Raw genomic sequence first — 57,188 nt, 5'->3', positions numbered from 1 at the left:
AGCAACACTTTCCCTGTTTCCGGAGGCTGCGGAACATCAAAGGATCTGCGCTATCCGCGATGAGTTCGCGAGGCTCGTGGACGCAACACCGCTTTCTGAAGGACCCGATACATTCGAAGCTATCATGGAAATCGGGAGGATGGTCCAGTCGAGTGAATACGAGGAGGCTCGATCTCTGATCGAACCCATGCTCGGCGAACGTGATGTTCGAGATCCAGAAGCTGTCTCGCTGATGAGACTGCTGACGGAATGCCTGGTTGGACTTGGAGAATGGGAGTCCGCGAGAACCAAGGTCAACACGTTCGCAGAACGTGCCCGAAAGATAAAGACATATCAAGAAGAAGCTGGAATCTTTTGCAGGAATGTGGGTATAGGCTGTTTCGCTGAGGTCGTATATGGTCGAAACATTGACGCAATCAAAGTGTTCGATGCAGTTGTGGACTTCTTTGATGAGACCCTCGCGGACAGCGGAAAGATGGACCTGGTCGCTCGCTCGACCGGATCCGTATTGAGCGCGCTTCGTGCGTGTATTATTCACGATTTCCAGACGGCCGCTTTGCGTTTGGCGGACGTTCAGTTCGAGAATCTTCCAAAATTCGGTGGAACATCACTGCTTGGATTGACGTACCAGTTACTCACCAGGGTGGTAGGGGCCGTGCCTGCCAAGCTGGCCACTTATACTGAATCCGAGCCAGTTCAGAGCACTGCCAATGGCCACCAGATTTCTAATATTCCTCCCCGGATCCATCATTGGGCAGTCGCAGAGTCCCGGCCGTCGACAGCAGTGTTGACCACTCAGTGGAGGCTAGCTGGAGGTCGGCCAGCTCGGGAACCTATCGAGATTGCTACTGAGTTGATGTATGCTTTTTTGGCCTCGGGTATCAAGGCCAGCCTGGTCGAGGCAAAGCTCGATGTATTCCTCGCCAGCGGAGACTTTGGAATATCCGAAAATTCTGAGCCATACTGGAATTCAAATGCCATTGGTCGAGTACCTGTTTTTGCTTCGAAGACCTATGGGTTGCGTGTAGACTCGCCCAATATTTTTATTGATCCGACGGTTCCGGCCCTTGCCCCTCGTTATCGGAATATAACACGTCACTCGGTGGAGGAGGAGTTCCCCGTACTGTCGCCTAGCAGTCGCGATATCTTCAGTTCGCCATTTATATTGCCACGTTCACATCACATCGTTAGATATCGCAACATGGAATCGAAAGAGCTTCTCGATGCCTGGGGAGATCGATCGGAACGCGCTCACGTCGAGTGCGCTACAAATGGGCTCTTGACCGCGATGTGCAGCCTTGTCGAGCAGTTTAGCCAGCCCAAGGAGAGAGTTAGTCAGATTTCTGCTATGCACCCACAACTGCGCGAGCTTGTCGGTCTTTACCGAGGTGTCGCGAATCTTCCCACAGCCTGAGAGCCGTTGGGTCACATCGCTTCCGAGGTTGTGACCGGCTGCTCGCACCGTCACCGCACCGAGTGGCTCGAGATGAATCACCGAGTGGCTCGAGATGAATACCGCTGGGCAACAGTCGCTTTCGATAGTCCGACACGACCGCCGTTGAGGGACCTCACCCAAGCGATCGGTGCGCTGGGCTCGCGCGCACCGTCGGCACCTGTCCAGGCGACCGTGATTGTGCTACGCCGGGCAGGGAGCCGCGCCGTACAAGGAGGTGGCTGTGACAACTGCCGTCGCAGACCGCGAACGAAGCCACCCCGCAACGCGATGAGGTCCATAGCACCCATGCTGGAACACTGCGGCAGCTCCAAAAGTGTTCTGCAACAGGCACATCGATTTGCTACGGTCTCGTCGCAGATGCACTCGACCGATGGGTGCTGACGAAACGGGGACCGATGGGGAACGCGCGCCAGCTGACCGGCGAGCACAGAGAAGCATTCGCCCGGATCGTTGACGATACTCGTCAAGGATTCGCCGAGGTAATCGACCTGATCCTGATCCACAACGAACGCACGGTCTCAGGTCCTCAGCCACGGACAACGCTGAATCCGCTAATCGCTATGCTCAGCGTCGCAGCCTGGGAGCGATTCGTCGCCGATGTCGGCGCATTGGCACGATCGGCCGATCCGGCCTCGGTCCGTCCTGGTGAAGTCAAGAGCAACGGCTTCAACGTGATCAGCGACAACGAGGAGGGCGGGCACTCGAAAGCGGTCAGCACCCTCAAGGCTGCATCCGGAGGCATACTGCCCGACAGGTGGAGAATCCTCGTGACCACTGTCTCTCCGGGCGTGTTCCTGAAATTCGGTTATACGGCAGAAGGCCTCGACCCACAGATGACAGAACTGGTCGATTGGTGGATCCTGGTCCGGCACAAGGTCGCTCACCGCGCATTCCCCCAATTGCTCAAATGGACGGAGCAGTCCGACGCTGAGGACGGCAAAACCATCAACGCGACGCTCGCCCGCTCTGCCTTCACCCTGTTCCTTCAGCTTGCAGACCAATCGATTCGGGCGCTCACCGAGGCTGCTGAGTTCGAAAGCCCTGACCAGCTCTGGCTTCCCGAAGATTGGCTGACCGGTACCCTGCTGCCGCAGCGCGGTGTCGATGATCCCGCCCACCTACACCTGTGGAAGGGTCGATCGCTGGCGCGGTGAGAATCACCGGCCGGAGGCACGTCCGTCGATCGCAAGAACGTCGATAACAACAGGAACAGGCGCAATTCAGATCAAACCGTCAATAATGACCAGTGTCGGGAACCCATGTCGCACAAGCACTCGGCCATCCTGTCGCCCTGCGTGGCGGCGACGTCCGCTTTGCCGAAACCAGCCGAGTCCCCGGATCTCGGGAGATCGCCTCACGTCACCGCCTGTCCGCCGAAGCCGTAACCACCGGCATTCCAGACGATCTGCTGGAACTGAAACGGCGAAACCGGGTGCCGGGCAGCAATACCGCCTTCCTGCGAGCGCGGCCAATAGCACACCCCGCACCGATGACAGTAGAACGCCGCTTCCCACAACGCCGACGCGACGGGCAACCCCCGAGCGATACGCGCGTTGTCGCGGAATCGACGCGTCAGCACCAGGAAAGCCGCCAGCGCCGGCAACGCGAAGGGCAGCGCCATGAGGCCACCGAGCGCGAGCCACGCACCGATGGGTGACGCGGACTGTTCGGTCGGGGTGGACAAGGAGACGGCAGCTCCAGCAATCGCAAACATCACCACCGTCGCGAACAGCAGCAGTACCCCGCACGTTGCCGGACCGTTCACGGAACTGGGGGGTGGCGCGGGCCTGGTCGCCGCCGCCAGCGCGGTGGTCTGGGCACTCGTGGAACTCCCTGACCCGATGACGGGAACCACGGTGCCCGAAAAGCCGATCCCGACGCCCGCATAGGTGCTCGACCCCTGCACAGTCGACATGCCGGTCGCGGCGATCGCGGGCATGGTCTGCACCCAATCGATTTGCCCGCAATTCGGACACGAGTTGTCGTTGTTCATGTGCGTTCCCAACTATCCGGCTGTGCATTCGATTGATACCGAACCGATTTCCACTCATCGGTACCGCTGAACAGCTTGGTGAAGGTCACAGAATCTGGTCCGCCCGGAAAACACATCCGCGCCGACCGCCGTACACATCATTGACAGCCACACCGGGGTTCGGTGTCAAGATTGGTCACGTCGCCGTTTGCCGGAGGACACTGATCGTCTCGATTCCGACTAGCGGCTCCGCCGCAGACGACCGGCAGCGGCACTGCTTCCGGCACACCAGCGATGTTCCGAAGGGTGGCGAGCGGCTGGGAGTGACAAATGAAGGGCCCTCCGGTCCGAGAGGGCAGCCTTCGCGATGACGCCAGCCTCGAGCGCACTACGCGCGACAGCCGAAATTTTCGGCCCATGTGTCGTAAACCGGGGGTTGGCGTGCAGTACACGAGAGGTGCCGGGCTCCCCACGCGACGACCCCGACCATCTTCGGGCACGTCTACGCCGTGATCATCAACGTTCACCACGGCGCGGCGATGCACATGCACACTGACGCCTTATCCGCTGGTGATGCTCCCATCGGACCTGCGGTGAATACGCCGGGCTACGGCGAAATCCGCAGAAATCCGCAGCTCACCGCGGGGACGATTTGTTGTAGATGCTGTACGTGCCGCCCCGGGGGCACCTTCCGGGCCAGGTCACAGGCTTTTACGCGGTGTCACCACCAACAGCTTTGTCCCGCTTTGTCACATCTCGACCGAAACTCGCTCCAGCCGCCTTCGGTGTCTCGTCACGACTATGGGTGTAGGTCGCCCACGCGAACGCTGAGGATGCGTGTCCAAGCCACGCAGCGATGCCGGCGATCGGGACTCCCTTCATGTGCATCAGCGTCGCGCATGAGTGCCTGGCATCGTGTAGTCGAACGTCCCGTGACGATTCCAGCGACGCAGACCGACGTGTGATGACTCAGGTGAAGAACAGCCTCGGCCGAGACGGACTGCTCTCCCTGGCATATCGCATTGAGTGCCGAAATCGCCACCCGCCGGCGGTGCGGCCACGACCGGGCGGCTTGTGTTCACCGGAGAGACTGATCGGACGGTCGCCGATATCCGCAGCGACTCCGTGTGCGCCCAGTCGCGTGACAATCCAGGCGGAGGCAATACGGCTCAGCGATTCCTCCTGCGCTACATCACCGAAAGCGATTCCTCCTGCGCTACATCACCGAAAACGGTGGGCCGGAAGGCGAAGTGCTCAGTAGGGAGGTGATTGAGGCTGGTGCCCAGGAAGGATTCTCGGAACAGGAACCAGTGAACCGATGAACCCTGCCGTTCTCGCGGCCGTTGTTGCAGCGCCCGTCGCGGTTTCGACTGCCGCCGCCAAGATCGCCATCTCTCTGTACGCCATCGAGGGTGTGCCGCCTGACAACCGACCTGCCGTGATCCGCGCTCTCGCAACGCTTCTCAATCCTCGACGATAAACACGATTAACCGGTGTTGATCACGCGAGAACCCTCGGCGCGGTTGCGGTTGCCGAGGGTTTGCGCGAAGTGTGTTGCATGTGGGAGCAACGCCATCGAGTTGTCCTGAATCACTCCGCCAATCAACCACCCCCTTTCGTGACCCCGAACATCGGAGTGGTCTCAGCGTTTCCGGACAAGCCCCCGGAACGCCGCATAGGTCTGTTCAGGCGGGATCTTGAACAGCAGATGCGCGGACACGGTGACGGTCACTGCTTGGCGGACCTACAGGGGGCAACGGCTCACCCCGCGTCTGGGTGACCGACCACGGCACTGACCTCATTCAGGGATGGCCGACCAATGAACCTGGCCGGATAGAGATCCCGCACCAGCTACTCGGCTATCTCGAGCTGGGTACCTTCCTGGACGCGGACCTCCGCGACTCTGGCAGGGGTACTTTCACTCTCGTAGGCCGACCAGTCACCGATCCGGATGCGCTGGCCACCATGGCAATTCCTCCACACGAAACAGCGATCGAAGTCGAAGTTGTGAAAGCGAGCTACCCGTATGCTCTATCGGCCCAAGTTCGATGACCTGTACCGCACCTACACGCGCGCCTTTCATCTCGAGGTCCAGGACTCCTACGGCGTAGCGTCCGAGAACGAGCAGCTACAACGCTTCCTTGGGGGCGAACCGACGACCTATCCCGAGGACTGGCAGCAATGGGACGCGTTCGTGAAGGAAGTGACCGACGCGGGTGCCAGCATCCAGCGCCTTCGGGTCGTGACCGAACCGCATAGTGATTACACGCGATTCCTGCTGCACCACACCGACCGCAATGTCGCGGCCGGAGAATACGTGCGCTACCTGCCACGCCAGAACGTCAGTAGCGACGCCTACACGGTCGATGACTGGTGGCTGTTCGATGATGCCGTGCTGGCCTTCTCGATCTTCACGCCTGACGGCGAGTGGGCGGGCGGTGCGATCACAGAGGACCCGGTACTGGTGGGACGCTGCGTAGAGGTCCGAGACCAGTTGTGGCCCTTGGGTATCGAGTTCGAGACATATCTCCGTGGCCAAGGTTGATGACGCGCGCCTGGCGCTCGGAGGTCGTCTTCGCGAGCTTCGGGTGTCGGCCCGCATCACCGGTCGGGCAATGGCGAAAGAGGCAGGGTGGGAGCCATCGAAGGTCTCGAAAATCGAGCACGGCAAACAGCTGCCGTCCGAAGACGACCTCACCGTCTGGTGCCGTATCACGGACAACAACCTGGCCCTACCGGATTTGGCGGCCACCCTTCGGAACGTGAACGCCGCCTACATGGAATGGCGTCGGATCGCAGGGACCGGTCACGCGCGAAGGCAGCGGCAGAGCATTCAGACCGAGGGCGCGTCCAGTCTTGTCCGTGGGTACGACTGCCTGCTCCTGCCGGGCCTACTGCAAACCCGCGACTACGCCGAAGCGGTACTCACTCGGTGCATTCGATTCCTCGGTGGCCCAGACGACTTAAGCGAAGCCCTGGAAGCGCGCATGGAACGCCAGCGCGTACTTAGGGAAGGTTTGCATCGATTCCACTTCCTCATCGGCGAGTCCGCGCTGTACACATCAGTCGGTGACGACCAGATCAGGCGCGGGCAACTGCACCATCTCCTTGACTCGATGCGCCTCGCTCGGCTCATCGTCGGCGTCGTTCCCAACACCGCCGAGTTCTTCTATGAGACAACGAACTTCCTGTTCTACGACACGAAGCTCGTGCAGGTAGAGACGATCAGCGCCGAGCTGTCCATCCGGCAACCTCGCGAGCTGGTCTTGTACGAACGAGCATTTACGGCGCTGGCAAACCGAGCAGCCTACGGAGACCAGGCCCGCGCGCTCATTCACAAGGCACTTGCCGTATCCGGCGAGTCACACAGACAGGAATAGACCGATGGCTGATCCGCACTGGCGGCGTGCTCGCGCGTGCGGTAGTGGCAACTGTGTGGAGATCGCAGCCGCGCCGGAAGGCGTGCTTATCCGCAACTCCACCTCCCCTGACTCCGCGGTGAGTTCACCCGTGAGGAGTTCGCAGCCTGGCTCCGGGGAGCCAGGGCGGGCGACTTCGACGACCTCTCCTACGACAACAGCAGCCGACGCCGCCCGGCTCCGGCGGCCAGCGGTTCCTGATATCGGTACCGGCCTCGCCCGCTGCAGGCCCTATCCGGCGAAAGCCGAAGGGGCCCAGCGCGTTCGGTCCGGTCCACCGCTTCGTGATCGACCGGGACCAGCCGGTCACGGCTGAATGCACGACCGCGGGGAGGCTCGGCGTCACGGGGCCTGTTCGCCCGAAATCCACGGTGCTGCCGGATATGTGATTCAGGTCATGATTCACGGTTCGACCCGCCTGGGCTTGACTCGGGTGAATCAAGGTGATTCGATCTGAATCATCATGTTTCCAGTGAATCGACCCGCAGAGGGCGCGACTGATGCGGCGGAGATCGCCGCGAATTCGGTTGCGTGCCAAGGGCATCCGCGCCAGCAGTTGGCGGCGGAGCTGCGCCGGTTGCGGGACATCGCCGGAATCTCGGGGCGGGAACTGGCCAAGCGGGTCGGAATCAGTCAGTCGACGCTGTCGCGGATCGAGGCGGGGCGCGTGGTGCCGCCGCTGCCGCAGGTGCTGGATTGGGCCAAAGCCGTTGGGGTGGAGCCGGATTCATTACGGGCGCTGACCGAGGCGGCGCATTCGCCCGAGGTGCGGGACTGGGCGACCTCGCTCGCGGACCGGCCGCATCTGCAGGACGATGTGCGGGCATTCGAAGAGGATGCGCACCTGGTGCGAAACTTTCAGCCCACGCTGGTGCCCGGTCTGCTGCAGACCGCCGACTACGCCCGGCGGGTATTCGCCACCTTCGATCCGCCGTATACGCCCGACGCCCTGGCCGCCGCGCTCGCCGCGCGCCTGGATCGCCAGCGGGTGCTGTACGACCCCGCCAAACGCTTCGAATTCCTGATTACCGAAGCGGCCCTGCGCTTTCGGCCCGGACCGCATCGGATGCTGCTCGCCCAACTGGACCGGATCGTCTCGATCGAGACCCTCGATACGGTCACCATCGGGGTGATTCCGCAGGAGATCGAGGCGAGCACCACGATCCCGCACGGTTTCGTCATCTACGAGAACGAGGACCACGCGCTCGCCTCCGCGGAACCCATTCCGGGAAGTATGGTCACGCGCGGCCCCGAACTTGTCGAAGCTCATCGCCGCCGCTGGCTGGCTTTGAGTCGAATGGCCTTGTCCGACAACGATGCCCGGGTATTCATCGCCGACCTACGGGATGAAATCCACCGTATCGCAATCAATTGACCTGATTCCAGCGGCCGTCGAGGGGTCGGCCGCACGTGGGGTGGTGGTGTCGCAGCGAAATTCGCTGCGACACCACCTGCACGTCAGTCGCCGAAATCGAATTCACCGGCGCGCGCCCCCGACATGAACGCGCGCCATTCGGATTTGGTGAACCACAGTGTCGGGCTGTGCCGGTCCTTGGAGTCGCGCACGGCGATCCGTCCCTCGTGGTACGCGACCTCGACGCAATCGCCGCCGCCGTAACTGAAACTGCTCTTGGCGAACCTCGGACCGCGCTCGCCGCGAATCATATTGCGGTTCATGACATACATCCCTTCCCCCGGAGGGTCACTCCCCATGACCCTTCTCCTGCATTACTGACGACCAACACAGTGCAATCCGAACCGCCAGCCGCGCAACTGATTTCATCCGGACCCGCCCGCCGGTACATCGGAAAGCTCATGAGCTGAACATTACGGCCACCCACCGACAAATTCGGGTGCGCCGGGACCCGCCGAGGGTCTAGGTTCAGAGGGCCATTTTGCCATTGTCGACGGTGTAGACCGCGCCGTGCACGGCGGACGCTTCGGGGGAGCACAGGAAGGTGATGACGTTCGCGACCTGTACGGGATCCATCAGCCCGCGGGCGGCGGCGGTCTTCATGATGAGGGTGTAGTCGGGGGCAATCGCGCCACGGCCTGCCCCAGCCCCGATGACGCTCCCGTCACCACCGCGACCCGGCCCCCGAACCGCCCGGCATCCGCGCCTGTCATACCCGTCTCCATTCATTCACCGGACCGCACGACACCGCCGTCCGCGCACCCGATTCAACGACACCGCACCTCCGATCCGCGACCCTCGGCACCCCGGCTACCTGCGATAACACATTCGAAGCCGTCCGCGATCTCTACCATGTGGCGCGAATTCGAAGCACCTTCAGTCCGGTCCGGTCGATGGCCGGCGTCCTGTTGGCGGCCCTGGCCGTGATCGCGACGGGTTGTACGGCAACCACGTCGACCCCGGCCGCCACCAGCGCCCCGGTCCCCGTCGCCGAGCAGCGCGACGCCCCGAACGGCAGCGCCAACGGCCGCTGTTTCGACCCGAATTCCGCTCTCGCACAGGCCGCCCTCGCCAGACTCCCCGCCGCCCCCGTCGGCACCTGGTCGGTCGGGGAGACCAGCAATGATCCGATCAGCGGCGGTTGCGACGGCCTGCTCTCCTGGATGATGGCCGATACCAAGACCAATCACCCCTACACCCAGGTCCTGCTCTTCACCGGCGGCACCTACCTCGGCACCGCCACCGCCGACCCGTACATGTTCACCATGCTGACCGCCCACACCCGCACCAGCATCTCCCTCACCTACCACTGGACCGTCGGCAACGACCCGATGTGCTGTCCCCAGGGCGGCCCGAGCACCGTCACCTTCACCCTCAACGGCACCACCGTCACCGCCAAGGGCCAGTTCCCGCCGCACGCTTGAGCCGAATCCACCGGATCTCGCTTCACATTGCTCCGGTCGCGCAGGAGCCGCCGATCCAGTCATGGTCCGGCGGCCCGGATTCGATTGTGACACTGCGATTTCGGCTGCTCTGCCCGAAGCGGATGTTCCGGTGGTATTTATGCATGGTGAGTGAAGTCGGTGCCTGAGCGGCCTCTCGGCTCAAAAGGAACCTCGTGCTGTCGAAAGCCCTGGCCTACCGGGGCTTTCGACAGCGTTGCCGAATAGGGTCGGCGTGGCAATGGGCGAATGAGTGTGGGGGCCTCATTATTATCGGTGGAGTTGCTGTTTGTTTTCGTAGATCCGAGATGAGGGGTACGACTGTGAATCGCTTATTCCTTGGTGTGGCCGCTGCCGTGTTGATCGGTTCGGGTGTGGCGGTGGCCGGACCCGCGGCGGCCGATGGTGACGAGTGTCAGCTCGGCTGGTCGAATGTTGGGCCGCGGACCTGCGCCAAGACCGATTTCACTATGAGTCCGGTCTTCTCGCTGGGGAATGGGATTTGCGCGGGGATGTTGTCGGCGGGCGGGACCGCTTTCGATGGTCCGCTGTATGGGTATTCGGAGGCTCCCGGCGCGTCGCACGCGGTGGTTCTGCGTATTACGCAGGGGTTTTCGCCGGTGGGGGAGTGGGGGCCGCAATTGCTGGCCTGCGATGTGAACGCGGTCGTGGATTGGCACAATCTCGATAGCGGGCAGACCGGGAGCGTGACCCGATTCATTCCGGCCGGGCAGCGTTCGACCCCGGCGATCGTGCTCGCCGAGACCGGTTCGGGGCGGGTTCAGCTCACCGTGCGGACCGACCGGCCGAATGTCCCGGCCTCGACCGAAGTCTTTGTGCCGTAATCCCACTCACCGGAACGGTGTGCGCGGTACCGATCAGGCCGGATCACCGGCCGCCGGGGTGGCGCGGAAGCCGGGGTGCACGCCCGGGGTCAGGTCGCGGGCGTGCACCAGGCGGGCGAGCAGGTCGGCCAGCCGGGTGTATTCGTCCTCGGAAAGTGCCGCGGTTATCTCCTGTTCATGCGCCAGGGCGACCGCGGCAATGCGGGCCAGGAGTTCTCCGGCCGCGGAGGTCAGGTGTAGTTCATGGTTGCGCCGGTCGGTGGCGCTGCGCCGGCGTTCGATGAGGCCCTTGGCGTCGAGCGGATCGATCAAGGCCACCACGCGGCTGGGCACCACGCCCAATTCGGCCGCGAGGGCGCGCTGACTGCGGCCGGGCTCGGCGGCGATCATCCGCAGAATGCCGACTTCCGGTGGGGTGAGCCCGATTTCGGCAATGCGCTCGGAGAAGCGCTGGGTGGCGTGCGCGCCCAGCTGGGCGAGCTGGAAGGCCACCGCGCGCATCGGGCGGACCGGCTGCGCCGTTTTCAGATCCTCTTGCTCCGATTCGGACACGGCGTTATCGTACAGATCAGATAATCGTTCACATGAGAGAACGATTCATATCTGAGAACGGACTGCCATGGCCATTCCCGCCGCATCCCGCATCGACCGCCCCATGACCGCCGCCGAACCACCGCCCGGCATCCTCGCCGCGGCCTTCACCGGAGTATTCGTCGCCGGACTCGTGATCAGCACCATTCGCGCCGGTGGCAGCCCATTCCCCTCGCCCTTCGGCGATGCGGGCACGGCACTGGACTACTTCCGCGACCACCCGGCCGCCGTGCGCACCGGCGCGGTGCTGCAATTCGCCAGCGCCATTCCACTGACCCTCTACACGGCGGCGATCACGGCTCGGCTGCGCCGCACCGCCGAGGGATTCGCACCCAACCTCGCCGCGATCGGCGGCACCCTCGCCGCCGCCTTCCTGTTCTGCTCCGGCGCGGTCAGCTGGGTGCTCACTCTGCCCGCGGTCACCGCCGATGCCGCCCTGGTTCGCGCCGTGCACACCCTCGCCTTCCTGGTCGGCGGTCCCGCCAATGTGGTGTCGACGGGTCTGCTCATCGCGGGTATCGCGCTCGGCGCGCAGTCGCGACGACGGCTCGCGCCATGGCTTTTCACGGTGGGACTGGTGATCGCCTTGATCGCGCTGTGCAGCACCGCGGCACTCACCTTCACCGCGGCCGCGTTCCTGCTGCCCATCGCCCGCTTCACCGGGATGGCGTGGCTGATCACCGTCGGCTTTCTGCTCGCCCGTCAGTAATTCAGGAGAATGCTCATGACCGCCGAATTGACCGCCAAGCTGGTCCGATTCCAGCGACCCGAACTGTCGCTGCCCTATCTGCGAGGTCTCGAGGACGCCGCAATCGCCGCGCTATTCGGTCTGCGGGTCGACGAATACCTGTCGCTGTGCGCGGATTTCGCGATCGAGGCGCGTGCCGCCGCGGCGGATCTGCTGACCGAGCCCGAGGTCGCGAGCCAGGTCGATCGACTCCCGTTCGCGCCCGGAGCGCGGGTCCTGGCGCTCGGGGAGAGCAGTACCGCGGACCGCCTGTCCTGGTTCGAGATCCTGCGCTACCTGCTCGAATTGCGCAGGCCGGGAGACGCGATCACCCTCACCAACCTGGCCGTCTCCGGATCCACCACCACCCAGGCATTGAAAAGCATTGCCGCACTGAGCTTTCAGCGTCCCGACTGGGTGCTCTGCCAACTCGGCGCGAATGACGCCCAGCGCCTGGGCGCGGACGGTCCGCGCATCGTCAGCGCCGAGGAGACCGGCCGCAATCTGGGCCTGCTGCACGACGAGGGCGTCCGGCGCAGCGGTGCGCGCTGGATCTGGCTCACCCCGACCGATATGGACGAGGCGCTGACCGCTACCTTCGAGCCCTTTCAACGAGTCGGGATCGGCTGGCGCGCAAAGGATGCCGAGGAAACAGCACAACTCCTGCGGGATCGCTCGGAGCCGGTGATCGATACGCTCACGGTCACCCGCCCCCGCCCCGGCCATCGCCTCTTCGAATCGGATGGCGTACATCTGACCCCGGCGGGTCAAGTCGCGGTCGCCCGTTCGGTCGTATCCGCGCTGTCGACGATTTCCCGGGAGCGGCGGTGATCGGCACGCCGGAACCCATGGCGGGGCGGCCGTTCGGCACCGCGCCCATGCCGTAGCGCAGAAGGCTGGCGGCTGGTGCGTTCCCCGCCAACGCACCAGCCACCTGACATGCACCGGAGGGCAGCCGGGCGCGCAGGTTCCAGGACCCGGTCAAGCCTCTTGGCGGGCTGTGGGAAAGTCAATGCGCCCGAGTCGCACCAGGGGTGCGACACCAGGGCTTTTCCGCTGTGACTCGTATGACAAAGCAAGGTTGAGGTGCATGTCCAAAGGGCAACTGGCCGTATTCGTGCGTTCGCGTCGCGACGCACTCGGCGTGACGCAGGCGCAGTTGGCCAGCACGACCGGATGGTCGAAGTCGGCGATCGAGAAGGTCGAGGCGGGGACGCTGGTGCCGAGCCTGGAATTCACGGGTGCGCTCTTCGACGCGCTGGGGATTCCGTACCTCTATCGGGAGCGGATCATCGCCGCGCTCTTTCCGGGCGCCCTGGATCGCATTCTGGGCCGCACCGCGACCGCACCCGATGCCGACGCCCTGGCCGATCTGGAGTACCTGCCCTATCCGGCGGCGTACCTCATGCTGCCCGAGGGCGACATAGTCGGATTCAACAGCGCCTGGCTCGCGGCGTTCCCGGAATCCGCCGCCCGGCCGAATCTCTTCACGTACCTGTTCACCGAGCCGTCCGCGCGGGAAGTACTGGTGGATTGGGCCCGGCTGGCGCACGGATTCACCTACGGCCTGCGCATGATGGGCCCGATGGCTCTGTCCGACACCACGATCGAGGAGATCATCGCCCGCTGCCGCGTGCACCCGGACTTCGAACGCTTCTACCTCACCGACCCGCCGGTGCACGAGGCACTGAACCCCGTCATCCGCGTCGCGGCCCCCGGCACCGGCGAAATCCGAAGTCTCCGCATCAAAATCGACAAACCCCACCTGCCGCACAGCCCCTGGCTCACCTACCGTCTGGTCCCGGTCCGCGATGCGGAGGCCGGGGCGAACCGGTGAGCCGGCGGCGGTCCGTCGTTACCGGCTGAGCAGGCCCTTGGCGATATGGGTGACCTGGATTTCATTGCTGCCCGCGTAGATCATCAGCGACTTGGCATCGCGGGCAAGCTGTTCCACCTTGTACTCGGCCATATAGCCGTTGCCGCCGAACAATTGGACCGCCTCCATGGCGACCTCGGTGGCGGCGCGGGAGGAGTACAGCTTCATGGCCGACGCCTCGGCCAGCGATACCTTCTGCCCGGCGGCGGTGCGCTCGATGGCATTGAAAACCATGTTCTGCACATTGATTCGCGCGATCTCCATCTCGGCCAGTTTGAGCTGGATGAGCTGGAACTGCGCGATCTCCTTACCCCAAAGCTTGCGTGATTTGGCGTAATCCACACAGAGCCGGTGACATTCGTTGATGATTCCCAGCGCCAGCGAGGCGATGCCGATGCGCTCGGCGGCGAAAGACTCCTTGGCACTGTCCTTTCCATCGCCCTTGGCCGGATTCTCGGTCTCGCCGAGCAGCCGGTCGGGGGTGATGCGGACATTGTCGAAGAACAGCTCGCCGGTGGGGGAGGAGTTCATCCCCATCTTCTTGAACGCGGGGCTCTGCACGAAGCCGGGCATGCCCTTGTCCAGCACGAAGGTGAGCACCTTGCGGTCGCGGCGGTCGAGGCCGTCCTCCTCGTCCAGTTTGGCGTAGACCACGGTGACATCGGCGTACGGGCCGTTGGTGATGAAGGTCTTGCGCCCGTTCAGGATGTAGTCCGCGCCGTCGCGTCGCACATACGACTTCATCCCGCCGAAAGCGTCCGAGCCCGAATCGGGTTCGGTGATCGCCCACGCACCGACCTTCTCCATGGTGACCAGTTCGGGCAGCCAGCGCTTCTTCTGCGCGAGGGTGCCGCGGCTGCGAATGGTGCCGACGGTGAGTCCGAGGCTGACGCCCATGGAGGCCACCAGTCCCAGGCTCACCCCGGCGAGTTCGCTGTTGAGGATGACGCCCATGCTGCCGGATCCGCTGAATCCGCCGCCGGGCTTACCGGTGGTCCCGGCCTCCTCGCGCGCGAGGGCCTTGTCCAGACCCTCCTTCGCCATCTCGTCGAGCCCGAAGGTCGCGTACATCTTGCGGATGATGTCGAACGGCGGCAGCGCGCCACTCTCCAGCTGGTCGACGTGGGGCTTCAGCTCCTTCTCGATGAAGCCGCGCACGGCATCGCGGAACATCAGGTCTTCGTCGGACCACTGGTACATGTCGTGAACTCCCGAGGGATCGCCGGAACTGTCCCTCGAATATAGAACACGTTCTAATGGCGGCCCGCTGCGCCAGCGCGAAGCGCAGTGCGCCGATGGCCTCCCGGAGTACCGAGCGGCCGGTATCGCCGAAGGCGGTGCCGTAGATGATGCCGTGAATCAGATCGGATGGCGGCGCGGCGCGACCGGAACACCGGCCGCCCGTAGGCGATCGGCGTACGCCTCACCCTCGTCCCGCAGCGGATCGAAGCCCGATACCGCGATACAGCCCGGCGGCACGCCCGCGAGGTCGGCGGCCGGCAGCGGGGAGACCCGCGGGTCGGCGGCCTGGGCCGGATCCGAGAGGTAGTTGTCGCGAAACCAATCCATATGCGCCTCGGTCGGACGTAGCCGTCGGCGAACGGGCGGTAGGAGCGAGTCTTTCGGAACGGATCGGTGATCGGGCAGCGCGAGGACTCGTTGCGCTCACGCGGAGAGCTTCGCATCGGGTTTGGGCAGGATCCAGCCGGGCGTGCGCTGATAGACATCCACACTCGCCGCCTCGTCGGCGATGGCCGAAAGGGTTGCCCATCAGGGGAGTCCTTCCGATGTCGGCCGCTCGGCGGCCGAAGAGGTGGCGGCCCCGCCGATTCGGCGCGGCGGCCGGACGAGGGTTGGGGTGATCGGCACCAGCGTGCGATGCCGCAGGCAACCCGCCCAGACGCCCGCGCCGTACGCGGTGTGATCGGCGAGCTGGCCGAGGGCGAATCGAATCGGGTCCAGCCTGGGGCGGGTGGTCAGGTAGGCGGTCACCGGCGTGCCCAGCAGTAGCGAAGCGGCGGCCGCGCGCCGGAGTCGGCGCCGCGCGGGCTTGGCGTCGCGCGCGGCGAGCAGGACCGCCAGGCCCGGGCCGGTGAACTGAATCATGAAGCGCCCCAGCCCGAGCCAGGTCTGGCGCAGGCCGATCACCGCGGTGCGGGGTGCTTCCTCGGCGGGCAGATCGATGCGGCGCAGGGTTCTGCGCGTCGCCAGCACCGAGGCGCCGAAGGCCAGTCCGGTCGGCGCGACGCGCCCGGTGAGCGCGGCGAGAACGGTGGCCGCGTGCCACGGATGCACGACCAGGGGCGGCACCGCGGTCGGATGCCGTCGCGCCAGCGGGGCGGCCGCGGCGCCGTAGTGGAATCGCCTGGCCAACAGGGCGATCCAGCGCTCGGGTTCGCGGTGGTACACCCGCACGGCGGGTTCGTAGCGGATGCGCAGACCTGCCTCGTGTAGTCGCCAGATCAGGTCGGCATCCTCGCCGTAGCGCAGTCGCTCATCGAAAAGGCCGATGTCCCGCAGGGCATTTCGGCGCACGATGAGCGCGGCGCCGGGCACGTAGGAGATGCGCGTGCCCGGCGTCACCCGGCCCTGCGCCGTGCCCATGTCCAGACTTCCGGCGACCTCGCCGTAGCGTCCGGCGGCGGTGGTGGCCTCCAGGCTGACGATGCGCGGTGCGACGGCCGCCACCAGCGGATCGGCGAAATGCGGGGCGAGCGCCTCGATCCACTCCGGGGTCGGAACGCAATCGCTGTCGATGAAGGCGACCAGTTCGGTGTCGACCGCGGCCAGACCGGTGTTGCGCGCGGCGGCGGGTCCGCCGCGGGTCTGCCGCCGCACCAGCTCCGCGGAGTGGGCTTTGGCCGTGTCCAGCAGGGCTTCTGGATCCTCGGAGCCGTCGTCCACCACGACGATCGGATGGGCGTCGCCGAGCGCGGCCAGACACTGCCGCAGTTCTTCCGCACGATCCTTCACCGGGATGACCACGGTGACCGAGAGGTCGCCGGCCGGCTCGGGTGGTCGCGGATGCGCCAGGCCGCCATCGGTCAGTCGTCTGGCCAATGCCGCCCCGGCGGGGGACCGCACCGGTCCGGTGCGCAATTCCGCCAGGGCCGCGCGGCCCTTCGCCGACAACCGCAGCACCCGGGCGGGCGAACCGCCTCGCAACGTTCCGTCGTCGACCCACACGGTCTCGGGGTCGAACTCGATGCTGAATCCCTGCGGCAGTCCGATATTCACAGCGTCAGTATTCACAGCGCCGGCCCGCCGTCCACGGGAATGACCGCACCGGTGATGCCACCTGCGGCGGGGGAAGCCAGGAAGGCCGGCGCGGCGGCGATCTCGGCGGGGTCCGGTAACCGGCCGAGGGGTTGCTGTGCGGCGGAGGCATCGGGACCGGACTGGTCGTACAGGCGAGCGCTCTCGGCGAGGATCGGGGTATCGGTGGAGCCCGGGCTGATCGCATGTTCACCGACCAGGGCTTCGAAGAGACCCCGGTGGAACAGCTCGCCGCCGAGGCGGGCGTCAGCCGTCGCACCTTCTTCCGCTACTTCGACTCCGAAGCCGTCGTGCTCTGGCATCAGTCCGACAGCGAAATAGCCCGGCTGCGCAGGGAATTCGTCGAAGTACCGGACGACGTACCGCTCGTGGAGGCGGACGGCCTCTACCCCCTGGCCATCGGCCGGGCCACCCTCGCGGTCTGCCGCGCCGCCTTCGACCACCGGGTCGTCAGCGCGGACAGTGATCTCACCGTCTACCTGGATCTGGCCATTCGGGCCCTGGGCGACGGCTTGGCGACACCGCCGCCCGCCCCCGCTCGCAGCTGAGCTCCGGCCTGCCGGAGCGCTGTTCCCGCGCGGAGGCAGGGGGCATCAGTGCTCGTGATCGTCGTCGCCGTGCGGATGGCCGTGCTGCAACTCCTCCTCGGTGGCATCGCGGATGTCCACGACCTTGACCTTGAAGTGCAGGCGCTGACCCGCCAGCGGATGGTTGGCGTCGATGGTGACATCCTCGCCGTCCACCGCGCGCACGGTCACGATCTGCGAATCGCCGTCCGGCGCCTCGGCGTGGAATTCCATACCGGGCTCCAGCTCGTCCACGCCCTCGAACATATCCCGCGGCACGGTGCTGACCAGCTCGGCCAGGTATTCGCCGTAACCGTCGTTCGGTTCGACCACGACATCGAGCTCGTCGCCGGTGCCCTTACCGTCCAGGGCCTGCTCCAGACCGGGCACGATGTTCTCCGCCCCGTGCAGGTAGATCAGCGGCTCATCGCCGACGGAGGTGTCGAGCACGTCACCGTCGTCGTCGGTCAAGGTGTACTCGATGGAGACAACCTTGTCAGCGGCAATCGACATGGTGTTGACCCTTTCGCAGAGGAATACGGAACGAGCAAATGTATCCCGACTGGTACCCATTCACGGTGCCGCGCACACCGCGCTGCCGAATGGAGTAGCCCGAGAGGGTGCCGCGGGCAGAGGTGGCACTGCCGTTGCTACGGGTGCGGGCGGGGTATCCGCGCATTGGTTGCGGCCGAGAGGTTGTGACTGGGGTACCCGGAATCCCGGCGATCTCCCCGTACCGGCGCGGTCCACGGGTGAGGGTGGCCAGCACCAGCCCGGTCCATTTATCGGCGTGCCAGCCACCCCGGCCGTCGGCTGAAGCCCACGAAAGCCCCCACCTACGAAAGGTATTCGCCGATGATCTCCGATCTCATGGCTTATCGAGAGGGCCGACCCGCACGTCGACAAGCGTAAGGCCGCATGGGCTTTCGCCTCGCCCGCCGGGGTGCGCGGCACCGCAACGGGCATGATCGACGCACTGCGCGACGAACCCGCCGACGCCCTACTGCTGGCCCAACTGACCGAGGCGCGGGCCTCCCACTCGCCGAGGCCAAGGGCATCCCCGCCATCGGACTGCGGTCCAGCCCATGTGCGCCACCGCCACCCACCCGCCCGCCTCGATGGGCGTGCGCGCCTTCGGACCGCGCGGCAATCGCCTGGCCGCCCATGTCGGCGCGGAGACGGCACCGGCGAAGCCGTCACACTGATCGAAGACCATCTGGCCGCGCACTAGCCCGGGGCGTGCCCTTCGCCGCCACAATGGGAAGGATGGTTGCCCAGTCTCGCAATAGTGTTGATAAACAATCAGCCGATCAGACCTACGGGTCGTATCTGGCGCTCGACGAGGTACTCGGCGCGCAGCATCCGCGCTCGGATGAGCACGACGAGATGCTGTTCATCGTCATCCATCAGGTGTACGAGCTGTGGTTCAAGCAGTTGCTGCACGAATTCGCGCAATTGCAAAGGCAATTGGCCGCCGGGAATACCGCGCATGCCCTGCATACGTTGCGGCGGGTATTACAGATCCTCAAAGTGATTGTCGCGCAGATCGATGTGCTGGAGACCATGACTCCGCGTCAGTTCACGAGTTTCCGGGCGCGTCTGGCGGCATCGAGCGGCTTCCAGTCCGCGCAGTTCCGCGAGTTGGAGGCGGTGCTCGGTCGGCGGGACGAGGGAGCGTTCGCGCACTATCCCGACGGCAGCCCGGCTCGGGAGCGGATTCTGGCCGCGATGTCGCGACCCTCGCTGTACGACTCGTTCCTGCGCTATCTGGCCGAGCGGGGATATCCGATCCCCGCCGAACAGCTCGACCGGGACGTGCGCAGCGCCGCCGCATCGTCGCCGTCGCTGCACCGGATACTGCTGAGCGTGTACACCGATGACGGTGGCCCGGCACAGGTCGCCGAGCGATTGGTCGATCTCGATGAGGGACTGCAGGAATGGCGGTACCGGCATGTGATGATGGTGCGCCGCACCATCGGCGACAAACCGGGAACCGGCGGCTCCTCGGGCGCGGAGTACTTGCGCGGCACCCTCTTTCAACCGGTGTTCGGCGATCTGTGGGCCGTGCGGAGTCGACTGTGACCGTCGCCGACCCGGGGCCGGGGATTCAGCGATCCTGAAGTAGACCGAGGGTATTGCCGTCGGGGTCGAGGACCTCTGCGACCCGGCGGCCCTGTCCGACATCGCGCAGGGCCTGTTTCACCGTGGCGCCGGCGGCGAGCAGTTCGGCCAGTGTGGCCTCGATATCGGACACCTCCCAGTAGATGACCGGGGTGGTGATGGCCTGCGGGCCGCCGTCGGGAACCAGGCCGATGTGATGGCCGTCGAGGTCGAAACCGACGTAGTAGGTGCCGTCGATCTGCGGTGACATGCCGAGCAGGGCCGAGTACACCGCCGTCGCCTTGGCCAGATCGGAGACGGGGTGCAGCACGGTCTTGATGCCCTTGGCTGCGATGGCGGTCATGGCTGCTCCTGAGATGTGCGTTCGCGCTGGTCGATACGGGTAATACGGTATTTCCGGCGCGACGGCGCGACATCCGTGGTGACCACGGAACGCGCCACGGAGAAAAGGGCGCGACGGCGTTCGCACGCAAGCGAAATGCTCGTGCGTGAGAATGTGGGCGTGTCGAAGTCGAAGCCTGCCGCCGGGATCTCCGATCGTGAGGCGGAAGTGCTCGCCCTGGTGGGGCAATACCGCACCAATGCCGCGATCGCCGCGCAGCTGTTCATCTCGGTGCGCACGGTGGAGACCCACGTGTCCTCGCTGCTGCGCAAGGTCGGCGTGCCGGATCGGCGGGCGCTGGCCGAACGAGCCGCCGATTTCGAGCGCGTCGAGGACGGCGGCGCGGCGGCCGCGGTACTGCCCGCACCGCTGACCTCGTTCGTCGGGCGCGCCCAGGAACGCACCGCCCTGCGCGCGGCCGTACGGGCGCATCGACAGGTGACCGCGCTGGGGCCCGGCGGTGTCGGCAAGACGCGACTGGCCCTGGCCGTCGCGGCGGATCTCGCCACCGAATTCACCGGCGGCGCATGGTTTGTGGACCTGGTGCCGGTGACCGATCCGGCCATGACGGGGGCCGCGGTGGCGCGGGCGCTGCGCCTCGGTGAGCAGCAGGGGCGCAGCCTCGACGAATCGGTCTCGGCCGCGCTGGGTGAGCGCCGAGTGTTGCTGGTGCTCGACAATTGCGAGCATCTGCGCGACGGAGTGGCGCCGTTCCTCGAACACCTGCTTGCGAATTGTCCGAATACCACGGTGCTGGCCACCAGCCGCGCACGACTCATGGTGCCGTTCGAACAGGTCTTCACGGTGCCGCCGCTGCCACTCGGCGATGACGCGGACGACGCCGTGGCATTGTTCCTGGATCGGGCCGCGGCGCTGGGCTGGCCGGTGGACACCGAACAGCTGGGCCGGGTGCGGGAGATCTGCGGCCGGCTCGACGGTCTGGCGCTGGCCATCGAACTCGCGGCGGCCCGACTGCCCGCTCTCGGCCTCGACGGACTCGGTGCGAGCCTCGCGGATCCCCTGCGGCTGCTGGTCGGCGGCCGCCGGGCCGACGAACGGCACCGGTCCGTGCGCGCCATGCTGGATTGGAGCCAGGCGCTGCTGACCGATGAGGACCGCCGGGTGCTGCGGCGGATCTCGGTGTTCGTCGCGCCCTTCACCGCCGCCGACGCCACGGCGGTGGCGGGATCGGCGGAATGGGATCCCATGGCGGTCGCCGATGGACTGGCCCGGCTCACCGAACAAAGCCTGCTGACCATGGTGCCGTCCGCGCGCGGCACTCGATACCGGGCGCTGGAGACCATCCGCCAATACGAGCGGGAAGAACTCGCCGCCGCGGGCGAACTCGACGAAGTCCTTGCGCGCCATCTGAATTGGTGTGCGGCGACCGCCGGTGAGCTGCTCGCCGATTCCGCGCCGATGACCCGCGACCGGCAGTCCGCGTTCGACGCCGTCGGCGACGATATGCGCGCGGCGCTGGGGTGGGCAGCCGCGCTGCCCGAACGGCGGGCCGACGCGCACGCACTGGCGATCTCGTTGGCGCGGTTGGCATTCGCCCGAAATCTCATCGGCGAATCCCAGCTCCGCTACGAACAGGCGGCGGCGCTGACCGATGACCCGGTCGCGGCGGGCGCGAGCCTGCGGCGCGCCGCCGAGGTGGCCGGATGCCGGATGCGCGGTCAGGACATGTACCGCCTGTATCGGTCGGCGGCCGAAATCGCCCTCGGCGCCGGTGATTCCGCGTCGGCGGCACAGGATCTGGCCACCGCGGCGATTACCGCGTATCGCATGTCCGAGACCTTCGCGCAGCCGGTCGCGACGGGTGCGGCCGCGGCGTTGCTGTCGCGGGCGCGCACCCTCGCCGGTGCGGATCCGGCCGCGTCGGCCGCGGTGGCCCTCGCCGAATGCGGAGTGCTCTCCGACACCGATCCCGAGTCGAAAACCGCTGCTTCCGTAGCTATCTCGCGTGCACTGCATGCGGTGGAGCTGGCCGATCGCACCGGTGATCCGCTCGCGCGCAGCGCGGCCCTGGACGCCCTCGCCGCCGCGCAAACCTGGGCCGGGGATATCTTCGCCACCGCCGAGACCACCCTGCGGCGAGTCGCCCTGCTGGCCGCCATGCCGCACACACCCGCCAGCGCGCTCGAACACCTCAACGCCCTGTCCGAGGCGGCCGAGATCGGTATCGGGGTAGGCGATCTCCGGGGTGCCCGGCGCTGGGCCGAACAATTGCGCGACCTGCCGCTGCTGGCCGAGCGCGGCGATGTCGCCACCTCCGCGCTCCTGATCGCGGATGCCCTGGCGGGCAACCTCGATGACGTGCTCATCGGCAGTGGACGATTCCTCGATGCCTGGGAAGTCTCCGGCCGTCCGCACGCCCCCGGTCTCGTACCGGCCGCCCTCGCCGTCGCGCTGGCCCACGGTCTGCGCGGTGATGACGCCGTGCGGGCTGAATGGCTGGCCATCGCCGAAGCACTCGGTGGCGCGGCCGATCAGCACGCCGCGTACCGCGCCGTGTGCGCCGCCCTGGTGCTGCTGGACCGCGGGCACACCGATGAGGCGCTGGCCGAATTGGCCGCCGAACCGGATGCGCTGGACGATCGCGATATCTGGATCTGGCGGCACTGGTATGTCGCGCTGCGCGCCGAAGCCGCCGTCCTGGCGGGTCATCCCGATGCCCGCGGCTTCGTCACCTCGGCGCGAACAGCGGTGTCCCGCAACCCCATAGCCGCTCCGATCGTCGAGCGGGCCGCCGCCCTCCTGGACCACGACCCCGGCCGCCTACCCGCCCTCGCCGCCGAATTCGACCGCGCCCGGTGCCACTATCAGCGCATCCGAACGCTGACCCTCGCCGCCGACGGCAGCGCCTGATCCGGACCGGGCTGTACATAGGACAGTGCGGGCGCACCCTTTCGGATGCGCCCGCACTGTCATACGGGTATTACCGGAAACTCAATCCTTGACCAATTGTGGTGTGGCGTCTTCGAGTTCGTCCATCGAGACCGCGTGCTCCATGGCCGGGGCGCGATTGGGCAGCAGCACCGCCATCACGATGACCAGGAGGGACAGGGCCGCGGAGACCGCGAAGGCCAGGCGCATACCGCCCAGGTGGGCGTCCAGCGCCGGGGTGCCCGAGTCCAGCAGGGAGGTGGCGCGCGAGGACATGACCGTCACGACCAGGGCGGTGCCGAAGGCCGCGGCCACCTGCTGCAGGGTGCCGAGCATCGAGCTGCCATGCGAGTAGAGGTGCATGGGGAGCGCGCCCAGGCCGAGGGTGAAGACCGGGGTGAACGCCGCGGCCAGCGAGGCCATCAGCAGGATGTGCAGACCCAGCAGCTGCCAGTACGGCATGGTCAGCGAGATCTGGGTGAAACCGGCCAGGGCCGCGGTGATTCCGACCGAGGCCGGAATGACCAGCACGCGTCCGCCGAAGCGGTCGAAGATCTTGCCGACGGTGGGGCCGAGCAGTCCCATGGCCAGGCCGCCGGGCATGACCAGCAGACCGGTCTGCAGCGGGCTCAGCCCGCGCAGGTTCTGCAGGTACAGCGGCAGCAGGATCATCGAGCCCATCATGGCCAGGAAGGCGACCGCCATGAGAACCAGCGACTTGGAGTAGGTCGGGGCCAGCAGGATGCGCAGATCCAGCAGCGGGGTTCCGGTGCGCTGCAGGCGAATCTGCCGCCAGGCGAAGATCGCGATCAGCGCCACACCGGCGGCGATGATCAGCGCCGGGGCCGCCACATTGCCATTGCCGAATTTGCTCAAGCCGTACACCAGACTGCCGAAGCCGAGCGCGGCGAAGGCCATACTGGACACGTCGATGGCGCCGGCCTGCGGTTCACCGATGTTCTCCAGTCGGCGCAGACCCAGCCAGGTGACCACACCCGCGATCGGCAGCACCAGCAGGAACAGCCAGCGCCAGGACGCGATCTGCAGCACCAGACCGGAGATGACCGGACCCATGGCGGGCGCGACCGAGATCGCCAGCGTCACATTGCCCATCACGCGACCGCGATCCTGCTCCGGCACCACCGTCATGAGGGTGGTCATCAGCAGCGGCATCATGATCGCGGTGCCGCCGGCCTGAATGACCCGGCCCACCAGCAGAACCGCGAAGGTCGGCGCGACCGACGACAGCGCTGTGCCGAAGAGGAAGACGCCCATCGCGATGGCGTAGGCGCGGCGGGTGGTGACCCGCTGCAGGAACCAGCCGGTGGCCGGAATGACCGCGGCCATGGTGAGCATGAAAGCGGTGGAGACCCACTGTGCCGAGCGCTCACCGACCTTCAGGTCCGTCATCAGGCGCGGAATGGCGTTGATCATGATGGTTTCGTTCAGAATCACCACGAAGGTCGCGAGCACCAGCAGCCGGATGACCGTCGGTGTCCGCCCTCCCGTGGAAGCCTGCGCTCCCGCGGGTGCGGATATATCGGCGTGCATCGGGTACCTCCGGGGATGTGAGCGTGAACGATGGGTGGCCCGACGCTGAGTCTTCGACTCCCGCTTCCCGGCGCCACACGAGAACAGACGGGAACGAGACGCTCAACTCATCGGTCGGGCGTCAGTATTCCGGTCGGCACCGACACAAATCCTCTGGTTTTCGGCCGCCGGTTCGGTTATGCGTGCGCTGATTCACAGGCTCACCAGCGGCTTTCCAGACGCTGAGATTTCACGGTGACCCTGGTCACGCGCACACTCACCCAGGCTGGGTGGGTGCGCGCCGGTGTGCGGCGGCCCGGAGTGCCGCACAATCGAATCGGCCGGTGATTCAGTGCGGGTCCACTTGGCGCGCACTTAAGGGGTATCGCGCTTGTGGCGGTGCCAGCCTTTGGTCACCGTGAATCCCGGTCTGCCACGCTTTCGCCCATGACGGCGGGCGCATCCGGCACACAGCGGGACTGTGCGGCGTTGTGTATCGCCGTCGAGCGGCGCATGGCGATCCGGCTTACAGTGGGACCCGTTGCGGGAGAACTCTTTCGGGTGATCGACCTGCTCGGCGGGCTGCTGCGGCACAGTCGCACCGTGAGCGGCGTCTGGGAGATGGACCCGACCCTGGCCGATGAGTTGCCGGGCACCGAGCGCATGCGCGAGATAGAGGACTTCCTGGCGCTGGCCCGGCGGATCGTGCGCGAATCCGATCAGATCTGCCCGGCCGAGCCGACCGCGCCCGAACGGCGGCGGCGGGTCTGGGGCGATCTCACCGATCTGCTCATTCGCGCCGAGACGCTGGCCGAGCGCATCGTGCGAGTCGTTCCGCGCCGGCACAATACCGTCGAAGGCTCCCGCGAGATCTCCCGGCTGCGCCTGGCCACCCATGCCGACACCCTGGTCGAGGCCGCCCTGCTCATCCGCTCGGCGGTCCGCGAAGCGCTGCGGGTACCCACCCCCGACGTCGATGCCCTGCGCCTGGCGGCCACCGCCGACCTGGTCATGCAATTGGCCGCCGACCTCGACGCCGACGCGTGTATCAGTGCGCGCCAGAGCATTTGAACGAACTTGGATCGAAGAGCAGGGAGCACCATGCGCGCCGTTCCGGCCGAGAACCACGGCAGCGAACACAAGATGCTGGGCAGCTATATGCAGCGCCAGCGGCTCGAACTCGGACTGACGCAGGCGCAGGTCGCGGCACTGCTGTTCATGTCCAGTTCGGGTTTCGAGAAGTATGAGAACGGGCAGCGGGTGCCCACCGTCGCGGCCATCCGATCCTGGTGTACCGCACTGGAATTGCCGCGCTACAAGCGGCGCAAGGTGTGGTCCATGGTGATGGGGGAGGACCTCACCGTCGCGGCCGGACAGCTGGAGACGGTGACCGCCGCCGAACTCAATCTGATGAATCACCTGCCGGGACCGGCGTTCCTGCACCGGGTTCCGGAGTATTACGTGCTCGGGGCGAATCATCGTGCGGTGGAGATGTTTCCATGGCTCGATCCGGCATTGGCCACCCCCGACCGGCCGCTCAATGTGATCGTGCAGATGATGACCGACCCGCGGGCGCGTGAGGTGCTGGTCAACTGGGAGTCCATCGTGCACCGGCTGATCTACATTCTGAAGGAGAACTCGCTGGGGATCGTCCCCGAAGCCGAGATCGCCGCGATTCGCCAAGCCTGCCAAGCCAATCCGCATTTCGACCGGATGTGGGAGACCGCGATGCCCACGCACGCGTACTACGACGACACCGTGATCGTTCGCGAACCCGAATGCGGTGAGGAGATCGTCTTCCAGATGGATTCGCTGCGCTGGGCGCATCCCTGGCGGGATATCGAAATATTCAGTCTGACACCGCGAAACATCGATGGAGCCGCACCGTTGCACGAGACGGTGCCCGGTATCTTCGCCTGGTGACCTCGGAGATCGTGCGCACGGTTAACGTCTCTGCGCTCCCGCTCGATTCTCTTGATGGCTCGGGGTGAATTCGAATCGGGAGAAACACATGAAGGCATGGGTTGTGGCGTTCGCGGCCGTCGCGGCGATCGGCGGGATCGCCGGATGCGGTGACGGCTCCGTCGTCACCGGGGGATCACCCGGCGCGAGCGCACCGGCGACCGCCCCGGCGGACGGTGATCCGGCGCCGGGCGGCGGCAACGGGCCCGGCTCGCCGAGCACCGTCGCCGCCCCGGCCACCACGAACCCCGGCCGCGATGCCGCGAATGTGGACGCGCGCGACTTCCAACAGGGCGATAAGTACTACTTCCAGTCGCCCACCGGAAACATCATGTGCGGCTTCGTCAATGAGGGCACCTTCGGCACCGGCTGCCAACTCGAACACGTCTCGGTGGTGCCCGCCGAACTCCCCGACTGCGGCACCCGTGCCAACCGTGCCGTAGCGGCCGATATCACCGGCTCGAAAGCCGAGTTCCTCTGCCTCAACCAGGGCGTATTCGTCGGTTCGCCGCTGGGCCCGGTCACCCCCGGGAACAACAAGGGCGGCGGCAAGGTCCTCGAATACGGCCAAACCCTCATCGTCCGCGGCGTCGCCTGCACCTCCACCCAAGCCGGAGTCCGCTGCGACTCCGGCGGCCACGGCTTCTTCATCGCCGCAGACCGGCAACAACTCTTCTGATCGCCGGACGTTCCGGGCCGCCCACCGAGCTGGGTCTGCGAGCGGCGAGTCGGCCGTAGGTTCGAGTCGGGTGGCCGAGCTGAGCCGGCCGCCCCGGTACGAGTACGGCCGAGCTGAGATCGGCTCTCGCGGTCCTGACCTACACGGCTGGGGTCAGCCGCAGCCCAGGCGAGCTGAGGTAGGTGGTCGGACGGGAGGGTGGGGCAGGCAGACTGGTCGGCAATGAAACTGCCTGAACTGCCTGATCTGCCCGTGCGGGCCGTGCTGGATGAGGTCGTGGAGACCCTTGCCGCGCGGGGGACCGCGGTGTTGGTCGCCCCGCCCGGGACCGGTAAGACGACGCTCGTTCCCTTGGCGCTGGCCGCCGGGGTGAGTGGTCGGGTGGTGGTCGCCGAACCGCGAAGGCTGGCGGCGCGCGCGGCGGCGGGGCGGATGGCGGCGCTGCTCGGGGAGTCGGTCGGAGCGACCGTCGGGTATTCGGTGCGCGGGGATCGGAAGGTGGGGGCGGGTACTCGCGTGGAGGTCGTCACCTCCGGACTATTGGTGCGCCGCCTACAGAATGATCCGGAACTGGCCGGGGTCGATGTGGTGGTGCTCGATGAATGCCATGAGCGGCACCTGGATGCCGACCTGCTGCTGGCCCTGCTCCTGGACGCGCGCGCCGGGCTCCGCCCAGACTTGCGAGTCCTGGCCACCTCCGCCACCGTCGCGGCCGATCGGCTGGCCGCACTCCTGGGTGGCGCGGGACCGGAATCCGAATCGGCGGGTCGCGCGCGCCCGACATCCGAGTCGGTTGGTGATGCTGTTTCGGCACCCGAGTCGCGTCGTGGCGCAAGCGCGGCACGGGAGTTGATCGGAGCCGCGAGTCGCGCGCCCGTATTGGAGGTGCATGGGCGGGCGTATCCCGTTGAGATGGAGTATGTTTCGGCGCTGCCCAAGGAGCGGGTGGAGGCGCACGTCGCTCGGGTGACGCGGTCGGCGCTGGCCGGGTCCGAGGGGGATGTGCTGGTTTTTCTGCCGGGTGCGGCCGAGATACGCCGGGTGGCGGCGCAGCTCTCCGGGCTGGCCGAGGTCGACGTTATGCCGTTGCACGGCAGGCTGTCCGGTGCGGCGCAGGATGCGGCGCTGCGCCAGGGGGCACGGCGGCGGGTCGTATTGTCCACCGCCGTAGCGGAATCCAGCCTCACGGTGCCGGGTGTGCGTGCGGTCGTGGATTCCGGGTTGGCCCGAGTACCCCGCGTCGATCATCGGCGGGGGCTCTCCGGGCTTGCGACAGTACGTGTTTCGGCCGCTGTCGCCGAGCAGCGCGCGGGCCGCGCCGGGCGTGAGGCGCCCGGTTGGGCCTGGCGCTGCTGGCCCGAGTACGAGCACGCGACGCTGCCCGCCTATCCGGAGCCGGAGATCCGCACCGCCGATCTCACCCGTCTCGCGCTGGAACTGTCCTGCTGGGGGACCGCCGACGGTCAGGGGCTCGGCTGGTGGGATCCCCCGCCCCCGGGAGCTCTCGCCGCGGGGCGAGAGGTATTGCGCGCCTTGGGAGCCGAGGAAGCCGACGGCACCGTCACCGACCGTGGCCGCCGCATGGCAGCCCTCGGCCTGCACCCCCGCCTCGCCCGTGCGCTGCTCGACGGTGCGGCAGCGGTCGGAGCCCGATCCGCCGCCGAGGTGGTGGCGCTGCTCGACGACGACACCGTCATCGCCACGGTGAACCTGGTCTCCGGTATCCGCACCCTGCGCGCCGATCCACCTCAGCGCTGGAAACGCGAGGTCGATCGCCTGACCCGCCTGGTCGAGAGCGCCGAAGCCGGGTCGACCCGCGAATCGAGAACGGGCGGGGGAGATCGCGGCGCGGCGACCGCCGGATCCCCGCCGCGCGCGGGCGTATCCATGCCCCGGGCCTCAGGTGACTTGGCTCTTGTTGCCGCACTGGCCTATCCCGAGCGATTGGCGCGACAGCGCGGGCCGGGATCGTCGAGCTATCTGATGGCCGGTGGCACCGCCGTATCCCTGCCGCCGGGTTCCGGTGTGGGGGAGGCGGAGTGGCTCGCGGTGGCCGGGGCATCGCGGGATCCGGGTCGCTCCGAGGGGCGAATTCGCCTGGCCGCCATCGCCGATGAGGACCTCGCCCGCCAGGCCGCCCCGGATCTGGTGGTGACCGCCGACGAGGTCGACTGGATCGACGGCGACGTGGTGGCCCGGCGGGTGCGGCGACTGGGCGCGATCCTGCTGTCGGAGAAGCCTTTACGCAATCCGGACCGGTCACTGGTGGAGCGGGCGCTACGCCGCGGCCTGGCCGCGGTCGGACCCGGCCTGCTGCGCTGGAATGCCGACGCGGTCGCACTGCGCCGGCGCCTGGCCTTCCTGCACCGCACCCTCGGCGCACCCTGGCCCGCCGTGAATGATGAAGCGCTACTGGAGGATCCGGACAGTTGGCTCGGCCCGGAACTCGCCACCGCCAACCGCCGCGCCGACCTCGAACGCGTCGATGCCGGTCAAGCCCTGCGCCGCCTACTGCCCTGGCCCGAAGCCGCTCGCTTGGACGAACTCGCCCCCGAACGCCTGGAGGTCCCCTCCGGCAGCCGCGTGCGCATCGACTACTCCGGCGATGTTCCCGTACTGGCGGTGAAGGTCCAGGAGATCTTCGGCTGGGCCGACCTCCCGCGCCTGGCCGACGGGCACACATCCCTTCTGCTGCACCTGCTCTCGCCCGCACAGCGCCCCATCGCCGTCACCGCCGACCTGGCCTCCTTCTGGCGCACCGGCTGGCCCCAGGTCCGCGCCGAACTCCGCGGCCGCTACCCCAAACACGCCTGGCCGGAAGACCCCACCACCGTTCCACCGCATCGCGGCACCGCCCGGCGCATACCCCGGGACTGAACGCACAGCGCACCCCGCCGAGGAGTGGGTGTACGAACTCGGCGGGGTGCGACTCGCGCCGTCAGGAGGCGCGAGGGATCGGGGTGTTGTGCCGGGCGATCGTCCACCAGCGGCCGTTCTCCTTCAGCAGGACGTACAGCGCGACCATGGCCGGGTCCTGGTCCAGCAGTTCGCCGGTGGCCGTGGTTTCGCGAGCCACCTTGTGCACCAACGCCATATCGGGGCGTGGGAAGGTGATGTCGGTGATGTCGTAGCGGACGAACTGATCCTTCAGGAATCCGGCGAGCCCGGCCTCGGAGGCCGCGCGTACCGCCTCCGCGCCGCGCAGCACCATGCCGACCGCATTGCCCGCGCTGGCGTTCGCGGCGAAATCGGCGGCCATCAGGTTCGGATCGTTGGTATTGAACGCCTGCTGCGCGTTCGCGATCACCCGGGTGATGGCGGCTATATCCGCGGTGTGATCGACGCTGGCGTCCTCGATGACCGGTGCGGTCGTGGCTGCGGTACTCATGATCGATATCCTGATACCTCAACCAATGTTCAGGTCAAGTGGGTGCCCGCGGATCGGGAGTGATCCACCTCACTCTCGTAACCCTTGCCTGCATACCCCCTAGGGGTATTAACTCTCATCCGTACGGAAGATCGAAAACGGTTGAGAGGGGCCGAGAAAATGACCACCCACGCGCATACAGCAGATCACACCGCCCACGCGGCACACGACCCCCACGCCGGACACCACGCGCAGCCGGAGCATGCCGAGCACGGCGCGCACGGCGATCACGCCGCCCACGCGGCCCATGCCGATCACGCTGCTCATGACGCGGCCGCGACCCAGGATGCGCACGCGGGCCACGGTGCCCACGCGGGCCACGGTGCCCACGCCGGGCATGACGCGCACGCCGGGCACGGCGGCGGACTGCCGGGCGGATTGCAGATCAGCCAGGACGGCTACACCCTCGAGCTGGCCGAAACCATCCTGACCGCAGGCGAATTCGAGTTCCGGTTCCGGATTCTCGGACCCGAGGGCGAGCCGGTGACCGAGTACACGCCGCTGCACGACCGCGACCTGCACCTGATCGTGGTGCAGCGGGAGCTGACCGGGTTCTGGCATGTGCACCCCGAGCTGGCGGCAGACGGTACCTGGGCCGTACGCCTGAATCTGCCTGCGGCGGGGGCATATCGGGCCTTCACCGATATCGCGCCGACCGCGCTGGGCAAGACCATCACCCTCGGGGCCGACTTCGCCGTCGCGGGCGAGTACGCGCCGCGGCCCACCCCGGAAGCCGCGCGCACCGCCGAGGTCGACGGCTACCAGATCACCCTCGACGGCGATCTGGTCCCCGGCGAAGGCCGCCTGCTCACCCTCACCGTGCGCAAGGACGGCGACCCGGTCACCGATCTCCAGCCGTACCTCGCCGCCTTCGGTCACCTGGTGATCCTGCGCGCGGGTGATCTGGCCTACGTGCACGTGCACCCCAATGGCGAGCCCGGCGACGGCGTCACCGCCCCCGGCCCGGACATCACCTTCCACACCGCCGTCCCGGGTCCCGGCACCTACCGGCTCTTCCTGGATTTCAAGCACGGCGATACCGTCCGCACCGCGCCGTTCACCCTCGCCACCACCCGCTGACCACTCCGCCGGACCCTGCCCGCGCCCCCGTCGCACCACTGCGATGGGGGCGCAGCGCGTTCGCGGCGAACTCCCAGGCGAGCTGAAGCGTGGGTACAACGTTCGCTGGTGGACGCGGGCGTGCTGATGGGCGGCTGGCTGATCGTCTGCGCAGCGATATGAGCCGGTCCTTCCACTCCTACTGCTCGGTCATGCTGGTCCCGCCGATCGCGGCGCTCATCGGTATCTCCGCCACCCAGCTGTGGCGGCGGCGCGATGGAAGCGCCATCCGCGCAACGCTTTTCACAATGAGCCTGGTAACCGGCGCGTGGACATTCGTCCCTCGCTCGGCAATATGGAGGTCTATCACCTCGGCGGCTGAACAGTCGCCCCCGGCACCGCGAAAAAGTTTAGAGTTGCGGTCGAAAACGGCGGGGCGCGGTCGTGAGGAGTCCGGCGATGGCCGAGGTGTGCGCACAGCTGGGGCTGCTGGGCCCGGTGCAGCTCACCATCGACGGTGTTCCGCAACAGCTCGGCGGCCCGAAACAGCGTGCGGTGCTGGCCTATCTCGCGATCAATGTGAACCGGCCGGTATCGGTGGACGCGCTGGCCGATGCGGTCTGGGAGGAGAACGCGCCGCCCGATGTCCGGGTCAGCCTGCACGCCATCGTCTCCAACCTGCGAAAACCGCTGCGCGACGGCGGAATCGACGCGCGCACCATGCTCCAGCACATGGGCACCGGCTACCGGATCGTGGTCGATGACGCCGCCTGCGATGTGTTCCGCTTCCGCACTCGCCGAGAAGTCGGCCTGCGCGCCCTGGCCGCGGGTCGCTTCGCCGCCGCGACCGCGGCGCTGTCCGAGGCGCTCGCCCAATGGCGCGGCCCGGTTCTGTCCGATCTGCGCGGACTCGGATTCGCCGACGCCTACGCCGTGGCCCTCGACGATGAACGGCTCGGCGTGATCGAGGCCCGCGCCGAGGCCGAGATCGCCCAGGGCCGCGCCGAATCCGCGACGGCCGAGCTCGCACTGCTGGTGCGCGATCATCCGCTGCGCGACTCGCTCTGGGAACAGCTGATCACCGCGCTCTACCTGACCGGACGGCAATCCGACGCGCTCGACGCCGCCCGGCGATTGCGCGGCACCCTCGCCGAGGAACTCGGTATCGATCCGGGACCGCGGATTCGCGATCTGGAGGCGCGCATCCTGCGCCAGGACGCGCTGACCGTCGGAGTGGTCGCGGCGGCCTCGGCCACCCGCGCCACCACCATCGTCGACCGCAGTTGGCATGAGCCGCGGGCGATGCTGCGCGATCAGGAGGGCACCGTGTACCCGGTCTCGGGCACCGTCACCCGCATCGGCCGACTATCGGACAATGACATCGCGCTGGCGGACGGGCGGATGAGCCGCCATCACGCGCTCATCGTCGACAACGGCATGGCCTATGTGCTCAAGGATCTGCATTCGTCCAATGGCGTCTTCGTCGACGGCGTGCGCGTGGTGGACAGCGCGATCCTCGCCGACGGCGTCCGCCTGCGGATCGGGAATACCCAGCTCACCTTCGTACTGGTGCGCGCCAGCAGTGCGGCGGATGGAATCTGAAACGCGTTCTAGACAATTCTGATCATTTGTCTTACCGTCGATTCATGAGTTCAATGGCGTCTCAGGAAGTCCGATTCGAGCTGATGTCGGGGGAGAGCTGGCGCGACCCCTGGGTCACCTACGCGGCCCTGCGCGATAGCGATCCCGTGCACCGGGTCGTCCCCGCCGACCGCGCCTCGGACGACTTCTACGTACTGTCCCGGCACGAGGACGTGTACGCCGCCGCCCGCGATCCGGAGACCTACTCCTCCGCGTCCGGGCTGACCGTGGACTATATGAGCCTCGAGGCCGCGGGCATTCCGATTCGCCCCTTCGTCTTCATGGACCCGCCCGAACACACCGACTTCCGCCGTCGCGTCGCGGGCGGATTCACTCCGCGCCAAGTGAATTCGGTCGAACCGGCGGTGCGGGCCTTCGTGGTGGAGCGCCTGGAACGACTGCGCGCGGCCGGATCCGGCGATATCGTCGCCGAACTCTTCAAGCCGTTGCCGACCATGGTGGTCGCGCACTATCTCGGTGTGCCCGAAGCCGATCGCGACCGCTTCGACGAATGGACGCACGCCATCGTCGGCGGCGCGGTGGACGGCGCGAAGATCGCCGCGGGCGGTGAATTGCCTTCGGCCCTGGGCGAAATGGTCGGCTACTTCGCCGAACTCATCGCCCGCCGCCGCGCCGCACCCGGCGACGACACCATCTCGCACCTGCTCGCCTCCGGACTCGGCGAGGACGGTGACGATGAGGGCATCCTGGCCATTCTCGGCTTCGCCTTCACCATGATCACCGGCGGAAACGACACCACCACGGGCAATCTCGGCGGTGCGGTGCAACTGCTGCACCAGTATCCGGAGCAGCGGCGACTGCTGGCCGAACGGCCGGAGCTCATTACCGAGGCGGTGGAGGAATTCCTGCGAATGACCTCACCCGTCCAGGGGTTGGCCCGCGCCACCACCCGCGATGTGGAGCTGCACGACACCCTCATCCCCGCCGGGCGCAAGGTACTGCTGCTCTACGGCTCCGCCAATCGCGATGAACGCGAATTCGGGCCCACCGCGGGCGAACTCGATGTCCGGCGCAATCCCAAGCGCATCATGACCTTCAGTCACGGCCACCACCACTGCCTCGGCGCGGCCGCCGCACGCATGCAGGCCCGGGTGGCGCTGGAGGAGTTGCTGACCCGCTGCCCCGACTTCACCGTCGACCTCGACAATGTCACCTGGTCCAACGGCAACTATGTGCGCTGGCCCGTGAGCGTTCCCTTCCAGGCGGTCGGCTGATGATCGCCGCGCGCTCGTGCGGCGGATTCGGGCGCGCCGGTAGGGTCGGGCGGATGCGTCACGGGCGGAGGGAGACATATGAGCCGGGACTGGTTGTCCGATGATCGGGCCGACCTTGCCGCCGAGCGCATCCTCGATGCCGCGGCCGCCTTGTTCGCCGAGCACGGGGTGACCGCGGTCGGCATGGGCGATATCGCCAAAGCGGCGGGCTGCTCGCGGGCCACGCTGTACCGGTACTTCGAGAATCGGCAGGCGGTGCGGCTGGCCTTCGTCCACCGCGAAACCCGGCGTATCGCGGCGCATGTCGTGCATCAGGTGCGCGAGATCGCCGATCCGGGTGAGCGGATTGTGGCCGCCATGCTCGCGGCCGTGCACGAGGTCCGCGCCGAACCGCTGCTCATCGCCTGGTTCCGGCCCGGTGAGGCGGGCGCGGCCGGGCGGATCAGTCAGGACTCCGAGGTCATCGAATCCATTGCGGCAGGACTGTTCACGCCCACCGATCTCACCGATCCGGAGCGCAGCCGGCTCGCCCGCTGGCTGACCCGGATCATCGTGTCACTGCTGTCGGCGCCCGGCCGCGATGATGCCGAGGAGCGCTCCATGCTCGACGAATTCGTCGCACCGATCATCAGCCGCGCCTTCGCCTGAACGACCCCGGTAGGGTTGTCGACCGTGTCCGCTCCAGAATCACTCGCCGAGGTCCGCGCTCGTATCGATGCCCTCGACGGACAGCTGATCCGACTGCTCGCCGAGCGGCAGCAGCTGGTGCGCGCCGCTGCCGGATTCAAGAGGGACGAGCAGGCCGTGCGCGCGCCGGACCGGGTCGAGCAGGTCGTCGCGCTGGCGCGGGGACGCGCCCTGACCTCCGGACTGGAACCCGCTGTGGCGGAGGCGGTCTGGCGTGCCATGATCGGCGCCTTCGTCACCCTCGAACTCGACGCGCACGCCGAGCTGGGTCAAAGCTGAATCGGCCCGGCCCAATGAGGTTGCCGCGCAAACCGGTCGCGGTTCGGCCCGACTGACCGCCGATAGCGCTCAGGCCGCCCTTCACGATCGGAGGGGCGAACGCGGTGCGGGCTCCGGCGAAGTCGGGTTCGTTCCCATCAATGGGTGGCGCGGTATCCGGTGCGGTGGCCGTAAATGCCCTCGGCGAGCAGGGCGGCCAGATCGGCGACCGCCTCGCGACCGGCCTTCATGGGCATGGCGTGGAAAACGTGCCACAGTTTGCGGTATTCGCGATGCCGCAGTGGCACACCGGCTTTCGCAGCCTTGTCGGCGAGTCGGCGGCCGTCTCCGGACAGCGGGTCATCGGTGGCCGAGTGCAGCACCATCGGCGGCAGGCCGGTGATGTCCCGATACAGCGGTGAGAGGGCGCGGCGCTCCCGGGGCGGGACGCCGGGCAGATAGCCGTCCAGACACTTCGCGATGACCTCGGGGGTGAGCAGCGGTTCACGGGTGGGGCCGCTGTGGAAAGCCGCGGAGTCCGGTGAGAAATCGATCAGCGGGCAGATCATGCCCAGCACCGCGGGCGCTGGCAGGCCGCTGTCGCGAATGCGCATCCCGAGTTCCAGGGTGAGGCCGCCACCGGCCGAATCACCGGCCACCGCAATGCGTTCGGCCGGAATACCGCGATCCAGCAGGGCGCGGTAGGCGGCCTCGGCATCCTCGATCGGCGCGGGATGCGGATGCTCCGGGGCGAGTCGATAGTCCAGGGCGAAGACGGTGGTGTTCATATCCAGCGCGAGCGGTCCGGTCACCGGCCGCATCATCGTCGGACTGCCCATGACGAATCCGCCGCCGTGCAGGTAGAGCACCGCCGCATCGGCGGGAGCGCCCGGGGGAGTGAGGATTTCGACCGGGAGTCCGGCGAGGCTGTCGTGGGTCACCCGCACCTGGCGCGGTGCACGGGACGAGGTAGTGCTCAGCGTCGCCCGGCGGCGCACCTCCACCCAGTCGGGCGCGGCCCCGAACCACCAGGCGCCGACGGCGCGGGACATCAACCGGGTGAGCGAAATCAGCATGGCGCGTTCACTTCTCGCTGGTGGCGTGACGATTCAACCGGTAGTCGATCGGATCGGGTCGGCGGCGGATACGCTTCTCGTACCGTCCCGGACTCCACGGCCACAGCTCCGGCATACCGTCCTTACCCAGGTACCAGCTTCGGCAGCCGGTGGTCCACACCGTACCGGGCGCGGCCGCCCGCATCATGGCGTTGTACCGGTCGGTGGCGGCGTGCGTCGGGGCGACCGTCTCGAATTCCCCTGCGCGCCAGCGCCGCAACCATGCGACGATGCGTGCGGACTGTGCCTCGGCGACCGCGGTCAGCGGATGGTTGGCGAAGGGACTGTGCGGTCCGACCAGCATGAACAGATTCGGGAAGTCGGGCATCATGACACCCTCGTAGGCGCGCGGCCCGTCGGCCCACGCCTGGTCCAGGGTACGGCCGCCGGTCCCGGTGATCGCCATCGGCCGCATATACGCGTGCGAGTCGAATCCCGTTGCCAGCACCAGGATGTCGAGCTCGTGCAGCGCACCGTCGGCGGTCACCACCCCGGAATCGCGCACATGGTCGATGCCGCTGGTCACCAGCTCCACATCGGGCCGCTGCACCATGGCGTAGAAACGGTCCGACACCACCAGTCGCTTGCACATGGCCTGATAGTCCGGGGTGAGCTTGCGCCGCAGTTCGGGATCCTCGACCGACCGGAGATTGCGCGCCACCACCCATTGGATGAACGAGCGCATCCGGCCCTGATGCACCAGCCCCTGCGAGAAGGCCGCGAAGAATCCGCGATTGAGATGGTAAGCGGCGGAACCGAGTACGGGCAGGCGCCGATACACCTTCTTGGTTACCGCGCGATACCGCTTGTTGATCGTCGGCAGAATCCACTGCGGAGTCCGCTGGAACATAACGACTTTCGGGACCTTCCCGGCCAGCTCGCTGACGAGTTGCGTTCCGGTGGACCCGGTGCCGATCACTCCGACCCGTTTCCCGGCCAGTTCGACAGTGTGATCCCAGCGCGCGGAATGCATGAGGATGCCGCCGAAATCGCCGAGTCCCGCGATATCGGGCCGCTTCGGGTGATGCAGGAATCCCGTTGCGCACAAGACGAAGTCGAAGCGCCGCGCCCCGCCGTCCGAGGTGGTGACCCGCCAAGCGCTGTCCTCGAACTTCGCGCCGGTCACCTCCACGCCGAACTTCGTGCGCGCGGGCAGCCCGTACTCGTGTGCCACCCCCACCAGATACTCCTTGATCTCCGGTCCGGCCGAATACAGTTGGGACCATTCGGGATTCATGGCGAAGGTGAATTGGTAGTACCGCGAGGGCACATCGCAGGTGAGTCCCGGATAGGTGTTGTCGCGCCACGTACCGCCGTAGTCGAGGGCCTTCTCGAAGAGGGTGAAGTTCCGAAATCCGGCTCGCTGCAGTGCCACGCCCATGCAGATACCGGAGATTCCGGCACCCACGACGGCGATACGCGGTTCGTTCATGTGACGGCAGCTTAGGTTCGGGACGGGACCCGAGGTGGGGTTTTCGGGAAAGTCGGTAGACATTCCGTCATTGGATAGACGGGTTGTAAAGTGAATGTTACCGTGTGCCCCAGATCACACGCTCGAACCAAGGATGAAGTATGCGAGCACTCCAGTGGACCGGCCCCGAAAAAGTCGCGGTCAACGACATCCCGGTACCCGATATCGGACCCAATGACCTGCTGCTGCGGGTCGGCGCGGCGGGTGTCTGCCACTCGGATCTGACCCTGGTGAACTTCCCTTACCAACTGCGCGAGGATCCGCTGACCCTCGGCCACGAGATCGCGGGCACCATCGAGGCCATCGGCCCCCAGGTGAACGGTCGTGAGGTCGGCGAACGCGGTGTGGTCTACCTCTTCTGGACCTGCGGCGCCTGCCGCGAATGCGTCAGCGGCAATGAGAACGTCTGCATCGCGGCCGGACGCGTCGCCATGCCGCCCACCCCCGGCCTCACCCTGCAGGGCGGTATGGCCGAGTACGTGCGCATCCCGGCCACCGCCTTCGTGCCCATCGGCGATCTGGATTTCCTGCAGGCCGCGCCGATCGCCGATGCCGCGCTCACCGCGTACCACTCCATTCGCGGTGCGCGAGATGTGTTGCGCCCCGGCGGAACCGCGGTCGCCATCGGCATCGGCGGGCTCGGCCACGTGGCGGTACAGATCCTGCAGGCCATTACCGGCGTGCGCGTCATCGCCGTGGACGTCACCCAGGACAAACTCGACCTCGCCGCCAAATGCGGTGCGGACCTGGGCATCATCGCCGGTGACGACACCTCGGAGCAGATTCTGGAGCTCACCGGTGGCCGCGGCGCCGAGGCCGTCTTCGATTTCGTCGGCGTCGACGCCACCGCCAAGATCTCGGTCGAGAGCGTCGCACCCAATGGCGCGTACCGCATGATCGGCATCGGCGGCGGCACCCCGCCCGACATCAATTCCGGTCCGGCGGGCGGTCCGGGCCTGCCCTGGGGCGCGACGGTGCGAAAGTCCCTGGGCGGCACCAGATCCGACCTCTACGACTGCGTCGGCCTGGCCCAGGCGGGCAAACTGCGCATCGAGATCGAACGCTTCGATCTCACCGACGGGCCGGAAGCACTGCAACGCTTGGACAATGGCCTGATCCAGGGGCGCGCGGTCCTGGTTCCCTAGTCGCCCGGAGGTGTCCGGCTCGTTCAACGCAGTCCGGTGAGGCGGCGCTCCAGCCATGCGCGACTTTCGGCGGTCGGCGCGTGCTCCAGCATCCTGCGCTGCGCACCGGGCGACAGATGCGTCAGCAGCGGTGTGAGTCGTTGCCGCCCCGGCCAGCTCACCAGATACCGCACCGCCCCGCGCAGTGCGGGGGCATCGCCCGTCGTCACCGCGCGGGCGAAATCCACCGGCTGTTCCTGATCCAGGAATTGCGCCGGCACCGCCTCGTGCGTCGGGTATCCGCGGGAGCTCCCGGTGCCCGAGCCGTACCAGGCGAGTAATCGCGCGATTCGATCGACCGGGTCCGGGTACGCCGAGAGCAAGCGGTCCCGGACCTCGGCCAACTCGGGTTCGAGCAGGGGGACTCCGCGATCGGTGGTCTCCAGGAACATGGCGGTGAAGCGAGCGATCGGCTCCGGAATATCGGCGATCCAGCGGCGGCGGGCTCGCAGGGCGGCCTCGGCCCGGCGCTGCGATTCGCGGAATTCGCGCAGCGGCCAGGTGATGCCCCGCACCGCCAGCCACTCCAGCGAGAGCGCGCTGTCCACCAGCACGGCGTCGTCCCGCCAGCCGCCCCGGCGCGCGGCATCGTCCCAGCGCACCGAGTGGCCGTGGTGCAGGGTCACGCCCGCGAGTTCGCGCCCGGAGATGTCCAGGAACACCAGGGATACATCGCCGAAGCACATACAGGACGAACCGGGCTCTTCGGTGACCCGCAGCGCCTCGCGCAGCGCCTGTACGGCAACCGGATCGCGCTCCACCAGCAGCGCCCGGGAATCACCCCGCATCTCGCGAATCTGGACCGCGCGGGCGGCGGCGAGCACACGGTCGAGGGCCGTCCGATCACCCCCGGTCGGGGCAACCCCGTACTCCATACCAAACCCTAACGGGACCGGCCGGTTCCGGGCGAGAGGTCATTCGCACTGCAATCGGGCGAATGTTGTCCGTCCAGTTGCTGAACTGGTTCGTACCAGTGGGTGATACGGTTCGGTGTGACGCCGACAACTCAGATCTCGCCCCGAGATCGAGAGCACCGACCGGGGCAGGACCAGGGTTTCTGTCTGCCGGTCGCATGCGAAGGCGAAAGAACCTGGTGCCGGGCATAACTCGTCCAGCGCCAACTGCATTGTTGCCGAGAAGCCAGACATAGGAGACACAGTGGCGATATCGGACCCCCAGCCGAGCCCGGTCGGGAAGCTGTCCCGCCGCGACAGCGGGTTGTTCCGCACCAAGTCCGTCGAACAGTCCATCCGCGACACCGACGAACCGGATGCGAAACTCCGCAAAGACCTCACCTCGTGGGATCTGACCATCTTCGGCGTAGCCGTGGTGGTCGGCGCGGGTATCTTCACCCTCACCGCGCGCACCGCGGGCAACCTCGCCGGACCCGCGGTATCGCTGGCCTTCGTCTTCGCCGCCGTGGCCTGCGGACTCGCCGCGCTCTGCTACGCCGAATTCGCCTCCACCCTGCCGGTGGCCGGTAGCGCGTACACCTTCTCCTACGCCACCTTCGGCGAACTCATCGCCTGGATCATCGGCTGGGACCTCATTCTGGAGTTCGCCCTCGGCACCTCGGTGGTGGCCAAGGGCTGGTCGCAGTACCTCGGTGTGGTCATGGGCGGACGCCAGCCCATCTGGCACTTCGGCTCGGTCAAATTCGATTGGGGCGCAGTACTTCTCATCGCCATTCTGGCGGTGCTGCTGGCGCTGGGCACCAAACTGTCCTCGCGGGTCTCGGCCGTCGCGGTGGCCATCAAACTCGCCGTCATCGCCCTGGTGGTCGTGGTCGGCGCGACCTACTTCAAGGCCAGCAATCTGAAGCCGTTCATTCCGGAGTCCGTCCCCAACAGCGGCGACAGCACCGGCACACTGCATCAGACGCTATTCCAGCTCGTCACCGGCGGCGGCCACAGCAGCTTCGGCTGGTACGGCCTACTCGCCGCGGCCAGCATCGTCTTCTTCGCCTTCATCGGCTTCGACGTGGTCGCCACCGCCGCCGAGGAGACCAAGGATCCGCAGCGCAATGTGCCGCGCGGCATCCTCGGCTCGCTGGCCATCGTGACCGTGCTCTACGTCGCGGTGTCGCTGGTGCTCACCGGCATGGTCTCCTACAAGGATCTGCGGGGCGATGACGCCACCCTCGCGACCGCTTTCGCCATCCATGGCGTGACCTGGGCCAAGAACATCATCTCCATCGGCGCGCTGGCCGGTCTGACGACGGTGGTCATGGTGCTGTTCCTGGGCCAGACCCGGGTGCTGTTCGCCATGTCCCGCGATGGGCTCATGCCGCGCAAGCTGGCCAAGACCGGACCCAAGGGCACACCGGTGCGCATCACCATGATCGTCGGCTTCATCTGCGCCGTGCTGGCCGGATTCGTGGACTTCGGCACCCTGGAGGAGATGGTCAATATCGGCACGCTCTTCGCGTTCGTGCTGGTCTCCATCGGTGTGGTCATCCTGCGCCGCACCCGCCCGGACCTGCCGCGCGGCTTCCGCGTCCCGCTGGTGCCGTTCGTGCCGATCCTGTCCGTGATCGCCTGCGCCTGGCTCATGTTCAACCTGTCGGTGGAGACCTGGCTGCGATTCGTCATCTGGATGGCACTGGGCTTCATCGTCTACTTCGCCTACGGGCGCAGGCACTCCCTGCTCGGGAAGGCCAATGCTCAGCGATAACTGAACGATCGCTCGAATTCGCCGCGGGTGGTGTGTCGTCACGGCTCGACCTGGCGGGATGAGGTGTAATTGCTCTCATTAGTGAGAGTTGCGCCACAAGGTCCGCCCTGTCAGCACCACCTCAGCATTCGAGAGGAACCGATCGTGAGCATGCTCCTCGCCACAGTGCACGAGACCTACACGACCGTGGTCGCGCAGATCGGCAATCCGACACCGGAGACACCGCCGGTGGCGGACAAGCTGATGAAACTGGTTCGCTACTTCACCTGGTTCACCATGCTCTCGGGCGTCACCGCCATCACCTACGGCGGCGGTCGCTTCGCCTGGGAGAAGTGGAGCGGCGGCGGGCTCGAATCGCCGAAGATGGTGGCGGGAGCCATGATCGGCGGCGCGACCGCCACCAGCGCCGGCACGATTATGAATACGGTCATCGGCAGCTGAATCGGCAGCGCCGCGAATACCCGACGGGTGCACCGGAATACGGTGCACCCGTCGCCTCGTGCGGGGCTAGCTCTGGCCGAGCATGGTGTTCATCTCGGTGATCTCGGCCTGCTGACCGGTCACGATGGCCTGTGCCATGGCCTTGGCATCGGCATTGGCACCGCCGGACAATTCGGTATTCGCCATATCGATCGCGCCCCTGTGATGCTCGATCATCATCCGCATCCACTGCCGGTCGAATTCCGGGCCGGACAGCTTCGCCAGGGCCGACATCTGATCGGCGGACATCATGCCCGCCATGCCCTCATGGCCCATGGTGGCACCGGGCGCATCCTTGCCGAAAGCCTGTAGCAGCGAGGTGATCTGTCGCATCTCCGGTGTCTGCGCCTGCTCCACATTCTGTGCGAGCGTGCGCAATTGCGGATTCTGCGAACGCGACGGCACCAACTTCGCCATTTCCACGGCCTGCGCGTGATGCGGATACATCATCTGCAGGAAGGTGATGTCGGCGGCATTGAAATCGGTGCGGGTGGCGGGCTGCGCCGAGGTGCCGTGCTCCATTCCCGGCATGGAAGAACCGGTGGTGGACGAATCATCGCTGCTACACCCCGCGGCGATCAATGCGACGGCGGCGGTACCGGTGATGACGGCGAGTTTGATCCGGCTGATGGTGAACATTCTTATGCTCCTTGGCAATTGTGGATGACCTGAAATGGGCAGCGAAAGCCCGCGCCCGCGTACGGAATACGCGTCGCGGTGCGCCCATCAGATCCGCAGCAGCGCCAATTCGGCCAGGGAGAGCACCGTCCACGGTGGTGGACGGGCACGGTGCGCGCGCGATTGCCGCACCTTCGTCGCGGCGGTCTCGCGGCGGCGCAGACCGAACCAACCCAGCAGGGCCAGGCCCAATCCGAGCAGTAGCTCGGTCAAAACGAAGAGGCAGCCGTGCATTCCGGCATGGCCGTCGCAATCGCCGCCGCCACAACCGGGCATGGTTCGCGCGTGGTTCGGGTCCGTGGCCGCGAGCGTATCGACGGCCATCGCGGCCATCGACCTATCGGGCCGAGCGGTGGTATGCGTGCCGCCGGACATATGGCCGGATTCGCCCGAGCCGCTCATGCCGAAGACCACCGCGTGCATGATCGCGACTCCGGCAAGCAGGGTGAACAGGCCGAATGCCCGGGTCAACCGGGTTCGCAGGGCCTGTTGTTCCACCACCCGGGCCATTCTAGTGCGCGCGCATTCGGCGGATTCGATACCCCCGCCTGGTATCGAATCCTGGCGCGCCCGGGATCGCACCGCCAACGCGCCGGGGATCGCACTGCCAAGAGGATTGCCGGGTCGCCCGGTAGCCTGACGCCGTGTCACAGCGCGAACTGGTCATTTTGGGAACAGCCAGTCAAGTACCGACCAAACAGCGCAACCACAATGGGTATCTGCTGCGCTGGGATGGCGAGGGACTGCTGTTCGATCCGGGGGAGGGCACGCAGCGGCAGATGATCTACGCCGGGGTGTCGGCCACCGATCTCACCCGTATCGGAATCACGCATTTCCACGGTGACCACAGCCTCGGACTCGCGGGGGTGGTGCAGCGCATCAGTCTGGACAAGGTGCCGCATCCGGTGGACGTGTATTACCCGGCCTCGGGGGAACAGTATTTCCAGCGGCTGTGCACTTCCACCGCCTATCACCAAACCGGTGAACTGCGACCGCATCCGATCGGCGCGGACGGCGAACTGGACGCGCCGGGAGCGCCTTTCACGCTGCGCACGGCGCGGTTGTCCCATCCGGTCGAGGCGTTCGGATATCGGCTCACCGAAGCCGACGGGCGGCGCATCGTGCCGGAGCGGTTGCGCGAACTCGGACTCTCGGGACCGGTGGTCGGGCGATTGCAGCGCGACGGTGCGGTGGAATTCGACGGTCGCACCGTCCATCTCGATGAGGTCAGCGAATTGCGTCGCGGCCAGAGTTTCGCGTTCATCATGGATACCCGGATGTGCGATGGCGTGCACGAGCTGGCGGCGGGGGTGGACATGCTGGTCATCGAGGCCACATTTGTCGATGCCGATACCCACCTGGCCACCGAATTCGGACATCTCACCGCCGGACAGGCGGGCGAGATCGCGGCCCGCGCGCAGGCGCGAACACTGGTGCTCACCCACTTCTCCCAGCGCTACCGCTCACTCGACGACCATCTGGCCGAGGCGCGCAAGGAGTTCGACGGGGAGATCGTGGCGGCCGAGGATCTCATGCGAATTCCGGTGCCGCCGCGCCGCTGAACGGGTGGCCGGAAGTCGCAGGGGTGCGAAGACGGCCGGAGCATTTCGGCGGGACGGGGGCGGGGGCATGATGGGTTCATGGATGCGCACGAGGAACTCATCGCTCTTGCCGATCGCTATTGGGACACCATGCTGGAGTCGGCGCCCAGTGAGGCAACCCTGTTGGGGGACAGGCGATTCGATGACAAGATCGAGGATCTGTCGGAGGCGGCCGAGCAGCGATTGCTGGGCGTTTGGCGGGCATTGATCACCCAGGTCGACGCCCTCGATCCCGAACGGCTGAGTGCCGAGGACCGCATTACCCGGAGCCTGCTGCGCACCGAATTGGTCTCCGCCGCCGCATATCTGGAATGGCGTCCGGTGGAGCTGGCCTCCGATCAGATGACCGGTGTGCACGCGGGCATGCTCACCATGGCCCCGCAGCTCAACGCACCCGAGCCGGAGAACGCGCTCGCGCTGGTGCGGCGCTATCGGCAGTTCGGTGCGCTCATGGACCAGGCGGTGCGGCGGTTCCGCGCCGGGCTGGCCGCCGGGCGCACGCCCGCGCGCATCACCATCGAACGTTCGCTCAATCAGCTCGACGGCTATCTGGCCTCCGATATCGCCACCGATCCCTTCGCGATATTCCCCGGTCCGGAGAACTGGGACGGTGAAAAGGCTTGGCGCGCGGAGTTGGCCGAGGTGGTGTGCGAGGTCATTCGTCCCGCCTTCGCGGCGTACCGCATGGTCCTGGCCGAGGAACTGCTGCCCGTGGCCCGCCCGGATGAGCAGCCCGGGCTGTGCTGGCTCGGCGACGACGGCGTGGACATCTACGGGCGGCTACTGCGCCACCACACCACGCTGCCGGACCTGGGTGCGGACGAGATCCACCAGCTCGGCCTGGACGAATTGGCGGGGCTGCGAGCCGAATACGCCGAGATCGGCGAGCGGCTGTTCGGCCTGACCGATCAGAGCGAGATCTTCGCCCGCCTGCGTGAGGACTCCGCGCTGCGCTACGGCGACGGCGAGGAGATCATGGTCGATGCGCGCGCCTGCCTGGCCGCCGCGCAGCGGGCCATGGGCGAGTGGTTCGGTCGTTTGCCGGTGCAGTCCTGCGACATCCTGCCGGTCCCGGAGTTCCTCGCGGCCGATGCGCCCGCAGCCTATTATTTCCCGCCCGCCGCGGATGGCTCCCGCCCCGGTGCGTACTACGTCAATCAGCATGATCCCAAGGGCCGCAACAGATATGAGACAGCCTCGGTCGCCTATCACGAGGCGATTCCCGGTCACCATCTCCAGCTGACCATTGCCAATGAGTTGGATCATCTCCCGCGCTTCCAGCGCATGTCCTTCTCCAACACCGCGTTCGTCGAGGGCTGGGCGCTCTATACCGAACGCCTGGCCGACGAAATGGGTTTGTACCCGGACGATCTCACCCGCATCGGCATGCTCGCCGCCGACTCCTGGCGCTCCTGCCGCCTGGTAGTCGATACCGGCCTGCACGCCAAGGGCTGGACCAGGCAGCAGGCCATCGACTTCATGGTCGCCAATGCGCCGGTGGGCGTGGAGGAGATCCGCACCGAGGTGGACCGCTATATCGCCATGCCCGGCCAGGCCGTCGCCTACAAGGTCGGTCAACTGGAGATTCGCCGCCAGCGCGCCGCCGCCCAGGAACGACTGGGAATAGCCTTCGACATCAAGAACTTTCACGATGTGGTGCTGGGCTCGGGCTCGGTCAGCCTGCCCGTCCTCCGAGAACTCGCGGGATCACTCTGATCCCGCGCCGGTCGCGAGCCGCCACCGCAGAGGCGGCTCGCGTCCCCGGATTTCGCGCGCCCGCAGCCGCATTCCTCGGCTCCGGAATAGCCGGGGGATTTCCGTGTTCGACTCAACTGTTGAGTTGAGCTAACGAAAGGGGTTGCCGGTGACGGCCACCGAATCGGCCTCGGGCATTGGACTGCGATCGGAACGAGGTCCGGTACTGGCGGCCATCATGCTGGCGACCTCGCTGGTGGCGCTGGATTCGACCGTCATCGCCACAGCGGTATTGACCATCACCGATCAGCTGGGCGGCTTCTCCCAGTTCCCCTGGCTGTTCAGCATCTACCTGCTGGCGCAGGCGGTGACCGTGCCGATCTACGGCAAACTCGCCGATATGGTGGGCCGAAAGCCGGTGATGCTCTTCGGAATCGCGGTGTTCGCGCTCGGCTCGCTGCTGTGCGGGCTCGCCACCAGCATGCTCGGGCTGATCATCTTCCGCGCCGTGCAGGGCATCGGCGCGGGCGCGGTGGGGCCGATGGCCATCACCATCGCGGGCGATATCTACACCGTGCAGGAGCGCGCCAAGGTGCAGGCGTACCTGGCCAGCGTCTGGGCGGCCTCCTCGGTGCTTGGTCCCTTGCTGGGCGGGGTGTTCTCCGAATACGTCAGCTGGCGCTGGATTTTCCTGGTCAACCTGCCGCTCTCGGCCGTGGCCGCTTGGATGATCCTGCGGCAGTTCACCGAAAGCGCACCGCGGCAGCGGCATCGGATCGACTATCCGGGCGCGCTGCTGCTCACCCTCGGTGCGGGCGGCCTCATTCTGGCGCTGATCGAGGGCGGCCAGGCCTGGGCCTGGACCTCCCCGGTGAGTATCGGTCTGTTCGCGGGCGGCATCGCGGTGCTCATCCTGTTCGGCCTGGTGGAGCGCGGGGCCGAGAATCCGATTCTGCCGCTGTGGGTATTCACCCGCCGCATTCTGGTGGCCAGCAGCCTGGTCTCGTTGCTGGTCGGCGCGGTCCTGCTCGGACTCACCTCCTATGTGCCCACCTTCGCCCAGGGCGTGCTCGGCACCGGCGCGCTGATCGCCGGTCTCACCGTCGGCGCGCTCACCCTGGGCTGGCCGCTCTCGGCCTCCCAAGCCGGAAAGGTGTACCTGCGCATAGGTTTTCGCGCCACCTCGGTCATCGGCAGTGTGCTCGCCGCCGTCGGCGCGGCCACCCTGCTCCTGGTGAACGAGGATTCGACCCTGCTACAGGTGGCACTGGGCTGTTTCGTGGTCGGCGCGGGGATGGGCCTGGTGGCCAGCCCGACCCTGATCGCCGCGCAGTCCAGTGCCGAATGGTCCGAGCGCGGGGTGGTCACCTCCACCAATATGTTCGCCCGTTCCCTGGGCAGCGCCCTCGGGGTGGCGGTCTTCGGCGCACTGGTGAACTCACGCGTCGGCCGTACCGATCATCCGGCCCCGCAAGACCTCTCACCCGCCATCCATCTGGTGTTCCTCGGCGTGGCGGCAATGGCGGTGGTGATGATCGCGGCGGCCGCCATGATGCCCAAGAACTGACCGCAGTGGCTGCTCACCGGCCACGCGCAACCCCCGTTGACAGCTGTTCGCAATGCCCGGGCTACCGCATCCTCGGCGGGAAACCCGGCCCGATGCGACGGTTCGGCAATGATCCAGCACACTATAGGTGTGGTTGAGGTCGAGGACGTGCTGAGCCGATTGCGGCGGTATCCGGATGTGGAGGCGGTGAACCTCTACGCGGTCGATGCGGCGGATCGGCTGCTGCTCGACGAGGCGGCCGAATCCCTCGCCGCCGCAGGGGATGATCGGGTGGCGGTGATCGACGACGGCTACGGCGCGCTCACCCTCGGCGTGGCCGCCGCGCATGAGCTGCGCGGTCTGCGGGTGCATCAGGATCTGCTCACCGGTGAGCTGGCGCTGGCCAACAATGCCCGCCAGGTCGGTCTCGCCGATCGCTACACCGCGTACGAACTCGGTGAGCGGCTGCTCGCCGAGGTCCGCGTGGTGCTGTGGCGGCTGCCGCGCGCGCTCTCGGGTATCGCCGAGACCGCCGACGCCATCGCCCGCTACGCCGCACCCGAGGTCCGGGTCTACGCGGGCGGCCGGGACAAATACCTGACCCCCGCCATGAACGAGGTGCTCGCCGAATCCTTCGGTTCGGTACAGGCCAGTCGGGGCCGTCAGAAATCCCGCGTACTCCTGGCCACCGATCCGAAACCCGTTGGCGCACAGCGGTTCCCGCTGCGCAATCAACTCGGCGAACAGGGCCTCGAGGTGGTCGCGCACGGCGCCGCCTTCTCCGGTTCACGCCTGGATATCGGCACCCGCTTCCTGCTCGACTACCTCAAGCGGATGAAGCCCGACGCCCGCGACGCCATCGATCTCGGTTGCGGCACCGGCATTCTCGCGGTCGCCCTGGCCACGGCGCGGCCCGGCCTGCGCGTCACCGCCACCGATCAATCCGCCGCCGCGGTGGCCTCCACCCGCGCGACCGCCGCCGCCAACCAGGTCGGCGACCGCATCACGGTGCTGCGCGACGATGCCATGTCCGCGGCCCCCGACAACAGCGCCGATCTGGTCGTCTGCAATCCGCCCTTCCACGTGGGCGCGGCCGTGCACACCGGTTCGGCCATCAAGATGTTCTCCGAGGCCGGTCGGGTACTGCGCCCCGGTGGTGAGCTCTGGACGGTCTACAACACCCACCTGAACTATCGCGGGGTGATGGAACGCCTGGTCGGAAAGACCGAGGTGATCGGCCGCAATCGCAAGTTCACCGTCACCCGTTCGGTGCGCGGTCTGCACAGCTGAGCACAATGGCGGTATGGGCCGAATTGATCTTCGTATCTTCACCGAACCGCAGCAGGGCGCGAGCTACGACACCCTGTTGACCGTGGCCAAGGCCACCGAGGACCTGGGCTACGACGCCTTCTTCCGCTCCGATCACTACCTCGCCATGGGCGATGCCGACGGCCTGCCCGGACCGACCGACGCCTGGATCACCCTGGCCGGTCTGGCCCGGGAGACCAAACGCATTCGGCTGGGCACCCTGGTCACCGCCGCCACCTTCCGCCTGCCCGGCGTCCTGGCCATCCAGGTCGCACAGGTCGACGCCATGTCCGGCGGTCGCGTCGAATTCGGTTTGGGCGCGGGCTGGTACGAGTCCGAGCACACCGCGTACGGCATCCCGTTCCCCGCCGACAAGTTCCCGCGCTACGAGGAGCAACTGGCGATCATCACCGGTCTGTGGGGCACCCCGAAGGGAGAGACCTTCTGCTTCGACGGTGAGCACTACACGCTGAAAGACTCTCCCGCGCTGCCGAAACCGGCGCAGACCAAGATTCCGGTCGTCATCGGCGGTATGGGCGCCAAGCGCACGCCGCGGATCGCCGCCAAGTACGCCGATGAGTTCAACGTGCCGTTCCAGTCCGCGCAGACCTGCGCGGAGCAGTTCGAGCGGGTGCGGCGCGCGGCCAAGGAGGCGGGCCGCGATCCGCAGGAGATCACCTTCTCCAACGCGCTCGTCGCCTGTGTCGGCGCGTCCGATGCGGAGGTGGCTCGTCGGGCCGCCGCCATCGGTCGTGAGGTCGAGGAGTTGAAGGCCAATGGCCTGGCCGGTAGTCCGGAGGAGGTTGTCGACAAGATCGGCAGCTATGCCGAGATCGCCGGAACCAGCCGGGTCTACCTGCAGATCCTGGATCTGGGCGATCTGGATCACCTGGAGTTGATCGCCGATCGCGTGATGGGCCGACTGGGCTGATATCGCGTGAACAACCGTCCGACCAGTCGGCATAAACGGTAAAGCTCGGGTAAAGTCCAGTACGTCCGATCCATGGCGGTTCGGGAACTTGCCGACGCCACCTCCCGTTGGACAGGTAGAACGAGGCCACGACATTCGTGGGCCGCGACTCCAGAAAGGGAAGCGCCTTGCGCACCACTTCCAACCCGGTCTTCCGGAATCTGTCGCCGCAGCAGAACGGCGGCTACGCCGGCTTCGGCTCGGCCCCCACTGGAGCCGGACCGAATACCCCTCAGTACGGTCAGCAGCCCCCGCAATACGGTCAGGCCCAGTACGGTTCGCAGCCGCCGATGTACCCGCCCGCCGGTGGGTACCAGCAGCAGCCCGCGATCCCGACCACCCGCCCCATGACCATCGACGATGTGGTCACCAAGACCGGTATCACGCTCGCCGTGGTCACCGTCGCGGCGATCGTCTCGTACGCGCTCACCGCGAGCAATCACGCGCTGGCCGGACCGCTCGCCGGCGGCGGCGCGCTCATCGGTTTCGTGCTGGCCATGGTGATCACCTTCGGTCGTAAGCAGAACAATCCGGCGCTGGTGCTCACCTACGCCGCGTTCGAGGGCCTGTTCCTGGGCGCGCTGTCGTTCGTGTTCAGCAACATCAGTTTCGGTGGTGCGGGCGGTTCCGGGCTGATCGCGCAGGCGGTGCTCGGCACCTTCGGCGTCTTCTTCGGCATGCTCGTCGTCTACAAGACCGGCGCCATCCGGGTCACCCCGCGCTTCACCCGCATGATGGTCGGCGCCATGATCGGCGTACTGGTCCTGATGCTGGGCAACCTGATCGCGGGCTTCTTCACCCCCGGCGGTTTCGGCCTGCGCGACGGCGGCACCCTCGCCATCGTCTTCAGCCTGGTCTGCATCGGCATCGCGGCCTTCAGCTTCCTGCTGGACTTCGACGCCGCCGATCAGATGATCCGCGCCGGTGCGCCCGAAAAGGCCGCCTGGGGCGTGGCATTCGGCCTGACCGTGACCCTGGTCTGGCTGTACATCGAGATCCTGCGCCTGCTGTCGTACTTCAACAGCAATAACTAGCGCTCGAAACAACAAGGGCGGGTACCGGTTTCCGGTACCCGCCCTTGTCGTCCGGCTGTTCAGCCTTGGAGCACATCGGTGGCGACATGGTCCTTTCCGCAGTCCTGCGCGAGAATCGCGATGCTGGAAGAGTTTCCGGTGCGCAACGGCAGAATCGCCTGGTATGCCGCCGAGGCGTACCAATCCTGAACCGCCTGGTAGTCAGGGAATTCCAGCACGATCGCCACCGCGTTGGACGGTCCCTCGAGCACTCGCTGATTCCCGCCATGCACGAGGAACTTCCCCCCGAACGGCGTGAATGTCGCATCGATGCGTTCGAGATACTCCACGATGTCGCCGTTCACCTCGACGTCGTACAGCTGGGCGATGGCGTAACCGGGCATTGTGAACTCCTCATTCGATACCGCGTGTCGCCCTCGAGTTTTCCGCCCGGCAGTACCGAAGTCGATTACCTATCAGGTAATAACGAGGACCGGCCCCCCACCAGAGGCGGGGGACCGGTCAACTGATTTGGTGAGGGTCGGGGTACTTCCGAAATGGGTCCCCCACCTGACCGCACCACGCGTCCGCGACCTGGGACGGCTCTCAGCCGTGCGCCGACGTTGCGGAGAGGCGGGTGTTCAGCTCAGCTGAGGCGCTCGATGATCATGGCCATGCCCTGGCCGCCGCCGACGCACATGGTCTCCAGGCCGAACTGCTTGTCCTGGGTCTGCAGGTTGTTGATCAGCGTCGCGGTGATGCGGGCGCCGGTCATACCGAACGGGTGGCCCAGCGCGATGGCGCCACCGGAGATGTTCAGCTTGTCGTGGTCCATGCCCAGCTCCCGGGCCGAGCCCAGCACCTGCACCGCGAAGGCTTCGTTGATCTCGTACAGGTCGAGATCACCGATGGTCATGTTGGCGTTGTTCAGCGCCTTGCGCACGGCCTCGATCGGACCCAGGCCCATGATCTCGGGGGACAGGCCCGAGACGCCGGTGGACACGATGCGGGCCAGCGGGGTCAGGCCCAGCGCCTTGGCCTTGGTGTCGCTCATGACGACCAGCGCGGCGGCGCCGTCGTTCAGCGGGCAGGCGTTACCGGCGGTGACGGTGCCGTCGGCACGGAAGACAGGCTTGAGCGAGGAGATCTTCTCGTAGGTGGTGCCGGCGCGCGGGCCGTCGTCGGTGGTGACGATGGTGCCGTCGGGCAGGGTCACCGGGGTGATCTCCCGCTCGAAGAACCCGGACTTGATGGCCTCTTCGGCGCGATTCTGCGAACGCACCGCCCAGTGGTCCTGGTCCTCACGCGAGATGCCGGTGAAGGTGGCGACATTCTCGGCGGTCTGGCCCATGGCGATGTAGACGTCCGGGAGCAGATCGTTCTCGCGCGGGTCGGTCCAGGTGGCGTTCGACTCGGCGGTGGCCTTGGTGCGGGCCTCGGCCTCGGCGAAGGTCAGGTTGTGGGTGTCCGGCCAGCCGTCGGCGGTGCCCTTCGGGAAACGCGAAACAGTCTCGACGCCTGCGGAAATGAAGACATCGCCCTCGCCCGCCTTGATGGCGTGGAAGGCCATCCGGGTGGTTTGCAGCGAGGAGGAGCAGTAGCGGTTGAGGGTGACACCGGGCAGGTAGTCGTAGCCCAGCTGCACCGCGACCGCGCGGGCCATATTGAAACCGGCCTCACCGGCGGGCTGACCGCAGCCCAGGATGAGGTCTTCGACATCGCTCACGGCCAGGCCGGGCACCTTGTCCAGGGCGGCCTGCACCATCTGAGCGGCGAGGTCGTCCGGACGCATGCCCACGAGCGAACCCTTGCCTGCGCGGCCGATGGGCGAGCGGGCGTACGAAACGATTACGGCCTCAGCCATGGAGGGACTCCTTCAAGTGCGGGGGTGAACCTTCTCGAATGTACGACGGGTGTGTCCTGCATCAAACATCCGGTATGCCGGTATCCCAATCACTGAACGGTGAAATATCCCTCACCGGTCAAGCGGGGACATCGAATTCACCGCGCTGGGGGATGCTGGCCATATCGGTGGAGGAGGTCACCACGATGTGACCGGGGCCGGTGTCCAGGTACTGGGCGTACTGGATGCTGCCGTAGATGCCGGCCACCACGGTCACCCGGTATTCGCCCGCCGCGCCGGTGTTCGTATTGCGCCAGGCGACGGTGGTCACGTTCTCGCAGAGCGGGGCGAAGCTGTACTCGCCGGGGCCGTAGCCGACGATCGGGGTGGCCCGCACATTGATGATGGCGCGCCCCGCCCACAGCGGATCGGTATCGGCCCAGACCCGGACCGTGCCGCCGCAGAGTCCATCGCGGAACATGGTGGGCACCTGGGGAAATTCGACGGTTCGAGCCTGCGCCGGGGCGGTGGAAACGATCATGGTCGCACCGGTCAGGCAACCGAGTAGCAGGGCAGCGCGCGCACAGGTCGGCGTCCTCATGGGGCGATGGTAATTTCCCGTAACCGTGAGATCGCCGACGTGCGCGTAAGCCGCTGTCTCCTTTCTGCAACGATAAGGGCTATGCGCATTGCTGACTCCGTCGTCGATCTGATCGGAAACACCCCCCTGGTTCGGCTGAACTCCGTGGTGGGCCCGAACTCCGGACTGGTCGCGGCGAAGGTGGAGTACCTGAACCCCGGTGGCAGCTCCAAGGACCGCATCGCCGTCAAGATGATCGACGCCGCCGAGAAGGCGGGGCTGCTCGGGCCCGGCGGCACCATCGTCGAACCGACCTCCGGCAATACCGGTGTCGGTCTGGCCCTGGTCGCCCAGCAGCGCGGCTACAAGTGCGTCTTCGTCTGCCCGGACAAGGTGTCCGAAGACAAGCGCAATGTGCTGCGCGCCTACGGCGCCGAGGTCGTGGTCTGCCCGACCGCGGTCGCGCCGGAGGATCCGGACAGCTACTACAACGTCTCCGATCGCCTGGTCCGCGAGATCGACGGCGCGTGGAAGCCGAATCAGTACGCCAATCCCGGTGGCCCGGAATCGCATTACGAGACCACCGGCCCGGAGATCTGGCGTGATACCGACGGTAAGGTCACGCACTTCGTGGCGGGCGTCGGCACCGGCGGCACCATCACCGGCACCGGCCGCTACCTGAAAGAAGTCTCCGGCGGCAAGGTCAAGGTCATCGGCGCGGATCCGGAAGGCTCGGTGTACTCCGGCGGCACCGGTCGCCCGTACCTGGTCGAGGGTGTGGGTGAGGACTTCTGGCCCAGCGCCTACGACCCGAGCGTCCCGGACGAGATCATCGCGGTCTCCGATGCCGACTCCTTCGAGATGACCCGTCGCCTGGCCCGCGAGGAGGGCCTGCTCGTCGGCGGTTCCTGCGGTATGGCCATGGTCGCCGCGCTCAAGGTCGCCGAGCGCGATCCGAACGCCGTGGTGGTCGTGCTGCTGCCGGACGGTGGCCGCGGCTACCTGTCCAAGATCTTCAACGACCAGTGGATGAGCTCCTACGGCTTCCTGCGCTCGCGTCTGGACGGTTCCACCGCCGAGGTGCACGTCGGGGATGTGTTGCGCGGCAAGTCCGGTGAGCTGCCGGATCTGGTGCACACCCATCCGCAGGAGACGGTGCGCGATGCCATCGAGATCCTGCGCGAATACGGCGTCTCGCAAATGCCGGTCGTCGGGGCCGAGCCGCCGATCATGGCGGGCGAGGTCGCGGGCAGCGTCACCGAGCGCGATCTGCTCTCTGATGTGTTCGAGGGGCGTGCCAAGCTGACCGATTCGGTGGCGCAGCATATGAGCCCGGCCTTCCCGTTGATCGGCTCCGGTGAGCCGGTCTCGGCCGCCACCAAACTGCTCGAGCACACCGATGCGCTGATGGTCGTCGACGATGGCAAGCCGGTCGGTGTCATCACCCGCCACGATCTGCTGGGCTTCCTCAGCGAAGGCGTGCTGTCCTAACCACCCCCGTCATCCCGGCATGCTTTTGGCCGGGATCCACACCCGCAATACACTTGCTGACTGTGTGGATCCCGGCCAAAAATGCGCCGGGATGACGGGTACATGCGAATTACTCGTATGTGATTTGTGGCCCGGCCCCTGGTGATTGCATCGGAGGTCACAGGGAGGCGTCAGTTGGGGTAACTGGTGCGTTACTGTCCGTTCATCGCCGCCGGGCAGGATCGGCTCGTATGAATTGGCGGCAGACGCTCACCTGGGTCGCACTGGCGGGCGCGGTGCTCGGCGGTGCGGCGGTGCTGGATCGAGCCGGATTCCCGGCGCCGCAGATGATGCTCGCCATCGTGGTGGGCGCGGGTCTGGCCCTGATCGGGCGGTTGCCGAAATCTCTTCCGCCGCAGGTTAATCTGGCCGTGCAGGGCATGCTCGGCGTGGTGATGGGCAGCTATCTACAGGTCTCGCTGCTCACCTCGATCGGCTGGGACCTGCTGCCCGTGGCGGCGGTCACCGTGGCCACCCTCGTCCTGAGCATCGTTGTGGCGCTGGTCTTCTCGCGTGTCACGAAGGTGGATATCCCGACCTCCGCGCTGGGGATGCTGGCCGGTGGTTCGGCGGCCGTGGTCGCCGCCGCCGATGAGCTCGACGCCGATCCGCGCCGGGTCGCGTTCATGCAGTATCTGCGCGTCGCGCTGGTTGCCCTGAGTGCGCCCGCGATCGCTGCGATACTGGACGACGAAGAGGGAATCGCTTACAGCACAGCGGCTCTCGGAGGTTCGGTGACCGATCCCGACCTGCCGTACTGGATGATCGTCGGCCGCGGCGATCAGGTCGCCGGAATCTCGACGGCAATTATGTTGTGCGTCATGGGAATCTGGGGCGGTCGCCGGATCGGATTGCCCAATGCCGCACTGCTGGGCCCGATGCTGCTCACCGCACTGCTCACCGCCGCGGGCGTCAGTCACGGTTACGCGCCCACGCATGTGTTCAAGGATCTGCTGTTCGTGCTGATCGGATTCGATGTCGGGGGCCGCTTCACCCGGCGGGTGGTGCGCGAGATGATCCGAATGATCCCCGCCATGTCGGTGGCCGTCGTGGCCCTCAGCGGGCTGGTGGCCGCATTGGCGCTGGGTTTGGGGTATTTCGTCGATCTGAAGAGGTCGGATCTGTATCTGGCGACCACACCGGGCGGAATCAACGCGGTACTGGCCACCGCGGACAAAATGAATGCGAATCTGCCGCTCATCACCGGTGTGCAAACCATCCGCCTGTTACTGATGATGCTGATGTTGCCAATGTTAATGTGGGGGCTGCGGCGGTTCACTGTGCCGATCACGGTGTGATCACAGTGATTGCCGAATCGTTGCCTTTAGCGTCGCGAAACGCCGAGAAATCACGCAATCCGGGTATTTCGCGGAACAACGGCTAAATTCTTCTGTGATCTAAAGCACTTGCAAGTTTGAATTGAATTACCAGGTCAGTGCTTGTATTAATGCAGGTCCTCGGGTTTCCGAGCTAGCCGATTTACTTTCTGTTCAACTTTGGTTCAGGCTGTGTTAACTAAGCGCAATCAAGCTGTGACCTTGTTGGAAACAGACCACAAGTCTGGTTGACGCAAGGAGATGTCGATGCGCGTACGGAACGTGAAGACGACAGCGGTGCGATGAGGCACCGCGGCCCGAAGCGGCCGGAGCGTACTTCACAAATCTCCTAGAGCGTCGAGTTTCCCTGGCCCGCAATGGGTCTCACAACAGCAACGCGAAACAGCCCCCAGCGCACGGTGCCCGTCGAGAGACGCCCACCTGGATGAGCGCTGCCTTCTTCCAGGCCTGCGAGCCCAGAAACCGAACAGGAATCCAAATTCGCCATGCCCACGAATGCCATGACTGCTCTGCGTGACCCTGCTAGACGTAGCAAGGTGGTTGCCGCCGCCCGTACGGCCGGTACCGCCGCCCTTGCTCTCGGAGTCTTCGGCTCCATTATCACCGCCGCCGGGACCGCCTCCGGCGATGTGCACCCGGTTGCCCTGAAGCAGACCCTCGCCGCCGCCGCTCCGGCCGCACTGGCCCCCGCCAACGAGCAGCCCGCTCCG

The 57,188-nt window shown here is 66.6% G+C and carries 54 protein-coding genes and 1 pseudogene (1 of these 55 running past the window's edge); 34 read left to right on the top strand and 21 right to left on the bottom strand.

All coding sequences use genetic code 11. From position 1 onward, the window contains the following. Together NA10_RS37065 and NA10_RS25460 are read left to right on the top strand one after the other, a co-directional pair. A protein-coding gene (locus tag NA10_RS37065) for a tetratricopeptide repeat-containing protein (RefSeq protein ID WP_157556732.1) crosses the window boundary here: on the top strand, window positions 1-1,414 show its 3' end. Its footprint begins 1,634 nt before the window's first position; 1,414 of the gene's 3,048 nt are visible here — the last part of the coding sequence; its start codon lies off the left edge, out of view; the stop codon is at window positions 1,412-1,414. Window positions 1,415-1,851: 437 nt separating this feature from the next. Beyond that, window positions 1,852-2,610, top strand: a complete 759-nt coding sequence (locus tag NA10_RS25460; RefSeq protein WP_067572295.1) for a hypothetical protein — start codon at window positions 1,852-1,854, stop codon at window positions 2,608-2,610. Window positions 2,611-2,810: 200 nt separating this feature from the next. On the opposite strand, the gene NA10_RS25455 is transcribed toward NA10_RS25460, so the two are convergent. Together NA10_RS25455 and NA10_RS35965 are read right to left on the bottom strand one after the other, a co-directional pair. Then, window positions 2,811-3,449: a hypothetical protein gene (locus NA10_RS25455; RefSeq protein WP_157556731.1), complete on the bottom strand. Its 639-nt coding sequence runs from the start codon at window positions 3,447-3,449 to the stop codon at window positions 2,811-2,813. A 690-nt stretch (window positions 3,450-4,139) separates the two neighbouring features. Further along, complete coding sequence (locus tag NA10_RS35965; RefSeq protein WP_281180246.1) at window positions 4,140-4,373, bottom strand: tyrosine-type recombinase/integrase; 234 nt, start codon at window positions 4,371-4,373, stop codon at window positions 4,140-4,142. 1,081 nt (window positions 4,374-5,454) lie between these two features. Here NA10_RS35965 and NA10_RS25450 point away from each other — a divergent pair. From NA10_RS25450 to NA10_RS25440, 4 genes are all read left to right on the top strand, one after another. After that, on the top strand, window positions 5,455-5,973 hold the full coding sequence (locus tag NA10_RS25450; protein ID WP_067572291.1) for a DUF6879 family protein: 519 nt from the start codon (window positions 5,455-5,457) through the stop codon (window positions 5,971-5,973). Continuing rightward, window positions 5,960-6,808, top strand: coding sequence for a helix-turn-helix domain-containing protein (locus NA10_RS25445; protein ID WP_067572289.1), 849 nt, complete (start codon window positions 5,960-5,962; stop codon window positions 6,806-6,808). Before NA10_RS25450 ends, NA10_RS25445 begins: the two co-directional genes overlap by 14 nt. Before the next feature lie 4 nt (window positions 6,809-6,812). Continuing rightward, window positions 6,813-7,163: a DUF397 domain-containing protein gene (locus NA10_RS39595; RefSeq protein WP_084515226.1), complete on the top strand. Its 351-nt coding sequence runs from the start codon at window positions 6,813-6,815 to the stop codon at window positions 7,161-7,163. Between the two features lie 156 nt (window positions 7,164-7,319). Further along, complete coding sequence (locus NA10_RS25440) at window positions 7,320-8,222, top strand: helix-turn-helix domain-containing protein (protein ID WP_218021581.1); 903 nt, start codon at window positions 7,320-7,322, stop codon at window positions 8,220-8,222. Window positions 8,223-8,305: 83 nt separating this feature from the next. Here NA10_RS25440 and NA10_RS25435 read toward each other — a convergent pair whose 3' ends face one another. Then, window positions 8,306-8,524: a DUF397 domain-containing protein gene (locus NA10_RS25435; RefSeq protein ID WP_245677882.1), complete on the bottom strand. Its 219-nt coding sequence runs from the start codon at window positions 8,522-8,524 to the stop codon at window positions 8,306-8,308. 205 nt (window positions 8,525-8,729) lie between these two features. After that, window positions 8,730-8,882: pseudogene (locus NA10_RS38865) on the bottom strand (SDR family oxidoreductase); the annotation flags it as partial. A 272-nt stretch (window positions 8,883-9,154) separates the two neighbouring features. Here NA10_RS38865 and NA10_RS25430 point away from each other — a divergent pair. Together NA10_RS25430 and NA10_RS25425 are read left to right on the top strand one after the other, a co-directional pair. Continuing rightward, window positions 9,155-9,685, top strand: a complete 531-nt coding sequence (locus NA10_RS25430; protein ID WP_157556729.1) for an LppP/LprE family lipoprotein — start codon at window positions 9,155-9,157, stop codon at window positions 9,683-9,685. Between the two features lie 362 nt (window positions 9,686-10,047). Then, a complete protein-coding gene (locus NA10_RS25425; RefSeq protein WP_245677881.1) occupies window positions 10,048-10,548 on the top strand; it encodes a hypothetical protein in 501 nt (166 codons plus the stop codon). A 33-nt stretch (window positions 10,549-10,581) separates the two neighbouring features. Here NA10_RS25425 and NA10_RS25420 read toward each other — a convergent pair whose 3' ends face one another. Continuing rightward, entirely contained in the window at window positions 10,582-11,100 is a 519-nt protein-coding gene (locus tag NA10_RS25420) for a MarR family winged helix-turn-helix transcriptional regulator (protein ID WP_245677880.1), read from the bottom strand. 67 nt (window positions 11,101-11,167) lie between these two features. Here NA10_RS25420 and NA10_RS25415 point away from each other — a divergent pair, with 67 nt between their 5' ends. The 3 genes from NA10_RS25415 to NA10_RS25405 all read left to right on the top strand — a co-directional run bounded on the left by NA10_RS25415 (window position 11,168) and on the right by NA10_RS25405 (window position 13,703). Then, window positions 11,168-11,848 carry a hypothetical protein gene (locus NA10_RS25415; protein ID WP_218021580.1) on the top strand — a complete coding sequence of 227 codons (681 nt, stop codon included), beginning with the start codon at window positions 11,168-11,170 and terminating at the stop codon, window positions 11,846-11,848. Between the two features lie 15 nt (window positions 11,849-11,863). Continuing rightward, complete coding sequence (locus NA10_RS25410) at window positions 11,864-12,697, top strand: SGNH/GDSL hydrolase family protein (protein ID WP_169812640.1); 834 nt, start codon at window positions 11,864-11,866, stop codon at window positions 12,695-12,697. A gap of 259 nt (window positions 12,698-12,956) precedes the next feature. Continuing rightward, complete coding sequence (locus tag NA10_RS25405) at window positions 12,957-13,703, top strand: MmyB family transcriptional regulator (RefSeq protein ID WP_067572276.1); 747 nt, start codon at window positions 12,957-12,959, stop codon at window positions 13,701-13,703. An 18-nt stretch (window positions 13,704-13,721) separates the two neighbouring features. On the opposite strand, the gene NA10_RS25400 is transcribed toward NA10_RS25405, so the two are convergent. From NA10_RS25400 to NA10_RS25385, 4 genes are all read right to left on the bottom strand, one after another. Continuing rightward, complete coding sequence (locus tag NA10_RS25400) at window positions 13,722-14,942, bottom strand: acyl-CoA dehydrogenase family protein (RefSeq protein ID WP_067572274.1); 1,221 nt, start codon at window positions 14,940-14,942, stop codon at window positions 13,722-13,724. Window positions 14,943-15,101: 159 nt separating this feature from the next. Beyond that, a complete protein-coding gene (locus NA10_RS25395) occupies window positions 15,102-15,311 on the bottom strand; it encodes an alpha/beta hydrolase fold domain-containing protein (protein ID WP_067572271.1) in 210 nt (69 codons plus the stop codon). A 201-nt stretch (window positions 15,312-15,512) separates the two neighbouring features. After that, the gene (mftF, locus tag NA10_RS25390; RefSeq protein WP_067572314.1) at window positions 15,513-16,979 is read right to left on the bottom strand and encodes a mycofactocin biosynthesis glycosyltransferase MftF; all 1,467 of its coding nucleotides are present in this window, start codon (window positions 16,977-16,979) and stop codon (window positions 15,513-15,515) included. An 11-nt stretch (window positions 16,980-16,990) separates the two neighbouring features. After that, a complete protein-coding gene (locus NA10_RS25385; RefSeq protein ID WP_067572269.1) occupies window positions 16,991-17,320 on the bottom strand; it encodes an SDR family oxidoreductase in 330 nt (109 codons plus the stop codon). Between NA10_RS25385 and NA10_RS25380 the strand changes: the two genes are divergently transcribed. Then, window positions 17,204-17,566, top strand: a complete 363-nt coding sequence (locus NA10_RS25380; protein WP_373862420.1) for a TetR family transcriptional regulator — start codon at window positions 17,204-17,206, stop codon at window positions 17,564-17,566. The two genes, NA10_RS25385 and NA10_RS25380, sit on opposite strands and share 117 nt — an antisense overlap. A gap of 45 nt (window positions 17,567-17,611) precedes the next feature. Here NA10_RS25380 and NA10_RS25375 read toward each other — a convergent pair whose 3' ends face one another. Continuing rightward, the gene (locus tag NA10_RS25375; RefSeq protein WP_067572265.1) at window positions 17,612-18,097 is read right to left on the bottom strand and encodes an FKBP-type peptidyl-prolyl cis-trans isomerase; all 486 of its coding nucleotides are present in this window, start codon (window positions 18,095-18,097) and stop codon (window positions 17,612-17,614) included. 753 nt (window positions 18,098-18,850) lie between these two features. On the opposite strand from NA10_RS25375, the gene NA10_RS25370 reads away from it, so the two are divergent. After that, entirely contained in the window at window positions 18,851-19,666 is an 816-nt protein-coding gene (locus NA10_RS25370) for a tryptophan 2,3-dioxygenase (RefSeq protein WP_067572263.1), read from the top strand. Window positions 19,667-19,691: 25 nt separating this feature from the next. Here NA10_RS25370 and NA10_RS25365 read toward each other — a convergent pair whose 3' ends face one another. Further along, a complete protein-coding gene (locus tag NA10_RS25365) occupies window positions 19,692-20,048 on the bottom strand; it encodes a VOC family protein (protein ID WP_067572261.1) in 357 nt (118 codons plus the stop codon). 159 nt (window positions 20,049-20,207) lie between these two features. Here NA10_RS25365 and NA10_RS25360 point away from each other — a divergent pair, with 159 nt between their 5' ends. After that, window positions 20,208-22,958, top strand: coding sequence for an ATP-binding protein (locus NA10_RS25360; protein WP_218021579.1), 2,751 nt, complete (start codon window positions 20,208-20,210; stop codon window positions 22,956-22,958). A gap of 81 nt (window positions 22,959-23,039) precedes the next feature. Here the strand turns inward: NA10_RS25360 and NA10_RS25355 are convergent, their stop codons facing one another. After that, window positions 23,040-24,527: an MDR family MFS transporter gene (locus NA10_RS25355; RefSeq protein WP_067572259.1), complete on the bottom strand. Its 1,488-nt coding sequence runs from the start codon at window positions 24,525-24,527 to the stop codon at window positions 23,040-23,042. A 426-nt stretch (window positions 24,528-24,953) separates the two neighbouring features. On the opposite strand from NA10_RS25355, the gene NA10_RS25350 reads away from it, so the two are divergent. The 4 genes from NA10_RS25350 (at window position 24,954) to hrpB (ending at window position 30,024) form a co-directional block, all read left to right on the top strand. Then, window positions 24,954-25,577, top strand: a complete 624-nt coding sequence (locus tag NA10_RS25350; RefSeq protein WP_157556728.1) for a hypothetical protein — start codon at window positions 24,954-24,956, stop codon at window positions 25,575-25,577. 30 nt (window positions 25,578-25,607) lie between these two features. Continuing rightward, entirely contained in the window at window positions 25,608-26,429 is an 822-nt protein-coding gene (locus NA10_RS25345; RefSeq protein ID WP_067572255.1) for a helix-turn-helix domain-containing protein, read from the top strand. Window positions 26,430-26,517: 88 nt separating this feature from the next. Next, complete coding sequence (locus NA10_RS25340) at window positions 26,518-27,147, top strand: hypothetical protein (protein ID WP_174562551.1); 630 nt, start codon at window positions 26,518-26,520, stop codon at window positions 27,145-27,147. A gap of 222 nt (window positions 27,148-27,369) precedes the next feature. Next, on the top strand, window positions 27,370-30,024 hold the full coding sequence (gene hrpB / locus NA10_RS25335; RefSeq protein WP_067572250.1) for an ATP-dependent helicase HrpB: 2,655 nt from the start codon (window positions 27,370-27,372) through the stop codon (window positions 30,022-30,024). 61 nt (window positions 30,025-30,085) lie between these two features. On the opposite strand, the gene NA10_RS25330 is transcribed toward hrpB, so the two are convergent. After that, window positions 30,086-30,535 carry an SgcJ/EcaC family oxidoreductase gene (locus NA10_RS25330; protein WP_067572248.1) on the bottom strand — a complete coding sequence of 150 codons (450 nt, stop codon included), beginning with the start codon at window positions 30,533-30,535 and terminating at the stop codon, window positions 30,086-30,088. A gap of 159 nt (window positions 30,536-30,694) precedes the next feature. Between NA10_RS25330 and NA10_RS25325 the strand changes: the two genes are divergently transcribed. The 5 genes from NA10_RS25325 to NA10_RS25305 all read left to right on the top strand — a co-directional run bounded on the left by NA10_RS25325 (window position 30,695) and on the right by NA10_RS25305 (window position 35,475). After that, window positions 30,695-31,654, top strand: a complete 960-nt coding sequence (locus NA10_RS25325; protein ID WP_067572247.1) for a DUF8832 domain-containing protein — start codon at window positions 30,695-30,697, stop codon at window positions 31,652-31,654. 438 nt (window positions 31,655-32,092) lie between these two features. Beyond that, entirely contained in the window at window positions 32,093-33,235 is a 1,143-nt protein-coding gene (locus tag NA10_RS25320; RefSeq protein ID WP_067572244.1) for a BTAD domain-containing putative transcriptional regulator, read from the top strand. A gap of 44 nt (window positions 33,236-33,279) precedes the next feature. Next, entirely contained in the window at window positions 33,280-34,509 is a 1,230-nt protein-coding gene (locus NA10_RS25315; protein ID WP_067572242.1) for a cytochrome P450, read from the top strand. A 78-nt stretch (window positions 34,510-34,587) separates the two neighbouring features. Next, the gene (locus NA10_RS25310) at window positions 34,588-35,157 is read left to right on the top strand and encodes a TetR/AcrR family transcriptional regulator (RefSeq protein WP_067572239.1); all 570 of its coding nucleotides are present in this window, start codon (window positions 34,588-34,590) and stop codon (window positions 35,155-35,157) included. A gap of 24 nt (window positions 35,158-35,181) precedes the next feature. Then, on the top strand, window positions 35,182-35,475 hold the full coding sequence (locus NA10_RS25305; protein WP_218021578.1) for a chorismate mutase: 294 nt from the start codon (window positions 35,182-35,184) through the stop codon (window positions 35,473-35,475). Window positions 35,476-35,612: 137 nt separating this feature from the next. Here the strand turns inward: NA10_RS25305 and NA10_RS25300 are convergent, their stop codons facing one another. Both NA10_RS25300 and NA10_RS25295 read right to left on the bottom strand, forming a co-directional pair. After that, a complete protein-coding gene (locus NA10_RS25300; RefSeq protein WP_084515223.1) occupies window positions 35,613-36,530 on the bottom strand; it encodes an alpha/beta hydrolase in 918 nt (305 codons plus the stop codon). 7 nt (window positions 36,531-36,537) lie between these two features. After that, the gene (locus NA10_RS25295) at window positions 36,538-38,001 is read right to left on the bottom strand and encodes a flavin-containing monooxygenase (protein WP_067572235.1); all 1,464 of its coding nucleotides are present in this window, start codon (window positions 37,999-38,001) and stop codon (window positions 36,538-36,540) included. Between the two features lie 140 nt (window positions 38,002-38,141). Here NA10_RS25295 and NA10_RS25290 point away from each other — a divergent pair, with 140 nt between their 5' ends. Next, on the top strand, window positions 38,142-39,185 hold the full coding sequence (locus NA10_RS25290; protein ID WP_067572233.1) for an NAD(P)-dependent alcohol dehydrogenase: 1,044 nt from the start codon (window positions 38,142-38,144) through the stop codon (window positions 39,183-39,185). A gap of 23 nt (window positions 39,186-39,208) precedes the next feature. On the opposite strand, the gene NA10_RS25285 is transcribed toward NA10_RS25290, so the two are convergent. After that, on the bottom strand, window positions 39,209-40,099 hold the full coding sequence (locus NA10_RS25285; protein ID WP_157556727.1) for a periphilin-like transcriptional regulatory Lge1 domain-containing protein: 891 nt from the start codon (window positions 40,097-40,099) through the stop codon (window positions 39,209-39,211). Between the two features lie 283 nt (window positions 40,100-40,382). On the opposite strand from NA10_RS25285, the gene NA10_RS25280 reads away from it, so the two are divergent. Then, a complete protein-coding gene (locus tag NA10_RS25280; RefSeq protein WP_067572229.1) occupies window positions 40,383-41,897 on the top strand; it encodes an amino acid permease in 1,515 nt (504 codons plus the stop codon). A gap of 150 nt (window positions 41,898-42,047) precedes the next feature. Continuing rightward, window positions 42,048-42,338 carry a hypothetical protein gene (locus NA10_RS25275; RefSeq protein WP_153804144.1) on the top strand — a complete coding sequence of 97 codons (291 nt, stop codon included), beginning with the start codon at window positions 42,048-42,050 and terminating at the stop codon, window positions 42,336-42,338. Window positions 42,339-42,404: 66 nt separating this feature from the next. On the opposite strand, the gene NA10_RS25270 is transcribed toward NA10_RS25275, so the two are convergent. Both NA10_RS25270 and NA10_RS25265 read right to left on the bottom strand, forming a co-directional pair. Beyond that, window positions 42,405-43,016: a DUF305 domain-containing protein gene (locus NA10_RS25270; protein ID WP_067572223.1), complete on the bottom strand. Its 612-nt coding sequence runs from the start codon at window positions 43,014-43,016 to the stop codon at window positions 42,405-42,407. An 87-nt stretch (window positions 43,017-43,103) separates the two neighbouring features. After that, window positions 43,104-43,556 carry a DUF6153 family protein gene (locus tag NA10_RS25265; protein ID WP_157556726.1) on the bottom strand — a complete coding sequence of 151 codons (453 nt, stop codon included), beginning with the start codon at window positions 43,554-43,556 and terminating at the stop codon, window positions 43,104-43,106. A gap of 143 nt (window positions 43,557-43,699) precedes the next feature. Between NA10_RS25265 and NA10_RS25260 the strand changes: the two genes are divergently transcribed. The 6 genes from NA10_RS25260 to NA10_RS25235 all read left to right on the top strand — a co-directional run bounded on the left by NA10_RS25260 (window position 43,700) and on the right by NA10_RS25235 (window position 51,209). Further along, a complete protein-coding gene (locus NA10_RS25260; RefSeq protein ID WP_067572220.1) occupies window positions 43,700-44,617 on the top strand; it encodes a ribonuclease Z in 918 nt (305 codons plus the stop codon). Window positions 44,618-44,695: 78 nt separating this feature from the next. Further along, window positions 44,696-46,372 (top strand): DUF885 domain-containing protein, encoded by a 1,677-nt coding sequence (locus tag NA10_RS25255; RefSeq protein ID WP_067572218.1) that lies wholly within the window; start codon window positions 44,696-44,698, stop codon window positions 46,370-46,372. A gap of 148 nt (window positions 46,373-46,520) precedes the next feature. Continuing rightward, window positions 46,521-47,918, top strand: a complete 1,398-nt coding sequence (locus NA10_RS25250; RefSeq protein WP_067572310.1) for an MDR family MFS transporter — start codon at window positions 46,521-46,523, stop codon at window positions 47,916-47,918. Between the two features lie 129 nt (window positions 47,919-48,047). Next, entirely contained in the window at window positions 48,048-49,187 is a 1,140-nt protein-coding gene (locus tag NA10_RS25245) for a class I SAM-dependent methyltransferase (protein WP_245677879.1), read from the top strand. Between the two features lie 22 nt (window positions 49,188-49,209). Then, window positions 49,210-50,136, top strand: a complete 927-nt coding sequence (locus NA10_RS25240; RefSeq protein WP_067572308.1) for an LLM class F420-dependent oxidoreductase — start codon at window positions 49,210-49,212, stop codon at window positions 50,134-50,136. Between the two features lie 167 nt (window positions 50,137-50,303). Then, window positions 50,304-51,209, top strand: a complete 906-nt coding sequence (locus NA10_RS25235; protein ID WP_067572214.1) for a Bax inhibitor-1/YccA family protein — start codon at window positions 50,304-50,306, stop codon at window positions 51,207-51,209. 59 nt (window positions 51,210-51,268) lie between these two features. Here NA10_RS25235 and NA10_RS25230 read toward each other — a convergent pair whose 3' ends face one another. From NA10_RS25230 to NA10_RS25220, 3 genes are all read right to left on the bottom strand, one after another. Beyond that, complete coding sequence (locus tag NA10_RS25230; RefSeq protein ID WP_067572206.1) at window positions 51,269-51,592, bottom strand: DUF1330 domain-containing protein; 324 nt, start codon at window positions 51,590-51,592, stop codon at window positions 51,269-51,271. 242 nt (window positions 51,593-51,834) lie between these two features. Further along, entirely contained in the window at window positions 51,835-53,052 is a 1,218-nt protein-coding gene (locus NA10_RS25225) for an acetyl-CoA C-acetyltransferase (RefSeq protein WP_067572204.1), read from the bottom strand. 118 nt (window positions 53,053-53,170) lie between these two features. After that, entirely contained in the window at window positions 53,171-53,632 is a 462-nt protein-coding gene (locus tag NA10_RS25220) for a hypothetical protein (RefSeq protein ID WP_067572202.1), read from the bottom strand. A gap of 81 nt (window positions 53,633-53,713) precedes the next feature. Here NA10_RS25220 and NA10_RS25215 point away from each other — a divergent pair, with 81 nt between their 5' ends. Both NA10_RS25215 and NA10_RS25210 read left to right on the top strand, forming a co-directional pair. Further along, complete coding sequence (locus tag NA10_RS25215; protein WP_067572200.1) at window positions 53,714-55,102, top strand: cystathionine beta-synthase; 1,389 nt, start codon at window positions 53,714-53,716, stop codon at window positions 55,100-55,102. A 230-nt stretch (window positions 55,103-55,332) separates the two neighbouring features. Further along, window positions 55,333-56,439, top strand: a complete 1,107-nt coding sequence (locus NA10_RS25210) for an AbrB family transcriptional regulator (RefSeq protein ID WP_067572198.1) — start codon at window positions 55,333-55,335, stop codon at window positions 56,437-56,439. Window positions 56,440-57,188 lie beyond the last annotated feature (749 nt).

The organism is Nocardia acidivorans NBRC 108247, from assembly GCF_001625085.1.
Classification (GTDB): domain Bacteria; phylum Actinomycetota; class Actinomycetes; order Mycobacteriales; family Mycobacteriaceae; genus Nocardia; species Nocardia acidivorans.
Note: the sequence above shows the minus strand (reverse complement) of the source record. Positions and strands in the feature narration are given on the sequence as shown.

Excerpts from the sequence above, each read along its gene's own strand:
- NA10_RS25455 (WP_157556731.1), bottom strand. The coding sequence starts at position 3,449 with ATGAACAACGACAACTCGTGTCCGAATTGCGGGCAAATCGATTGGGTG.
- NA10_RS25450 (WP_067572291.1), top strand. The coding sequence starts at position 5,455 with ATGCTCTATCGGCCCAAGTTCGATGACCTGTACCGCACCTACACGCGC.
- NA10_RS25255 (WP_067572218.1), top strand. The coding sequence starts at position 44,696 with ATGGATGCGCACGAGGAACTCATCGCTCTTGCCGATCGCTATTGGGAC.
- NA10_RS25400 (WP_067572274.1), bottom strand. The coding sequence starts at position 14,942 with ATGTACCAGTGGTCCGACGAAGACCTGATGTTCCGCGATGCCGTGCGC.
- NA10_RS25375 (WP_067572265.1), bottom strand. The coding sequence starts at position 18,097 with ATGTCGATTGCCGCTGACAAGGTTGTCTCCATCGAGTACACCTTGACC.
- NA10_RS39595 (WP_084515226.1), top strand. The coding sequence starts at position 6,813 with ATGGCTGATCCGCACTGGCGGCGTGCTCGCGCGTGCGGTAGTGGCAAC.
- NA10_RS25310 (WP_067572239.1), top strand. The coding sequence starts at position 34,588 with ATGAGCCGGGACTGGTTGTCCGATGATCGGGCCGACCTTGCCGCCGAG.
- NA10_RS25275 (WP_153804144.1), top strand. The coding sequence starts at position 42,048 with ATGCTCCTCGCCACAGTGCACGAGACCTACACGACCGTGGTCGCGCAG.
- NA10_RS25340 (WP_174562551.1), top strand. The coding sequence starts at position 26,518 with ATGAAGGCATGGGTTGTGGCGTTCGCGGCCGTCGCGGCGATCGGCGGG.
- NA10_RS25385 (WP_067572269.1), bottom strand. The coding sequence starts at position 17,320 with ATGCCAGAGCACGACGGCTTCGGAGTCGAAGTAGCGGAAGAAGGTGCG.
- NA10_RS25215 (WP_067572200.1), top strand. The coding sequence starts at position 53,714 with ATGCGCATTGCTGACTCCGTCGTCGATCTGATCGGAAACACCCCCCTG.
- NA10_RS25290 (WP_067572233.1), top strand. The coding sequence starts at position 38,142 with ATGCGAGCACTCCAGTGGACCGGCCCCGAAAAAGTCGCGGTCAACGAC.
- NA10_RS25355 (WP_067572259.1), bottom strand. The coding sequence starts at position 24,527 with ATGCACGCCGATATATCCGCACCCGCGGGAGCGCAGGCTTCCACGGGA.
- NA10_RS25350 (WP_157556728.1), top strand. The coding sequence starts at position 24,954 with ATGACGGCGGGCGCATCCGGCACACAGCGGGACTGTGCGGCGTTGTGT.
- NA10_RS25380 (WP_373862420.1), top strand. The coding sequence starts at position 17,204 with ATGTTCACCGACCAGGGCTTCGAAGAGACCCCGGTGGAACAGCTCGCC.
- NA10_RS25300 (WP_084515223.1), bottom strand. The coding sequence starts at position 36,530 with ATGCTGATTTCGCTCACCCGGTTGATGTCCCGCGCCGTCGGCGCCTGG.
- NA10_RS25330 (WP_067572248.1), bottom strand. The coding sequence starts at position 30,535 with ATGAGTACCGCAGCCACGACCGCACCGGTCATCGAGGACGCCAGCGTC.
- NA10_RS25270 (WP_067572223.1), bottom strand. The coding sequence starts at position 43,016 with ATGTTCACCATCAGCCGGATCAAACTCGCCGTCATCACCGGTACCGCC.
- NA10_RS25220 (WP_067572202.1), bottom strand. The coding sequence starts at position 53,632 with ATGAGGACGCCGACCTGTGCGCGCGCTGCCCTGCTACTCGGTTGCCTG.
- NA10_RS25225 (WP_067572204.1), bottom strand. The coding sequence starts at position 53,052 with ATGGCTGAGGCCGTAATCGTTTCGTACGCCCGCTCGCCCATCGGCCGC.
- hrpB (WP_067572250.1), top strand. The coding sequence starts at position 27,370 with ATGAAACTGCCTGAACTGCCTGATCTGCCCGTGCGGGCCGTGCTGGAT.
- NA10_RS25325 (WP_067572247.1), top strand. The coding sequence starts at position 30,695 with ATGACCACCCACGCGCATACAGCAGATCACACCGCCCACGCGGCACAC.
- NA10_RS25365 (WP_067572261.1), bottom strand. The coding sequence starts at position 20,048 with ATGACCGCCATCGCAGCCAAGGGCATCAAGACCGTGCTGCACCCCGTC.
- NA10_RS25210 (WP_067572198.1), top strand. The coding sequence starts at position 55,333 with ATGAATTGGCGGCAGACGCTCACCTGGGTCGCACTGGCGGGCGCGGTG.
- NA10_RS25230 (WP_067572206.1), bottom strand. The coding sequence starts at position 51,592 with ATGCCCGGTTACGCCATCGCCCAGCTGTACGACGTCGAGGTGAACGGC.
- NA10_RS25320 (WP_067572244.1), top strand. The coding sequence starts at position 32,093 with ATGGCCGAGGTGTGCGCACAGCTGGGGCTGCTGGGCCCGGTGCAGCTC.
- NA10_RS25345 (WP_067572255.1), top strand. The coding sequence starts at position 25,608 with ATGCGCGCCGTTCCGGCCGAGAACCACGGCAGCGAACACAAGATGCTG.
- NA10_RS25415 (WP_218021580.1), top strand. The coding sequence starts at position 11,168 with ATGGCCATTCCCGCCGCATCCCGCATCGACCGCCCCATGACCGCCGCC.
- NA10_RS25405 (WP_067572276.1), top strand. The coding sequence starts at position 12,957 with ATGTCCAAAGGGCAACTGGCCGTATTCGTGCGTTCGCGTCGCGACGCA.
- NA10_RS25430 (WP_157556729.1), top strand. The coding sequence starts at position 9,155 with ATGGCCGGCGTCCTGTTGGCGGCCCTGGCCGTGATCGCGACGGGTTGT.
- NA10_RS25285 (WP_157556727.1), bottom strand. The coding sequence starts at position 40,099 with ATGGAGTACGGGGTTGCCCCGACCGGGGGTGATCGGACGGCCCTCGAC.
- NA10_RS25435 (WP_245677882.1), bottom strand. The coding sequence starts at position 8,524 with ATGAACCGCAATATGATTCGCGGCGAGCGCGGTCCGAGGTTCGCCAAG.
- NA10_RS25460 (WP_067572295.1), top strand. The coding sequence starts at position 1,852 with ATGGGGAACGCGCGCCAGCTGACCGGCGAGCACAGAGAAGCATTCGCC.
- NA10_RS25295 (WP_067572235.1), bottom strand. The coding sequence starts at position 38,001 with ATGAACGAACCGCGTATCGCCGTCGTGGGTGCCGGAATCTCCGGTATC.
- NA10_RS25315 (WP_067572242.1), top strand. The coding sequence starts at position 33,280 with ATGAGTTCAATGGCGTCTCAGGAAGTCCGATTCGAGCTGATGTCGGGG.
- NA10_RS25395 (WP_067572271.1), bottom strand. The coding sequence starts at position 15,311 with ATGGATTGGTTTCGCGACAACTACCTCTCGGATCCGGCCCAGGCCGCC.
- NA10_RS25370 (WP_067572263.1), top strand. The coding sequence starts at position 18,851 with ATGGTTGCCCAGTCTCGCAATAGTGTTGATAAACAATCAGCCGATCAG.
- NA10_RS25410 (WP_169812640.1), top strand. The coding sequence starts at position 11,864 with ATGACCGCCGAATTGACCGCCAAGCTGGTCCGATTCCAGCGACCCGAA.